The organism is Kitasatospora sp. NPDC101183, from assembly GCF_044767945.1.
Taxonomy (GTDB): Bacteria; Actinomycetota; Actinomycetes; order Streptomycetales; family Streptomycetaceae; genus Kitasatospora.
The window spans coordinates 56,012-99,358 of the sequence record NZ_JBIWOW010000031.1 but is presented as its reverse complement, the minus strand read 5'-3'; the positions used below and the strand labels follow the sequence as shown (position 1 = coordinate 99,358).

Annotated in this window: 41 protein-coding genes and 2 pseudogenes (1 of these 43 running past the window's edge); 6 read left to right on the top strand and 37 right to left on the bottom strand. The window is 72.5% G+C overall.

Annotated features, from left to right (window positions below; all coding sequences use genetic code 11):
• Positions 1-349: 349 nt before the first annotated feature.
• From ACIRRS_RS32850 to ACIRRS_RS32810, 9 genes are all read right to left on the bottom strand, one after another.
• On the bottom strand, positions 350-1,873 hold the full coding sequence (locus ACIRRS_RS32850) for a CoA-acylating methylmalonate-semialdehyde dehydrogenase (protein ID WP_402978684.1): 1,524 nt from the start codon (positions 1,871-1,873) through the stop codon (positions 350-352).
• A 203-nt stretch (positions 1,874-2,076) separates the two neighbouring features.
• On the bottom strand, positions 2,077-2,838 hold the full coding sequence (locus tag ACIRRS_RS32845) for a nucleotidyl transferase AbiEii/AbiGii toxin family protein (RefSeq protein ID WP_402978681.1): 762 nt from the start codon (positions 2,836-2,838) through the stop codon (positions 2,077-2,079).
• Between the two features lie 78 nt (positions 2,839-2,916).
• On the bottom strand, positions 2,917-3,372 hold the full coding sequence (locus tag ACIRRS_RS32840; RefSeq protein ID WP_402978678.1) for a hypothetical protein: 456 nt from the start codon (positions 3,370-3,372) through the stop codon (positions 2,917-2,919).
• Positions 3,373-3,486: 114 nt separating this feature from the next.
• On the bottom strand, positions 3,487-4,881 hold the full coding sequence (locus tag ACIRRS_RS32835) for an NAD(P)/FAD-dependent oxidoreductase (RefSeq protein ID WP_402978675.1): 1,395 nt from the start codon (positions 4,879-4,881) through the stop codon (positions 3,487-3,489).
• Positions 4,882-4,943: 62 nt separating this feature from the next.
• Positions 4,944-5,747: an ABC transporter permease gene (locus ACIRRS_RS32830; RefSeq protein ID WP_402978672.1), complete on the bottom strand. Its 804-nt coding sequence runs from the start codon at positions 5,745-5,747 to the stop codon at positions 4,944-4,946.
• Positions 5,747-6,673: an ABC transporter permease gene (locus ACIRRS_RS32825; protein ID WP_402978669.1), complete on the bottom strand. Its 927-nt coding sequence runs from the start codon at positions 6,671-6,673 to the stop codon at positions 5,747-5,749. Before ACIRRS_RS32825 ends, ACIRRS_RS32830 begins: the two co-directional genes overlap by 1 nt.
• Positions 6,670-7,800, bottom strand: coding sequence for an ABC transporter ATP-binding protein (locus ACIRRS_RS32820; RefSeq protein ID WP_402978666.1), 1,131 nt, complete (start codon positions 7,798-7,800; stop codon positions 6,670-6,672). Before ACIRRS_RS32820 ends, ACIRRS_RS32825 begins: the two co-directional genes overlap by 4 nt.
• Positions 7,801-7,849: 49 nt before the next feature.
• Entirely contained in the window at positions 7,850-9,100 is a 1,251-nt protein-coding gene (locus tag ACIRRS_RS32815; protein ID WP_402978663.1) for a spermidine/putrescine ABC transporter substrate-binding protein, read from the bottom strand.
• Positions 9,101-9,159: 59 nt separating this feature from the next.
• The gene (locus ACIRRS_RS32810) at positions 9,160-10,671 is read right to left on the bottom strand and encodes a gamma-aminobutyraldehyde dehydrogenase (protein WP_402978661.1); all 1,512 of its coding nucleotides are present in this window, start codon (positions 10,669-10,671) and stop codon (positions 9,160-9,162) included.
• 233 nt (positions 10,672-10,904) lie between these two features.
• Between ACIRRS_RS32810 and ACIRRS_RS32805 the strand changes: the two genes are divergently transcribed.
• Positions 10,905-12,563: a PucR family transcriptional regulator gene (locus ACIRRS_RS32805; protein ID WP_402978658.1), complete on the top strand. Its 1,659-nt coding sequence runs from the start codon at positions 10,905-10,907 to the stop codon at positions 12,561-12,563.
• 6 nt (positions 12,564-12,569) lie between these two features.
• On the opposite strand, the gene ACIRRS_RS32800 is transcribed toward ACIRRS_RS32805, so the two are convergent.
• The 3 genes from ACIRRS_RS32800 to ACIRRS_RS32790 all read right to left on the bottom strand — a co-directional run bounded on the left by ACIRRS_RS32800 (position 12,570) and on the right by ACIRRS_RS32790 (position 16,863).
• Positions 12,570-13,769: a spermidine/putrescine ABC transporter substrate-binding protein gene (locus tag ACIRRS_RS32800; RefSeq protein WP_402978655.1), complete on the bottom strand. Its 1,200-nt coding sequence runs from the start codon at positions 13,767-13,769 to the stop codon at positions 12,570-12,572.
• Positions 13,770-13,840: 71 nt separating this feature from the next.
• Positions 13,841-15,199: an aspartate aminotransferase family protein gene (locus tag ACIRRS_RS32795; RefSeq protein WP_402978653.1), complete on the bottom strand. Its 1,359-nt coding sequence runs from the start codon at positions 15,197-15,199 to the stop codon at positions 13,841-13,843.
• A 170-nt stretch (positions 15,200-15,369) separates the two neighbouring features.
• Entirely contained in the window at positions 15,370-16,863 is a 1,494-nt protein-coding gene (locus ACIRRS_RS32790) for a gamma-aminobutyraldehyde dehydrogenase (RefSeq protein WP_402978650.1), read from the bottom strand.
• Positions 16,864-17,113: 250 nt separating this feature from the next.
• Between ACIRRS_RS32790 and ACIRRS_RS32785 the strand changes: the two genes are divergently transcribed.
• The 4 genes from ACIRRS_RS32785 to ACIRRS_RS32770 all read left to right on the top strand — a co-directional run bounded on the left by ACIRRS_RS32785 (position 17,114) and on the right by ACIRRS_RS32770 (position 21,113).
• Positions 17,114-17,587 (top strand): Lrp/AsnC family transcriptional regulator, encoded by a 474-nt coding sequence (locus tag ACIRRS_RS32785; RefSeq protein ID WP_030243538.1) that lies wholly within the window; start codon positions 17,114-17,116, stop codon positions 17,585-17,587.
• A complete protein-coding gene (locus ACIRRS_RS32780; protein WP_402978647.1) occupies positions 17,584-18,978 on the top strand; it encodes an aspartate aminotransferase family protein in 1,395 nt (464 codons plus the stop codon). The genes ACIRRS_RS32785 and ACIRRS_RS32780 overlap by 4 nt, the downstream gene beginning before the upstream one ends.
• A 241-nt stretch (positions 18,979-19,219) precedes the next feature.
• Positions 19,220-19,951, top strand: a complete 732-nt coding sequence (locus tag ACIRRS_RS32775) for an ABC transporter ATP-binding protein (protein ID WP_402978645.1) — start codon at positions 19,220-19,222, stop codon at positions 19,949-19,951.
• A 10-nt stretch (positions 19,952-19,961) separates the two neighbouring features.
• Positions 19,962-21,113, top strand: coding sequence for a hypothetical protein (locus ACIRRS_RS32770; protein ID WP_402978642.1), 1,152 nt, complete (start codon positions 19,962-19,964; stop codon positions 21,111-21,113).
• Between the two features lie 5 nt (positions 21,114-21,118).
• Here the strand turns inward: ACIRRS_RS32770 and rlmN are convergent, their stop codons facing one another.
• From rlmN to ACIRRS_RS32735, 7 genes are all read right to left on the bottom strand, one after another.
• Complete coding sequence (gene rlmN, locus ACIRRS_RS32765; protein WP_031072023.1) at positions 21,119-22,219, bottom strand: 23S rRNA (adenine(2503)-C(2))-methyltransferase RlmN; 1,101 nt, start codon at positions 22,217-22,219, stop codon at positions 21,119-21,121.
• A gap of 75 nt (positions 22,220-22,294) precedes the next feature.
• Entirely contained in the window at positions 22,295-23,410 is a 1,116-nt protein-coding gene (locus tag ACIRRS_RS32760; RefSeq protein WP_402978640.1) for a phosphatidate cytidylyltransferase, read from the bottom strand.
• Positions 23,411-23,673: 263 nt separating this feature from the next.
• Positions 23,674-24,195: a ribosome recycling factor gene (frr, locus tag ACIRRS_RS32755; protein WP_402978702.1), complete on the bottom strand. Its 522-nt coding sequence runs from the start codon at positions 24,193-24,195 to the stop codon at positions 23,674-23,676.
• A 128-nt stretch (positions 24,196-24,323) separates the two neighbouring features.
• On the bottom strand, positions 24,324-25,088 hold the full coding sequence (pyrH, locus tag ACIRRS_RS32750) for a UMP kinase (protein ID WP_031072029.1): 765 nt from the start codon (positions 25,086-25,088) through the stop codon (positions 24,324-24,326).
• Between the two features lie 262 nt (positions 25,089-25,350).
• Positions 25,351-26,190 (bottom strand): translation elongation factor Ts, encoded by an 840-nt coding sequence (gene tsf / locus ACIRRS_RS32745; RefSeq protein WP_402978637.1) that lies wholly within the window; start codon positions 26,188-26,190, stop codon positions 25,351-25,353.
• 129 nt (positions 26,191-26,319) lie between these two features.
• Positions 26,320-27,228: a 30S ribosomal protein S2 gene (gene rpsB / locus ACIRRS_RS32740; protein ID WP_402978634.1), complete on the bottom strand. Its 909-nt coding sequence runs from the start codon at positions 27,226-27,228 to the stop codon at positions 26,320-26,322.
• Positions 27,229-27,767: 539 nt separating this feature from the next.
• On the bottom strand, positions 27,768-28,073 hold the full coding sequence (locus ACIRRS_RS32735) for a hypothetical protein (protein WP_402978631.1): 306 nt from the start codon (positions 28,071-28,073) through the stop codon (positions 27,768-27,770).
• Between ACIRRS_RS32735 and ACIRRS_RS32730 the strand changes: the two are divergent.
• Positions 27,973-28,197: pseudogene (locus ACIRRS_RS32730) on the top strand (peptidoglycan DD-metalloendopeptidase family protein); the annotation flags it as partial. The gene ACIRRS_RS32735 and the pseudogene ACIRRS_RS32730 sit on opposite strands and share 101 nt — an antisense overlap.
• 134 nt (positions 28,198-28,331) lie before the next feature.
• On the opposite strand, the gene ACIRRS_RS32725 reads toward ACIRRS_RS32730, so the two are convergent.
• The 18 genes and pseudogenes from ACIRRS_RS32725 to proS all read right to left on the bottom strand — a co-directional run.
• Positions 28,332-28,916, bottom strand: a complete 585-nt coding sequence (locus ACIRRS_RS32725; RefSeq protein ID WP_402978699.1) for a TetR/AcrR family transcriptional regulator — start codon at positions 28,914-28,916, stop codon at positions 28,332-28,334.
• 144 nt (positions 28,917-29,060) lie between these two features.
• Positions 29,061-29,873: pseudogene (gene whiG / locus ACIRRS_RS32720) on the bottom strand (RNA polymerase sigma factor WhiG); the annotation flags it as partial.
• A gap of 555 nt (positions 29,874-30,428) precedes the next feature.
• Positions 30,429-31,607, bottom strand: a complete 1,179-nt coding sequence (gene dprA, locus ACIRRS_RS32715) for a DNA-processing protein DprA (protein ID WP_402978628.1) — start codon at positions 31,605-31,607, stop codon at positions 30,429-30,431.
• Positions 31,604-33,295 (bottom strand): YifB family Mg chelatase-like AAA ATPase, encoded by a 1,692-nt coding sequence (locus ACIRRS_RS32710; RefSeq protein ID WP_402978625.1) that lies wholly within the window; start codon positions 33,293-33,295, stop codon positions 31,604-31,606. Before ACIRRS_RS32710 ends, dprA begins: the two co-directional genes overlap by 4 nt.
• Before the next feature lies 1 nt (position 33,296).
• The gene (locus ACIRRS_RS32705) at positions 33,297-33,722 is read right to left on the bottom strand and encodes a YraN family protein (RefSeq protein WP_402978696.1); all 426 of its coding nucleotides are present in this window, start codon (positions 33,720-33,722) and stop codon (positions 33,297-33,299) included.
• A 264-nt stretch (positions 33,723-33,986) separates the two neighbouring features.
• On the bottom strand, positions 33,987-34,313 hold the full coding sequence (locus ACIRRS_RS32700; protein WP_030056781.1) for a DUF2469 domain-containing protein: 327 nt from the start codon (positions 34,311-34,313) through the stop codon (positions 33,987-33,989).
• Between the two features lie 56 nt (positions 34,314-34,369).
• Positions 34,370-34,843: an NUDIX domain-containing protein gene (locus ACIRRS_RS32695; protein ID WP_402978622.1), complete on the bottom strand. Its 474-nt coding sequence runs from the start codon at positions 34,841-34,843 to the stop codon at positions 34,370-34,372.
• Between the two features lie 109 nt (positions 34,844-34,952).
• Positions 34,953-35,705, bottom strand: coding sequence for a signal peptidase I (gene lepB, locus ACIRRS_RS32690; protein ID WP_402978619.1), 753 nt, complete (start codon positions 35,703-35,705; stop codon positions 34,953-34,955).
• Between the two features lie 181 nt (positions 35,706-35,886).
• Entirely contained in the window at positions 35,887-36,909 is a 1,023-nt protein-coding gene (gene lepB / locus ACIRRS_RS32685; RefSeq protein ID WP_402978616.1) for a signal peptidase I, read from the bottom strand.
• Between the two features lie 238 nt (positions 36,910-37,147).
• Entirely contained in the window at positions 37,148-38,089 is a 942-nt protein-coding gene (gene lepB / locus ACIRRS_RS32680; protein ID WP_402978613.1) for a signal peptidase I, read from the bottom strand.
• On the bottom strand, positions 38,073-38,828 hold the full coding sequence (gene lepB, locus ACIRRS_RS32675; protein WP_402978611.1) for a signal peptidase I: 756 nt from the start codon (positions 38,826-38,828) through the stop codon (positions 38,073-38,075). The genes lepB (ACIRRS_RS32680) and lepB (ACIRRS_RS32675) overlap by 17 nt, the downstream gene beginning before the upstream one ends.
• Positions 38,829-39,013: 185 nt before the next feature.
• A complete protein-coding gene (gene rplS / locus ACIRRS_RS32670; protein WP_031072113.1) occupies positions 39,014-39,364 on the bottom strand; it encodes a 50S ribosomal protein L19 in 351 nt (116 codons plus the stop codon).
• Positions 39,365-39,518: 154 nt separating this feature from the next.
• Positions 39,519-40,337: a tRNA (guanosine(37)-N1)-methyltransferase TrmD gene (gene trmD, locus ACIRRS_RS32665; RefSeq protein ID WP_402978693.1), complete on the bottom strand. Its 819-nt coding sequence runs from the start codon at positions 40,335-40,337 to the stop codon at positions 39,519-39,521.
• 50 nt (positions 40,338-40,387) lie between these two features.
• Positions 40,388-40,945 carry a ribosome maturation factor RimM gene (gene rimM / locus ACIRRS_RS32660; protein WP_402978609.1) on the bottom strand — a complete coding sequence of 186 codons (558 nt, stop codon included), beginning with the start codon at positions 40,943-40,945 and terminating at the stop codon, positions 40,388-40,390.
• 144 nt (positions 40,946-41,089) lie between these two features.
• The gene (locus tag ACIRRS_RS32655) at positions 41,090-41,329 is read right to left on the bottom strand and encodes an RNA-binding protein (RefSeq protein ID WP_031072120.1); all 240 of its coding nucleotides are present in this window, start codon (positions 41,327-41,329) and stop codon (positions 41,090-41,092) included.
• 2 nt (positions 41,330-41,331) lie between these two features.
• Entirely contained in the window at positions 41,332-41,760 is a 429-nt protein-coding gene (gene rpsP / locus ACIRRS_RS32650; RefSeq protein ID WP_402978606.1) for a 30S ribosomal protein S16, read from the bottom strand.
• A gap of 384 nt (positions 41,761-42,144) precedes the next feature.
• Positions 42,145-42,723: a hypothetical protein gene (locus ACIRRS_RS32645; RefSeq protein ID WP_402978603.1), complete on the bottom strand. Its 579-nt coding sequence runs from the start codon at positions 42,721-42,723 to the stop codon at positions 42,145-42,147.
• A 398-nt stretch (positions 42,724-43,121) separates the two neighbouring features.
• Positions 43,122-43,347, bottom strand: the end of a protein-coding gene (gene proS, locus ACIRRS_RS32640; protein WP_402978600.1) for a proline--tRNA ligase. 1,187 nt of this gene lie beyond the right edge of the window; the window shows 226 of its 1,413 coding nt (coding positions 1,188-1,413); the start codon falls outside the window, past its right edge; its stop codon occupies positions 43,122-43,124.

Here is a 43,347-nt window from a genome sequence, read left to right as displayed (position 1 = left end):
GGGCTTCGTCATCCAACTCGCTGGTGTCTTCCGGGGCTTGACGCCCTGTCCGACGTTTCAAACTCTAACCGATCCCCGCTCCGAAAAGCGAATCCAGCCGCAATCCGATAAAACGAGCACACCGAATAAGCACCAAGCCGAGACGCGAAATAGCGAAACGACCGGCACGAACCGGAAGGGTGTTTCAAGGGATTGGCTGCCTCGGGACCGTCCGCGCAGAAGCGTGTCCGGTGCTCCCAGCCAGGCAGCTCGGAGAACTGTACGCGCATCTGCGGCCGAAGGCAAACGGCCTGCAAAAGCGGCAGGCCGGACCCCGGGGAGAGGGGTCCGGCCTGCCGGCGGGGCGGGCTCAGCTGTTGGTCGGGAAGCCGAGGTTGATGCCGCCGTGCGACGGGTCCAGCCAGCGCTGGGTCACGGCCTTGCCGCGGGTGAAGAACTGGACGCCGTCCTGGCCGTACGCGTGGGTGTCGCCGAACAGCGAGGCCTTCCAGCCGCCGAACGAGTAGTAGGCGACGGGCACCGGGATCGGGACGTTGATGCCGACCATGCCGACCTCGACCTCGAACTGGAAGCGCCGGGCCGCGCCGCCGTCGTTGGTGAAGAGCGCCGTGCCGTTGCCGTACGGGTTGGCGTTGATGAGCGCCACGCCCTCCTCGTAGGAGGCGACGCGCACGACGGAGAGGACCGGGCCGAAGATCTCGTCGTTGTAGACGGACATGCCGGGCTTCACGTGGTCGAAGAGCGTCGGGCCGAGCCAGAAGCCGTCCCCGGTCGGGGTGCCGTTGGCGTCCTCGGCGGTGACCGGGTGCTTGCGGCCGTCCACGGCCAGGTCGGCACCGTCCGCGACGCCCGACTCCACGTAGGAGGTGACCTTGTCGCGGTGCTGGCCGGTGACCAGCGGGCCCATCTCGGAGTCGCCGTTGCAGCCCGGGCCGACCTTGAGGGTGGCGATGCGCTGCTTGATCTTCTCCACGAGCTCGTCGCCGATCGGGTCGACGGCGACCAGGACGGAGACGGCCATGCAGCGCTCGCCGGCCGCGCCGAAGCCGGCGTTGACGGCGGCGTCGGCGGCGAGGTCGAGGTCGGCGTCGGGCAGGACCAGCATGTGGTTCTTGGCGCCGCCCAGGGCCTGCACGCGCTTGCCGTAGCGGGTGCCGGTCTCGTAGACGTAGCGGGCGATCGGCGTGGAGCCGACGAAGCTGACGGACTTGACGTCCGGGTGCTCCAGCAGGCGGTCGACGGCGACCTTGTCCCCGTGCACGACGTTGAAGACGCCGTCCGGCAGGCCCGCCTCCTTCCACAGCTCCGCGAGGAAGTTGGCGGCGGACGGGTCCTTCTCCGAGGGCTTCACCACGACGGTGTTGCCGGCCGCGATGGCGATCGGGAAGAACCACATCGGCACCATGGCCGGGAAGTTGAACGGCGAGATGATCGCGACCGGGCCGAGCGGCTGGCGGATCGAGTAGACGTCGACGCCGGTCGAGGCCTGCTCGGTGTAGCCGCCCTTGATCAGCTGCGGGATGCCGCAGGCGTACTCGACGACCTCCAGGCCGCGGGCGATCTCGCCGAGGGCGTCGGAGTGCACCTTGCCGTGCTCGGCAACGATGATCGACGCCAGCTCGTCGCGGCGGGCGTTCAGCAGCTCGCGGAAGGCGAAGAGCACCGTGGAGCGCTTGGCGATCGAGGCGGTGCGCCACTCGGCGAAGGCCGAGGCGGCGGCGGCCACGGCCTGGTCGACCTCCGCGATGTCGGCGAAGTCGACCTGGCCGGCGACCTGGCCGGTGGCCGGGTCGAAGACGTCGCCGCGACGGGGCGCGGCACCGGCGGTGGCGACGGGCTTGCCGCCGATCCAGTGAATGATGTGCTTGCTCAAGGTCCGTCTGCCTCCGAAGTCCCGGGCGGCGTCCTGCCGCCGGTACGGTCCGGCGCCGCCGGACCGGGGGGCCGGGCGACGGGTTACACGGGGCTACCGCGTTCGGCTTCCAGTCTGGTGGCCGCCCGGGCCGCCATCAACGAACAGGCTGACGGGGATCGCGGATTCAGCCTTACAGGTCGTCCGGTCCTGGCTCCCCTGTCTCAGGCCTCCTCCTCCAGGTACGGGTCGTGCAGCCCGTCCGCCGCCTCCCGCGTCTCCAGCAGGTCGAGCCGCAGGTCCTGCGCCCAGGCGAGCGCCCACCGCTTGAGCCCGTCCACCTCCCCGGCGGGCAGGCCCCGGGCACGGAACCGCCCGTCCGCCGCCTCGGCCAGCGTCTCCAGCCGGTCGGCGAGCGCGGCGGGCTGGAAGTCGGCGTCCAACTCCCCGGCCAGGGCGAGGAGTTCACCCTCGCGGTAGTTGGCGGTGAGGGCGTGCACGTCGATCAGGTCGCGCGGCACGCCCCGGTCGGCGAGCAGGGCGGTGGCGAGCGCCGCCGCGTCCTCCAGCGCGACGACGGGCAGCGCCACTGGGGGCTCCTCCGGCCCGGGGGAGCCGAGTTCCAGCCGGACGGGGCGGTGGCCGAGCGGCTCCTTGCGCAGCTCCACCCCGTGCGTACGCCCGCCGAGCGCGAGCCGGACGGTGAGCTGTTCCAGCCGTGGCGTGCCGGGCCGCTCGACGGCCTCGCCGCCCGCCGTCCGGTAGGCCTCGGCGAGCGCGGCGGCCACGGCGGGCAGGTCGGCGCTCCCGGTGGCCAGCGTGAGCCCGTCCTGCGGGCAGGCCGCGACGCCGTGGGCGCGCAGCGCGTGCCCACCGGCCAGCGCCAGCCCGTACCGCTCGCAGACGGGCGCGGCCAGGGCGGCGAGGCGCAGCTGGGCGGGGCCCGGGCGCAGGGAGGGGTCGACGGCGTGCGGCGCGGTGGTCACGCCTCCAGTCTGGCCCGGGGGCCGCGCGCCCGCCGCCGAGGAACGCCCCGGGCCGGGAGTCTCACCGGGCCGGGGGGCTCACCAGTCGCTGAGCCGTGCGGCCGCCTCGTGCAGGGCGAGCTCCAGCAGTACCGGGTCGTTGAGCCGCCCGGTCCCGTCGGGCGGCACGAGCCACCGCACCCCCCGGCTTCGGCGCCGGGGGTGCGGCACGAGGATCCAGGTGCCCTCCCCCGAGCCGCGTACTCCGGTGCCGATCCACCGGGAGGCGGTGCCGACCGGGACGAGGAAGCCGACCTGGGCGTCCGCGGTGTCGGAGTCCGCGAGGACGGGCCCGCACGGCCCGGTGCCCAGCACCTCCAGGGCGGGGCGCCCCAGCCGGCCCGGGACGGTGAGGACGTCCCAGCGCCGCCCGGCGGGCAGCAGCATCACCCCCAGCCCGGTGCGTTCCCAGTGGGCCCGGAACGCCTCCGGGTCGGGCATGACCCGGGCCAGCCACTGCAGTCCGCCGCTCTCGCTGCTTCCGGTGCTCTCCATGTCCCTGTCCCCGCTTCTCGCACGCGTGCGTTCCGTCCGGTGCGGCGGGTACTGCGAGACCCGCCGTCACCAGGGAGAGGCGAACGGCGGGTCTCTCTTACACGACTAGCGGGGTCAGCTGTCGAAGCCGAGCCCCAGCCGGTCGAGCGTGCGCAGCCAGAGGTTGCGGTGGCCGCCGTTGCGGTCGGCGCGCTCCAGCGAGCGGGTGGTGATCTCGATGCCCGCCCAGCGCACCGGTTCGGGCGGGAACGGCAGCGGCTTGGAGCGGACCATCTCCAGCGAGGTGCGCTCGGTGCGCTCCCCGGCGAGCAGGTCGAGCATCACCTCGGCGCCGAAGCGGGTCGCGCCGACGCCGAGCCCGGTGTAGCCGGCCGCGTAGGCGACCTTGCCCCGGTACGCGGTGTCGAAGAAGGCCGAGAACCGGCTGCAGGTGTCGATGGCCCCGCCCCAGGCGTGGGTGAAGCGCAGCCCTTCCAGCTGCGGGAAGCAGCGGAAGAAGTGGGTGGAGAGGGTGCGGAAGGTCTCCGGCCGCTGGTCGTACTCGTGCCGGACGTGGCCGCCGTAGTGGTAGACGGCGTCGTAGCCGCCCCACAGGATGCGGTTGTCGGCGGAGAGCCGGAAGTAGTGGAACTTGTTGGCGCTGTCGCCGAGCCCCTGCCGCCCGCTCCAGCCGATGGCGGCGAGCTGGTCCGCGCTGAGCGGCTCGGTCATCAGCGCGTAGTCGTACACCGGGACGACGTACGGACGCACGCGCTTGAGCAGGGACGGGAACACGTTGGTGCCGAGCGCGACGCGGCGGGCGAGGACCCGGCCGTACGTGGTGCGGGCGGCCATGCCGGCGCCGTGCTCGCGCAGGTCGGTGGCCCGGGTGTGCTCGTGGATGCGCACGCCCAGCCCGAGGCAGGCCTCCTTGAGGCCCCAGGCGAGCTTGGCGGGGTGGACCATCGCCACGCCCTCCTTGTCCCAGAGGCCGCCGAGGAAGGTCGGCGAGTCGACCTCGGCGCGCAGCTGGTCCGCGTCGAGGACGGTGAGGTCGAGGCCGTACCGCTGGACGGCCTCGGCGATCTCGTGGAGCTCCTCGAGCTGGTGGGGCTGGGTGGCGACGTCGATCTCGCCGGTGCGCTCCCACTCGGCGTCGATGCCGTAGCGCTTGATCGCGGCCTCGATGCCGTCGAGGTTGGCGGCGCCGAGGCGTTCGAGCTGGGCGAGTTCGGAGGGCCAGCGCTGGAGGCCGTTGCCGAAGCCGTGGGTGAGGCTGGCCGCGCAGAACCCGCCGTTGCGCCCGGACGCGGCCCAGCCGACCTCGTTGCCCTCGACCAGCACGACGTCCAGCGAGGGGTCGCGCTCCTTGGCGATGAGGGCGGTCCACAGGCCGGAGTAGCCGCCGCCGACGACCAGCAGGTCGCAGGTGGTGTCGCCGACCAGGGCGGGGAGCGCCTCGGGCCGGCCCGGGTCCTCCAGCCAGAAGGGGGTGGGCCTGGCGTCACTGAGCGCGCGGGCGGAGTCCATGCATTATCAGCTGCTTTCCACGGATAGGGGATGGTACGGGGCCACCGCTGACCGACCGTACGTCAGGCGGTGGCCTTGCGGCGGGTGCCGAGCCACTGGCCGACGACGGTCAGCGCGACGGCGGCGAGGAACATCGCGGTGCCGATGACGTTCACCTGCACCGGGATGCCGCGCTGCGAGGCGCCCCAGACGAACATCGGGAAGGTGACCGTGGTCGGGCCCGAGTTGAACTGGGTGATGATGAAGTCGTCGAAGGAGAGCGCGAAGCTGAGCAGCGCGCCCGCCGCGATGCCGGGGGCGGCCAGCGGGAGGGTGACCCGCAGGAAGGTCTGGACGGGGGTCGCGTAGAGGTCCTGGGCGGCCTGTTCGAGCCTCGGGTCCATGCTCATCACGCGCGCCTTGACGGCCGTCACCACGAAGCTGAGGCAGAACATGATGTGCGCGATGAGGATGGTGGTGAAGCCGAACGGGATGCGCATGTTGAGGAACAGCGTCCCGAGCGAGGCGGCCATGACCACCTCGGGCATGGCCATCGGCAGGAAGATCATCGCGCTGGTGGCCGAGCGCCCGCGGAAGCGGTAGCGGGCCAGCGCGAAGGCGACCATGGTGCCGAGCACGGTCGCGCCGATGGTGGCGAGCACGGCGACCTGGAGGCTGAGCGAGAGCGACTGGCACATGTCGGCCACGCCGCAGGGGTTGGTCCAGGCGTCGGTGGAGAACTCGTTCCACTCGTAGTTGAACTTGCCGGCGGGCTTGTTGAAGGAGAAGGCCAGCACGACGAGGTTGGGCAGCACGAGGTAGGCGAGGGCCAGCAGGCCCGCCAGCACCACCAGGTGGGCGCGTATCCAGGTGAGGATCCGGGACATCAGACGAGTTCCTCCGTCCCGGCCTTGCGCATGTAGACCGTCACCATGCCCAGGATCAGGGCCATCAGGATGAAGCTCAGCGCGGCGGCCGTGGGGTAGTCGAGCACGTTCAGGAACTGCTTCTGGATGCCGTTGCCGACCATCTGCTCGCTGGGCGAGCCGAGCAGCTGGGCGTTGATGTAGTCGCCGGAGGCCGGGATGAAGGTCAGCAGGGTGCCGGCGACGACGCCGGGCAGCGAGATCGGGAACGTGACCTTGCGGAAGGTGGTGAACGGCCGGGCGTACAGGTCCCCGGCGGCCTCGTGCAGCCGGGGGTCGATCCGCTCCAGCGAGGTGTACAGCGGGAGGATCATGAACGGCAGGAAGTTGTAGGTGAGGCCGCAGATCACGGCCAGCGGGGTGGCGAGCACCCGGTCGCCGGAGGTGAGGCCGACGGCGTTGGTGAGGTCCAGGACGTGCAGCGCGTTGAGGGCGCCGACCACCGGGCCGCCGTCGGACAGGATGGTCTTCCAGGCCAGCGTGCGGATCAGGAAGCTGGTGAAGAACGGCGCGATGACCAGGATCAGGATGACGTTGCGCCAGCGCTTGCTCGCCTTGAAGGCGATGGTGTACGCGAGCGGGTAGCCGATGGCCAGGCAGAGCACGGTGGCGACGGCCGCGTAGGAGAACGAGCGGACGAAGTGCCACTTGTACTCGACCAGGGCGTCCCAGTACGTCGAGAAGTGCCAGGTGACCTTGAAGCCCTCTTCGAGGGAGCCGGTCTGCAGCGAGGTCGAGGCCTGGTACAGCATCGGGACGGCGAAGAAGACGACCAGCCAGGCGATGCCGGGCAGCAGCAGCCAGTACGGGGTGAGCCTGCGGCGCTTCCTGCGCGCGGGCTCCAGCGGTATGACCTGGGGCGGGGCGGCCGGGGTGGTGGTGGTCACGCGGCCTCCTCCGCGGTGCCCGCGTCGATCGCCTGGGAGGCGTCGAGGGCGAAGGAGTGCGCCGGGTTCCAGTGCAGCGTGACGGGGGCGCCGGGGACGATCCGGGCGTCGCGCTCCATGTTCTGCTCGAAGACGGCGACCTCCTGGCCGCCGTCGGTGCGGACCACGTACTGGGTGGAGACGCCGATGAAGCTGGAGTCGACGACGGTGCCGCCGAGCCGGTTGCGGCCCTCGGCGACCTCCTCGGTGGCGTGGACGATGGTGATCTTCTCGGGCCGCACGCCCAGGTGGACGCGCTTGGCGTCGGTGGAGCAGCGGGCGCGGGGCACCGCGAGGCGGGCGCCGTCGACGCCGAGCAGCAGGTCCTCCCCCGCGCTGCCGGTGACCTCGGCGGGCAGCAGGTTGGACTGGCCTAGGAAGTTGGCGACGAAGGTGGTGCCGGGGTTCTCGTACAGGTCGGCGGGGGCTCCCAGTTGCTCGACCCGGCCGCCGTTCATCACCGCGATGGTGTCGGCCATGGTCATGGCCTCCTCCTGGTCGTGGGTGACGTGGACGAAGGTGATGCCGACCTCGGTCTGGATGCGCTTGAGCTCCAGCTGCATCTGGCGGCGCAGCTTGAGGTCGAGGGCGCCGAGCGGCTCGTCGAGGAGCAGCACCTGGGGGTGGTTGATCAGGGCGCGGGCGACGGCCACGCGCTGCTGCTGGCCTCCGGAGAGCTGGTGCGGCTTGCGGCGGGCGTACGGGCCCAGTTCGACGAGGTCGAGCATCTCCTCGACCTGCTTCTTGACGTCCTTCCTGCCGCGCCGGCGCAGGCCGAAGGCGACGTTCTCGAAGATGTCGAGGTGCGGGAAGAGCGCGTAGCTCTGGAAGACGGTGTTGACCGGGCGCTTGTACGGGGGCAGGGCGGTGACGTCCTGGCCGCCGATGAGGACGGTGCCGCTGGTGGGCTCCTCCAGGCCGGCGATCATGCGCAGGGTGGTGGTCTTGCCGCAGCCGGAGGCGCCGAGGAGGGCGAAGAAGGAGCCCTGGGGGACGGTGAGGTCGAGCGGGTGGACGGCGGTGAAGGCGCCGTAGGTCTTGCCGATGCCGGTGAGTCGGACGTCGCCGCCGGCCTGCTGGTCTGTCATGGGGGGTGTCTTCCTGGTGGTCTGGGCCGTGGGCCGCGGGAGTGGGGGCTCAGGCGCCGATGAGCTTGGAGAACTTCTGCTCGAAGTCGCTCTCCTCGCTCTCGTTGAGCGTGCGGAACACGTGTGCCTTGGCCGCCATCTCGGGGGTGGGTACGACCAGCGGGTTGGCCGCGCTGTCCGGGGCGAGGGTGGCGAGTTCGTCCTTCATCCCGGTGACGGCGGAGACGAAGCCGATGCCCGCGACCAGCTGCGCCGCGATCTTCGGCTGATAGTAGAAGTCGATCAGCTTCTCGGCGTTGGTCTTGTGCCGGGCCTTGGCCGGGACGAGCAGGTTGTCCGTCGAGGCGACGTAGCCCTTCTCGGGGACGGCGAACTCGATGTCCGGGTTGTCGGCGCGCAGTTGGATGAGGTCCCCGCCCCAGGCGACGCAGGCCGCGATGTCCCCGGAGGAGAGCTCCTGGCCGTAGTCGTTGCCGGTGAAGCGGCGGATCTGCTTGTTGTCCACGCCCTTCTGGAGCCTGGCGATCGCGGCCGCGTAGTCGTCGGCGGTGAACTTCGCCGGGTCCTTGCCCATGTCGAGCAGCACCATCCCGATGCTGTCGCGCATCTCGGACAGGAAGGTGACCCGGCCCTTGAGCTCGGGGTCGTCCAGCAGTTGGGAGACGCTGGTGACCTGCCGGCCCTTGGTCGCCTTCTTGTTGTAGGCGACGACGACCTGGATGCCGGCCCACGGGTAGGAGTAGAGCCGCCCCGGGTCCCAGTCGGGGGCGCGGAAGCGCGGCTCGACGTTGGTGATCGCGGTGGTGACGTTGGCCGGGTTGAGCTTCTGCGCCCAGCCGAGCCGGATCAGCCGGGCGGCCATCCAGTCGGTGAGGACCATCAGGTCGCGGCCGGTGTCCTGCCCGGCGGCGAGCTGCGGCTTGACCTTGCCGAAGAACTCGACGTTGTCGTTGACGTCCTCGGTGTACTTGACCTTGATGCCGGTGGCGGCGGTGAACTCGTCCAGCGTGCCGTGCTTCTGCTTGTCCTTCTCGTCGGTGTCCACGTACAGAGGCCAGTTGGAGAAGGCGACCTCCCTCTCGCTCTCCGAGAGGTCCTTGGCGGCGCCCGCCGTCGAGTCGCCGCTGACCCGGGGCGCGGCCGGGATGCCGCAGGCGGCCAGGGCGCCCGCCCCGGCGGTCAGCGCGGCGGCCCGCAGCAGGGTGCGCCGGCCGACCGCGGCCCGGCCGCTGGTCAGGCTGCGTTCCCAGGCCCTGCGGACCGGTTCCGGCAGACCGTCGGCGAGCTCGTTGAACACCATGGAACGGGCCTCCTGGGGATGAGAAGGGGTGCGTGGGGGGAGCACCCCGGTCTGAGGGGTTATCTGTCTCCGAAGACGGTGCGGTGCCAGTCCTTGCGGGCCACCGCCGTGGTGTCGAACATGACGTGCTTGACCTGGGTGTACTCGTCCAGCGAGTACTGGGACATGTCCTTGCCGTAGCCGGAGGCCTTGTAGCCGCCGTGCGGCATCTCGCTGATGATCGGGATGTGGTCGTTGACCCAGACGCACCCGGCGGCGATCTCCCGGGTCGCGCGCAGCGAGCGGTGCACGTTCGTCGTCCAGGCGGAGGCGGCCAGGCCGTACGGGGTGTCGTTGGCCAGGCGCAGGCCCTCGTCGTCCCCGTCGAAGGGCAGCACGACCAGGACCGGGCCGAAGACCTCGCCCTGCACGACCTCGCTGTCCTGCGCCGCGCCGGTGATCAGCGTGGGGGCGTAGTAGGCGCCGCGGGTGAGGTCGGTGCCGTCGTGGCCCTTCTCGGGGGCGAACCCGCCGGTGACGACGGTGGCGTACGAGCGGGCGCGCTCGACGAAGGCGGCGACGCGGTCCCGGTGGGTGTACGAGACCAGCGGGCCCAGGTCCGTGCGCGGGTCGAGCGGCGCGCCGAGGCGGATCGCCGCGTACAGCTCGGCGACCCCGGCCACGAAGGCGTCGTACAGCGGGCGTTGGACGTACGCGCGGGTGGCGGCGGTGCAGTCCTGGCCGCCGTTGATCAGCGAGGCGGCGACGGCGCCGTGCACCGCGGCGTCGAGGTCGGCGTCGTCGAAGACCACGAACGGGGCCTTGCCGCCGAGTTCGAGGTGGGTGCGCTTGACGGTGGCGGTGGCGAGTTCGGCGACGCGGCGGCCGACGGCGGTGGAGCCGGTGAAGGAGACCATCGCGACGTCGGGGTGGGAGACGAGCTGCTCGCCCGCGCTGCGCCCGGCGCCGGTGACGACGTTGACGACGCCGTCCGGGATGCCGGCCTCGGTGCAGGCCCGGGCGAACATCAGCGAGGTCAGCGGGGTGATCTCGGCGGGCTTGAGGACGATGGTGTTCCCGGCCGCGATCGCCGGGAGGATCTTCCAGGCCGCCATCTGCAGCGGGTAGTTCCACGGCGCGATCGAGCCGACCACGCCGATCGCCTCGCGCCGGACGTACGAGGTGTGGTCGCCGGAGTACTCCCCCGCGGCCTTGCCCTCCAGGTTGCGGGCGGCCCCGGCGAAGAAGGCGGCGTTGTCGACGGTGCCGGGCACGTCGAACTCGGTGGACAGCCTGATCGGCTTTCCGGTCTGGGCGGTCTCCACCCGGGCCAGGTCCTCGGCGGCGGCGGCCAGGCGGGCGGCGAGCCGGGTGAGGGCCTCCGAGCGGGCGCCGGGGGTGGCGCCGGACCAGCCGGGCAGGGCGGCCCTGGCGGCGGCGACGGCGGCCTCGACGTCCCCGGCACCGGCCAGGGTCACCTCCTCGACCACCGTGCCGTCCGCCGGGTTGACGATCCGGAAGGGCTCGCCGCTGCCTGGGGCCTGCCGGCCCGCGATGTACTGCGCGCCCGCGCCGAAGTCGGTCAGGTCCATCCGAATGCCTCCAAGTGCCGTGGTTCGACCGCTGCGGGATCACGCGTCCGCGGTGGGGGTCTGCGGTCCCGCTGACCTTGCCCGCTGCGGGGCGAGGGTGACAAGGGTCACTCCGACAGTCTCGGTGCGAAGGGCCTTACAGTGTGCAAGGCGCCTCGCAGGGCGACAGGTCGTCGCCGCAGTGGATGATTCACCTGACACCCTGCAATCCCCCACCCCGCAGGAGACCCGCGATGCTCCCCACCGTCGCCCGCGTTCTCGACCTGGACGTGATGCGGCGCGGCCTGCCCCAGGTCGTGGCCGGCGCCGCACACCTGGAACGGCCCGTCCGCTGGGTCCACGTCAGCGAACTGCCCGACGTCGCCGGGGTGCTCCAGGGCGGCGAGCTGGTGCTGACCACCGGCATCGCCCTGCCCGAGGACCGCGAGGGCCTGGCCCGGTACGTCCGCGACCTGGACGGGGTCGGGGTGGCCGGGCTGGTCGTCGAGTTCGGCCGGCGCTACTTCGACACGCTCCCGCGCGCCCTGGTGCACGCCGCCGAGCAGCGCGGCCTGCCGCTGATCGCGCTGCGCCGCGAGGTGCGCTTCGTCGCCGTCACCGAGGCCGTGCACGCCCTGGTGGTCAACGCCCAGCTGGAGCAGCTGCGCGTCTCCGAGTCCGTGCACCAGGTGTTCAACGAGCTGGTGGTGGAGGGCGCCGAGCCGCCCGAGGTGATCCGCCAGGTCGCCCGGATGGCGGGCGCGCCCGTCGTCCTGGAGAACCTCGCCCACCAGGTCCTCGCCCACGACACCGCCGGGCGCCCGGAGGCCGAGGTGCTGGAGGACTGGGAGCGCCGCTCGCGCGGGGTCCGCCCGCCCGGGCGCACCGGCCACGACCCGCGCAGCGGCTGGCTGGTGACGGCCGTCGGCGCGCGCGGCCAGGACTGGGGCCGGCTCGTCCTCGTCCAGGAGCCCGGGCCCGCGCTGCCGGAGGGCGAGAGCCACCCGCACACCATGCTGTTGGAGCGCGGCGCCTCCGCGCTGGCGCTCAGCCGGCTGGTGGTGCGCGACCGGGAGAGCCTGGAGCGGCAGACCCACCGCACCCTGCTCTCCGGCATCCTCACCCACGCGCTGACCGTCTCCGAGGTGTCGCTGCGCGCCCAGGCGCTCGGCGTCCCCCTGGAGGGCCGGCGCCTGGTCGGCGTGGTGCTGCGGTGCCGGCGCGGGCCGATCCCGGCCGCGCTGGAGGCGCAGGCCCGGCTGCGCGACTTCACCGAGCTGGCCGCCGGCGCCGTCCGCGCCTGCCGGCTGTCCGCGCTGGTCGGCGCGCTGGACGACGAGGGCGTCGGCCTGCTGATCGCGCTCGGCACCCAGCAGGACGAGAACACCGCCCTCGACTCCTTCTCCGCCACCCTGCGCCGGATGTCCGCCGAGACCGGGCAGTGCGGCACCGACCCCGCCGGGCCGGTGGTCGCCGTCGGCTCCTCGGTCGGCGCCGTCCGGGACGCCCGGCGCACCCTGCTGGAGGCGACCCAGGTCGCCGACGCGGCCCTGCACGACGCCCCGGGCGGGGCCAGGGCCGCCTCGTACTACCGGCTGCCGGACGTGCGGCTGCGCGGCCTGCTCCACCTGCTGCGCGACGACGCGCGCCTGCAGACGTACGTGGAGCGGGAGTTGGGCCCGCTGCTGGCGCACGACGCCGAGCACAACGGCCAGCTGGTGCAGATGCTGCGGATCTATCTGGAGCAGGGCCGCAACAAGTCGGCGGCGGCCGACGCGGCGCACCTGTCCCGGCCGTCCTTCTACGACCGGCTGCACAAGGTCGAGCGCATCCTCGGCGTCGACCTCGACCAGGTGGAGTCCTGCCTCTCCCTGCACGTGGCGCTGCTCGCCCTGGACGCCGTACGCCGCTAGCGGGCCCTACACCCCGGTGATGCGCCCCCAGACCTTGTGCAGCCCCGGCCGCTCGGCCGAGGTCACGTCGCGCATGGTGCGCAGCCGCGCCCGCATGTCCTCCGTCGGGAACACCAGCGGGTTCTCGGCGAGTTCGGCCTTGTCCTTGTCCCCGCTGTCGGCCAGCACCTTCTGCGCGGCCGGCACCGGGCAGATGTACTGGACGGCCGCGGCGAGTTCGGCCGCCACCTCGGGCTGGTAGTAGTAGTCGATCAGCTGCTCGGCGTTGCGCTTGTGGACGGCCCGGTTGGGGATCATCAGGCTCTCCGCCCACAGCTCGCCGCCCTCCTCGGGCACCACGAAGGCGATGTCCGGGTTGGAGGCGGTGAGTTGGACGGCGTCGCCGGAGTAGGCCTGGCAGGCGACGGCGGCGCCGGAGGCGAGGTCGCTGGTGTAGTCGTTGCCGGTGAAGCGGCGCACGTGCCCGCCGTCGACCATCTTCTGCACCAGGTCCATCGCCCGGTGCGCGTCGTCCGTGCCCCAGGCTGCGACGTCCGCGCCCTGGGAGAGCATCAGCAGCCCGAGCGCCTCGTCCAGCCCGGCGAACAGGGTGACCCTGCCCTTGAGGTCGGGGGCCCACAGGTCGGCGGTGGACTTCAGCTCCCGGCCGAGCGTCCTGCGGTTGTACGCGATGCCGGTGATCCCGGACTGCCAGGGCACGCTGCGCCGGCGGCCGGGGTCGAAGGCGGGGTTCGCCAGCTGCGGGTCCAACTGGGCGGTGACGTTGGGCAGGTTGGCCCGGTCCATCGCCTGCACCCAGCCGAGGGAGACGTACCGCCCGGCCATCCAGTCGCTGACCACCATGAGGTCCCGGCCGGGGTCGGAGCCCTGGGTGAGGACGGGGCTGATCTTGCCGAAGAACTCGTCGTTGTCGTTGATGTCCTCGGTGTAGGTGACGGCGATGCCGGTCTTCTCGCTGAACGCGTCCAGGGTCGGGCGCCGGCCCTGGTCGTCGGTGTCGATGTACTGCGTCCAGTTGGAGAAGGCGAGCCGCCGGTCGCCCTCCGAGCGGTCCGGCGCCGAGCGGCGGTCCTCGTCCACGTACGCGGACGGGATGCCGCAGCCGGTCAGCGTGCCGGCGCCGAGCAGCGCGGCCCCGCCGAGCAGCGAACGTCGGCGCAGGGCGCGGGAGTCGAGCGGGCGGGTCGGGGTGGAGCTGCTGCGCATGTGGGGGCCTCCGGAGCGTGGGACGGCCCCGGGCACGGTGAGCGCGCCCGGGGCCGTCCCGTATCTGTACGTCAGACGGTGTGCGCGTCGGCGAGCGCGAGCACCTCGTCGAGCACCGCGAGGCCGGCCTTGGCCTCCTCCTCGGTGACGGTGCACGGCGGGACGACGTGGAAGCGGTTCATGTTGACGAACGGCCAGAGCCCGCGCGCCTTGCAGGCCGCGGCCAGCTCGGCCATCGGCGCGTTGGCGGCGCCCGCCGCGTTGTAGGGGACGAGCGGCTCGCGGGTGGCGCGGTCCTTCACCAGGTCGAGCGCCCAGAACACGCCGAGGCCGCGCACCTCGCCGATCGAGGGGTGCCGCTCGGCCAGCTCGCGCAGGCCGGGGCCGAGGACGGTCTCGCCGATGGCCTTGGCGTTCTCGACGATGCCCTCCTCCGCCATGGCGTTGATGGTGGCCACGGCGGAGGCGCAGGCCAGCGGGTGGCCGGAGTAGGTGAGCCCGCCGGGGAAGGGCCGCTCGGCGAAGGTCGCGGCGATCTCGGCGCTGATGGCGACGCCGCCGAGCGGCACGTAGCCGGAGTTGACGCCCTTGGCGAAGGTCAGCAGGTCCGGGGTGACACCCCAGTGGTCGGCGGCGAACCACTCGCCGGTGCGCCCGAAGCCGGCCATCACCTCGTCGAGGATGAACACGATCCCGTACCGGTCGCAGATCTCGCGCACCCCGGCCAGGTAGCCCGGCGGCGGGATGAGGATGCCGGCGGTGCCGACCACCGTCTCCAGGATGACCGCGGCGACGGTGCCCGGGCCCTCGAAGGCGATGACCTGCTCCAGGTGCTCCAGCGCGCGCTCGCACTCCTGCACCTCGTCCTCGGCGTGGAAGTTGGAGCGGTAGGCGTACGGGCCCCAGAAGTGCACCACGCCGGAGACGCCGGTCTCGCTGGCCCAGCGGCGCGGGTCGCCGGTCAGGGCGATCGCGTTGGCGGTGGCGCCGTGGTACGAGCGGTAGGTGGAGAGCACCTTCTGCCGGCCGGTGTGCAGCCGGGCCAGGCGGATGGCGTTCTCGTTGGCCTCGGCGCCGCCGTTGGTGAAGAAGATCTTGTCCAGGTCGCCGGGGGTGCGCTCGGCGATCAGCCGGGCGGCCTCGCTGCGCGACTCGACGGCGAAGCCGGGGGCGAGGGTGCAGAGCTTCGCCGCCTGCTCCTGGATCGCGGCGACCACCTTGGGGTGCTGGTGGCCGATGTTGGTGTTGACGAGCTGGGAGGAGAAGTCGAGGTAGCGGTTGCCCTCGTAGTCCCAGAAGTACGAGCCCTCGGCGCCGGCCACCGCGAGGGGGTCGATCAGCGCCTGGGCGGACCACGAGTGGAAGACGTGTGCGCGGTCGGCGGCCTTGACGGCCTGACCGGCGGCCGGGTCGGCGGTGGGGATGCTCATGCGGCAAGGCTAGGGAGTCCGGACCGCGAAGGGCAGTTCCATCCTGTCAGCCGGTCGGGTCGGCCGCCGACAGCCTGGAAAGGAGCAGGGCCCGGGTCACGAGAACCCGGGCCCATCATCAGCTCGTACGACTAGATCGCGGTCATACAGCGCTCAACGGTCATGACCCACTAGATCGCGGTCATGACGTGCTTCACACGCGTGTAGTCCTCGAACCCGTACGAGGACAGGTCCTTGCCGTAGCCCGACTTCTTGAAGCCGCCGTGCGGCATCTCCGCGACCAGCGGGATGTGGGTGTTGATCCAGACGCAGCCGAAGTCCAGGCGGCGCGACATCCGCATGGCCCGGGCGTGGTCCTTGGTCCACACCGAGGAGGCCAGCGCGAACTCGACGCCGTTGGCGTACTCGACGGCCTGGTCCTCGTCGGTGAACTTCTGCACGGTGATGACCGGGCCGAAGACCTCGTTCTGGATGATCTCGTCGTCCTGCAGCAGGCCGGAGACGACGGTCGGGGCGTAGAAGTAGCCCTTGTCGCCGACCCGGTGGCCACCGGCCTCGACCTTGGCGTGGGCGGGCAGCCGCTCGATGAAGCCGGAGACCTGCTTCAGCTGGTTGGCGTTGTTCAGCGGGCCGTAGAGCACGTCCTCGTCGTCCACGCCGCCGGTCTTGGTCTCGGCCGCGGCCTTGGCCAGCGCCTCGACGAAGGCGTCGTGGATCGACTCGTGCACCAGCACGCGGGTGGCGGCCGTACAGTCCTGGCCGGCGTTGAAGTAGCCCGCCACCGAGATGCCCTCGACGGCCTCGGCGATGTCGGCGTCCTCGAAGACCACGACGGGGGCCTTGCCGCCCAGCTCCAGGTGGACGCGCTTGACGTCCTTGGAGGCGGACTCCGCGACCTGGATGCCGGCCCGGACGGAACCGGTGATGGAGGCCATCGCCGGGGTCCGGTGCTCGACCATCAGCTTGCCGGTCTCGCGGTCGCCGCAGATGACGTTGAAGACGCCGGCCGGCAGGTCCAGGTCCTTGAGGACGCCGCCGATGATCTCGGCCAGCAGCACGGTGGAGGCCGGGGTGGTGTCCGAGGGCTTCAGCACGACGGCGTTGCCGGCGGCGATGGCCGGGGCGAACTTCCAGACCGCCATCATCATCGGGTAGTTCCACGGCGCGACCTGGGCGCAGACGCCGACCGGCTCCCGGCGGATGATCGAGGTCATCCCGTCCATGTACTCGCCCGCGGCCTTGCCCTCCAGCAGGCGGGCGGCGCCGGCGAAGAAGCGGATCTGGTCCACCATCGGGCCGATCTCCTCGGAGAGGGTCAGCGCGCGCGGCTTGCCGGTGTTGCGCACCTCGGCGTCGACGATCTCGTCGGCCCGGGCCTCGACGGCGTCGGCGATCTTCAGCAGCAGCTTCTGCCGGGTGCTCGGGGTGGCGTCGCGCCAGATCGGGAAAGCCGCGGCGGCGGAGGCCATCGCGGCGTCCACGTCCGAGGCCCCGGACAGCGGCGACGTCGCGTACACCTCGCCGGTGGTCGGGTCCACGATGTCGAGGGTGCGGCCGTCCGCCGCGTCGACGAACTCACCGTTGATGTAGTTGCGCAGCGTGCGAAGGTCGCTCACGGGTCTCTCCTCGGTCTGGGCCTGCGGCGTTGCAGAATCCGGCGCCATGGTATGTCGGCGGATGCGGCGGACGAAGGGTGCCGAGTGGCCGTGCCCCGTCCGGCGCGGTCCACTGGTGGCGGAATGCGCGCCTCCCTGCGGGGGCGCGCGCGTACCGTGCCACCCTAACCGCTCGACTGCCGGGATCGACAGGCCGCATCCGCGCCGACGATGAAATCCGCAGGCGTTTTCCAAGATCGCGACGAAATCAGCAGTTTCCACGCTTGCGAACACAAGAACGATCAGGCACAGTGGCGGCGTGGCCAACCGCGACCGGAACGCGAGCGTTCCCCTCGACGCCGCCTCCAAGGCGATCATCGAGCAACTGCAGGAGGACGGGCGCCGCCCGTACGCCGCCATCGGCAAGGCCGTCGGCCTGTCCGAGGCGGCCGTGCGACAGCGCGTCCAGAAGCTGCTCGACCAGGGCGTGATGCAGATCGTCGCCGTCACGGACCCGCTCACCGTCGGCTTCACCCGCCAGGCGATGGTCGGCATCCGGGTCGAGGGCGACATCGAACCCGTCGCCGACGCGCTGGCCGCCCTCGACGAGGTCGACTACGTCGTCTGCACCGCAGGCTCGTTCGACCTCCTGGCCGAACTGGTCTGCGAGGACGACGAGCACCTGCTCGAACTGATCAACAAGCGCATCCGCGCCCTTCCCGGCGTGCGGAGCACCGAGAGCTTCGTTTACCTGAAGCTCCGGAAACAGACCTACACCTGGGGCACCCGATGACAGCCGACCCGGCGCAGAAGGACCTTTCCAAGACCGCCTACGACCACCTGTGGATGCACTTCACCCGCATGTCGTCGTACGAGAACTCCCCCGTTCCGACGATCGTCCGGGGCGAGGGCACCTACGTCTGGGACGACAAGGGCCGCAAGTACCTCGACGGCCTCGCCGGCCTGTTCGTCGTCCAGGCCGGTCACGGCCGCGAGGAGCTCGCCGAGGCCGCCGCCAAGCAGGCCAAGGAGCTCGCCTTCTTCCCGGTGTGGAGCTACGCCCACCCGAAGGCCGTCGAGCTGGCCGAGCGCCTGGCCAACTACGCCCCCGGCGACCTGAACAAGGTCTTCTTCTCCACCGGCGGCGGCGAGGCCGTCGAGACCGCCTGGAAGCTGGCCAAGCAGTACTTCAAGCTGACCGGCAAGCCGACCAAGTACAAGGTCATCTCGCGCGCCGTCGCCTACCACGGCACCCCCCAGGGCGCGCTGTCCATCACCGGCCTGCCGGGCCTGAAGGCCCCGTTCGAGCCGCTGGTGCCGGGCACCCACAAGGCGCCGAACACCAACATCTACCGCGCCCCGGCCTTCCTCGAGGGCCCGGACGGCACGGTCGACCCCGAGGCCTACGGCCGCTGGTGCGCCGACGAGATCGAGGTGGCCATCCTCAACGAGGGCGCCGAGACCGTCGCCGCCGTCTTCGTCGAGCCGGTCCAGAACGCCGGCGGCTGCTTCCCGCCGCCGCCCGGGTACTTCCAGCGCCTGCGCGAGATCTGCGACCGCCACGACGTGCTGCTGGTCTCGGACGAGGTCATCTGCGCCTTCGGCCGCCTGGGCACCATGTTCGGCGCCGACAAGTTCGGCTACCAGCCCGACATGATCACCTGCGCCAAGGGCATGACCTCGGGCTACTCCCCGATCGGCGCCACGATCATCTCGGACCGCCTGGCCGAGCCGTTCTACAAGGGTGACAACACCTTCCTGCACGGCTACACCTTCGGCGGCCACCCGGTCTCCTCCGCGGTGGCGCTGGCCAACCTCGACATCTTCGAGCGCGAGGGCCTCAACCAGCACGTCCTCGACAACGAGTCCGCGTTCCTCGGCACCCTGAACAAGCTGCGCGACCTGCCGATCGTCGGCGACGTCCGCGGAAACGGGTACTTCTACGGCATCGAGCTCGTCAAGGACAAGGTCACCAAGGAGTCGTTCAACGACGACGAGGTCGAGCGCGTGCTCTACGGCTTCCTGTCGAAGGCCCTCTTCGACAACGGCCTGTACTGCCGCGCCGACGACCGTGGCGACCCGGTCATCCAGCTGGCCCCGCCGCTGATCTCCGACCAGTCGACCTTCGACGAGATCGAGCAGATCCTGCGGACCAGCCTCACCGACGCGTGGGCGAAGATCTGACCCCCTGAGCCTTCTTCCCCACCCTCCGCCGAAGGGCGGCCCCGACTCCCTGGACCCCAGGAGCCGGGGCCGCCCTTCGGCGTTCACGCCGTGATCACGTCCACATCACGGTCGTACGACCAAACATGCCTGAATGCGGGTGATATGCCCGTGATGGACCAGTGCGCCGCAACCGCGACCGTCCCCGGTCGTTCTAATCTGACGACTGTCATATCCCTGCGGCCACCCAGGATGGAACCCCATGCCAGCGGCACCGCCTGACAACGACGTGCTGTGGGCCCGAGGGATCGTCAAGTCCCACGACGGCACCCCCGCCCTGCGCGGCATCTCGATCGGCGTCCGCGAGGGCGAGGTGCTCGCCGTCACCGGCCCGCGCGGCTCCGGCAAGAGCACCCTGCTCGGCTGCCTCTCCGCCCAACTCCCCGTCGACGAGGGCGAGGTGTGGTTCAACAGCTCCCCCGTCCACACCCTCGGACGGGCCGGCCGCGAACGGCTGCGCCGCGACCGCTTCGGCTTCGTCGGCTCCCAACCGCACCTGGTGCCCGAGCTGACCGCCCGCGAGAACGTCGCCCTCCCCCTCCTGCTCGCCGGCGCCGGCAACAAGGCCGCTTACACCGCCGCCTCCGAGTGGCTGGAGCGCCTCGACGTCGGCGAGGTCGCCCGGCAGCGCCCCGACCGGCTGCTCCAGAGCCAGCGCCAGCGCATCGCCGTCGCCCGCGCCCTCGCGCCGCTGCCGCCCGTCGTCTTCGCCGACGACCCCACCGCCCCGCTGCACCGCGAGGCCGCCGACCAGGTCCTGCGGATACTGACCAGCGCGGCCCGCTCGCACCAGCTCACCCTCGTCCTGGCCACCCACGACCCCGAGCTCGTCCGGTTCGCGGACCGCGCGGTCGCCCTCGTCGACGGACGGCTCACCGCCCCCGCCGCCCCCGTCCCGCGCGGCACCGCCGTCACGGCCGGCCCGAGCCGCTGAGAGAGTCGTCGTGTTCTACCTCCGCCTGGCCCGGGGCTACCGGGTGCCCGACCTCGGCCGCTGGCTGCTCACCGCCCTCGCCGCCGCCGTGGTCGCCGCCTTCCTGCTGCGCTCCCTCGGCCGGGCCCTGAGCGACCCGCTCGGCGGCACCGACGCGTTCGTCCGCCTGCTCTGGTGCCTGCCCCCGCTGGCCGCCGTCGCCTGGTTCGCCGCCGTCGCCGCCCGCTCGGTGCCCGCCCGCCGGCCCGAGCGCATCGCCGGCCTCACCGCCGCCGGGGCCGGCTCCCGCCGCATCCGGGCCCTGATCGCCGGAGAGGTCGCGCTCGCCTGCGTGCTCGGCAGCGTGCTGGCCCTGCTGCTCTTCCTCGTCCTGCGCAACGACATCGCCGGGCCCACGCTCGCCCCCGACCTCGGCATGGGCGTGCCGCTGCCGGCCGCCGCCCCGGTCACCCTGCTCGCGCTCGTGCCGCTCACCGCCGGGATCGCCGCCGCCTGCTCCGTGCCCTCCGCCGACGCCCTGCCCGGCGGCCGCACCCGCGCCCGTACGGGCTTCGGCCCCTGGCGCATCGCCCTGCCGACCGGGCTGGTGGTGATCGGCGCCGCGCTCGAACTCATCGCCCTGCGGCCCGGTGCCGCCGTCGACGGCCGCCCGATCCACCTGCCCGCCGGGCTCGGCTCCACCAGCACCGCCGCCCTCGGCGGCTGGGCCGCCGGCGCGCTCGGCCTCGCCCTGCTGACCGGCCCGCTGCTCGGCTGGGCCGGCCGCCTGCTCGCCGTCGGCCGGCCCACCCCGCTGCGGCTGCTCGCCGGGCGCGGGCTCACCGCCCAGGCCCGGCGGCTCGGCCCGCCGCTGGCCGTGCTCACCCTCGTCCTCGCGGTGGTCCTCACCACCGTCCGCTACTGGATCGGCACCCGCGACGGCGCCGACACCCTCCCCGCCGTCGAGGCCGGACTCGTCCTCGGCTGCACCCTGGCCGCCGTCGCCGCCCGCCTCGCCGAGGTCCGCACCGACCGCCGCGCCGTCACCGAGGCCCTGCTCCGCCTGGGCACCTCACCCCGGCTGCTGTTCGGCGCCGTCGCCCTGCGCACCCTGGCCGTCGGCACGACCCTGCTGCTCACCGGCGGGGCGACCGCCGCGCTGGCGGCCGCCGGGCTGCGGTAGGGGCTTCAGCCCGCCGCGGCGAGCTGGCCGCAGGCGCCGTCGATCTCCTGGCCGCGGGTGTCACGGACGGTCGTCGGCACGCCGTGCGACTGGAGCCGGCGGACGAACTCGCGCTCGTCCTCGGGCCGCGAGGCCGTCCACTTGGAGCCGGGCGTCGGGTTCAGCGGGATCAGGTTCACGTGCACCCGCTTGCCCCGGATCAGCCGGCCGAGCAGGTCGGCGCGCCAGGCCTGGTCGTTGATGTCCTTGATCAGCGCGTACTCGATGGAGATCCGGCGGCCGGACTTCTCCGCGTAGTTCCACGCCGCGTCCAGCACCTCGGCGACCTTCCACCGGGTGTTGACCGGCACCAGCTCGTCGCGCAGCTCGTCGTCCGGAGCGTGCAGCGACAGCGCCAGCCGGCAGCTGAGGCCCTCGTCGGCGAAGCGGTGCATCGCCGGGACGAGGCCGACGGTCGAGACGGTGATGCCGCGCTGGGAGAGGCCGAAGCCGTCCGGCGCCGGGTCGGTGAGCCGGCGGATCGAGGCCAGCACCCGGTTGTAGTTGGCCAGCGGCTCGCCCATGCCCATGAAGACCACGTTCGACAGCCGCGTCTCGCCCCCGGGGACCTCCCCGGTCTTCAGGGCGCGCATCCCGGCGGCGATCTGCTCGACGATCTCCGCGGTCGACAGGTTGCGGGTCAGCCCCGCCTGGCCGGTCGCGCAGAACGGGCAGTTCATGCCGCAGCCGGCCTGCGAGCTGATGCACATGGTGACCCGGTCCGGGTAGCGCATCAGCACCGACTCGACCAGCGTCCCGTCGAAGAGCCGCCACAGCGTCTTGCGGGTCGCGTCGTCGTCGCAGGAGACGTGCCGCACGACCTTCATCAGGTCGGGCAGCAGGGCCTCCGTCAGCTTCGCCCGGCTGGCCGCGGGGATGTCCGTCCAGCTCTCGGGGTCGTCCGACATCCGGCCGAAGTAGTGGTTCGAGAGCTGCTTGGCGCGGAAGCCCTGCTCGCCCAGCTCGGCGACGGCCTCCTTGCGCTCGGCGGGGCTCAGGTCGGCGAGGTGTCGCGGGGGCTTGGCGCCGCGCGGCGCGACAAAGGTGAGTTCTCCGGGCTTAGGCATGGTCGTTCAAGTGTCGCAGACGCACGGAGGCCCCGGACGCGCCAGGCGTCCGGGGCCCCTCGAACCGTGTGCGGGTCAGCTGCCGACGAAGGCCGCCAGCAGCAGCCAGACCACTGGGGCGGTCGGCAGGAGCGAGTCCAGCCGGTCCATGATGCCGCCGTGGCCGGGCAGCAGGGTGCCCATGTCCTTGATCCCGAGGTCGCGCTTGATCATCGACTCGCCCAGGTCGCCCAGGGTGGCGGTGACCGCCGCGCAGCCGCCCAGGATCAGGCCCTGCCACCAGCTGCCGTCGTCGATGATCAGCTGCATCAGCACGGCGCCCGCGAGCATCGACAGCGCGATGCCGCCGGCCAGGCCCTCCCGGGTCTTGCCGGGGCTGATCGTCGGGGCGAGCTTGGTCTTCCCGAACTTGTAGCCCACCGCGTAGGCGCCGGTGTCGCTGCAGATCGTGACGATCAGGAAGAGCACGATCCGCTGCGGGCCGTCGTCGGCCGCCAGCATCATCGCCACGAAGGTGGCCAGGAACGGCACGTAGAACGCGGTGAACACGCCCGCCGTTATGTCGCGCAGGTAGTTCTCCGGCGGCTCGGCCATCCGCCAGACCATCACCGCCAGCCCCGTCAGCGCGAGCGAGGCCGCGGCCCACTGGATGCCCGCCCAGTAGCCGGTGGCGACCATGGCGACGCCGCCGACGACCAGCGGGACGAGCGGCGCCTTGATCTGCTTGCGCTCGGACAGGCGGCTGGTCAGCTCCCAGACGCCGACCGCGACGGCGGCCATGACGACGAACAGGAACAGCGCCTTCACCACGAACAGCGAGGCGACGATGACCGCGCCGAGGCCGACCCCCACGCCTATGGCGGCCTGGAGGTTGCGGCCACCGCGTTGCTTGGGCGGCTGCGGCTGCGGGGCGGGCTGGGCGGCCACGGGTGTCTCCTGCCCTGGATGGGACGACGGCGGGTACGGGGGGAACCCGGCCGCCGGGTGGCTCGGCGGCGGCGCGGGGTGCACCGGAGCCCCCGGGAACGGCGGGGCGCCGGCTCCGGGGGTGACGTCGTCGGTTATCGCGCGCAGCACGACCGTCTCGCCGCCGCCCGGGGCGGCCGGGGGCTGCTCGTCCCGGAACAGCGGACCGCCGCCCAGCCGGCCGGCCTCCCGGGCCGGACCGGGGTCGGCCGGGACGGGAGGCATGACCTGAGTCTCCTCCGCGTCGCCGTTCCAGTACACCGGAGGCTGCTGCGGCTGATCCGGACGGGGGCCGCCCGGCGCTCCCGGCCCCTGGACGGCCCCGTGACCGGGGTGTCCCTGGAACGGCGGGGGCGCCGGATGATCGCCGTACCCCGGCGCCGGATGGGCTTGCGGCAGGGGTGCCTGCGGCTGCGGCGCCGGGCGGTACGGCTGGAACTGCTGGTCGGACGGGCCCCAGTAGCCAGGGGCGTCAGGGGCGTCGTTCATCAGACCTCGAGCAGCTCGGATTCCTTGTGCTTCAGCAGCTCGTCGACCTGGGCCACGTACTTGGCCGTGGTGTCGTCGAGCTCCTTCTCGGCGCGGCGGCCGTCGTCCTCGCCGACCTCGCCGTCCTTCACCAGCTTGTCGATGGCGTCCTTGGCCTTGCGGCGCACGGCGCGGATCGAGACCTTGGCGTCCTCGCCCTTGGTGCGCGCGATCTTGATGAACTCGCGGCGGCGCTCCTCGGTCAGCTCGGGCAGCACCACCCGGATGATAGAACCGTCGTTGGAGGGGTTGACGCCCAGGTCGGAGTCGCGGATCGCCTGCTCGATGGCCTTGAGCGCGGTCTTGTCGAACGGCGAGACGACGGCCATCCGGGGCTCCGGCACCGAGAACGAGGCCAGCTGGTTGATCGGGGTGATGGCGCCGTAGTACTCGGCGACGATCTTGGCGAACATCGCCGGGTGGGCGCGGCCGGTGCGGATCGCCGCGAGGTCGTCCTTGGCGACGCCGACGGCCTTCTCCATCTTCTCCTCGGCCTCGAGGAGGGTCTCTTCGATCGCTTCGCTCACTGTGGTCTCCCTGTCCGGTTCATCTGCTGTGGGTCCCGACCGGTCACGGCTCGGCGCCGCCGTCCGGTACGGCTGGTTGCTGCTCAGGCCCGGACGGAATCCTGGCTGATGAGTGTGCCGATCTTCTCACTCTTCACCGCGCGCGCGATATTGCCCTCCGCCAGCAGTTCGAAGACCAGCATCGGGAGGTTGTTGTCCTTGCACAGGGTGATCGCGGTGAGGTCGGCGACCTTGAGGTCCCGGGCGATGACCTCGGAGTAGTCCAGGGCGTCGAACTTGACCGCGTCCGGGTTGGTCCGGGGGTCGGAGTCGTAGACGCCGTCCACGCCGTTCTTGCCCATCAGCAGGACGTCGGCGTGGATCTCCAGGGCCCGCTGGACGGCCGTGGTGTCGGTCGAGAAGTACGGCATGCCCATTCCGGCGCCGAAGATCACCACGCGGCCCTTCTCCAGGTGCCGGACGGCCCGCAGCGGCAGGTACGGCTCGGCGACCTGGCCCATGGTGATCGCGGTCTGGACGCGGGTCTCGATGCCCTCCTTGACCAGGAAGTCCTGGAGCGCGAGGCAGTTCATGACCGTGCCCAGCATGCCCATGTAGTCGGAGCGGGCCCGGTCCATCCCGCGGACCTGGAGCTCGGCGCCCCGGAAGAAGTTGCCGCCGCCGATGACCACCGCGACCTCGGTGCCGGCGCGGACGACCGTGGCGATCTCCCGGGCGATCGCGTGCACGACGTCCGGGTCGACGCCGAGCCCGCCGCCACCGGCGAAGGCTTCACCGGACAGCTTCAGCAGCACCCGGCGGCGCGAACCGGCCTTGGGGTCCTGCGCGGTCTCCTGCGTCTCCTGCATGGATTTCTCCTTTATTGCACCTGCTGGCTCACAGACCGGGGCCGTGCGGGCTCCGGTCCGCGCGTACACGCGAGGAGGCCACTGCCGCGGGAACCTGTTCGGTGTCCTGCACGGCAATGGCCTCCTCGTCGTTCATGGTGCCGACGCGGGCCGCCCGGTGACGGTTGGCGCTGGGTGAGCCCGCTCGGCGTTCCTCCCGCCCTGGTCAGCGGGCGGGGGCGGTTCCCAGCCTAGAGGGGCCGGGGACCAGGGGGAACGTGGCTCAGGCGCCGACGCGGAAGCGGGCGAAGCGCTTGAGGGAGACGCCGGCCTCCTCGAGGACCTTGGCGACGGTCTTCTTGTTGTCCTTCGCGAAGGCCTGCTCCAGGACGGAGTTCTCCTTGACGAAGCCGGTGACGCGACCCTCGACGATCTTCGGCAGGGCGGCCTCGGGCTTGCCCTCCTCGCGGGCGGTGGCCTCGGCGACGCGACGCTCGTTCTCGAGCGCCTCGGCCGGGATCTCCTCGCGGGACAGGTACTTCGGCGCGAAGGCGGCGATGTGCTGCGCGACGTCCTTGGCGACCTCGGCGTTCTCCTTGTCCAGCTCGACCAGGACGCCGACGGCCGGCGGGAGGTCGGGGCTGGTCTTGTGCAGGTAGACCGCGACGAAGCCGTCACCGTCGAACTGGGCGAAGCGACGGAAGACGATCTTCTCGCCCAGGGTCGCGTTGGCCTCGTCCACGAACTGCTGGACGGTCTTGCCGGCCTCGATCTCGGAGGCGAGCGCGGCGTCCAGGTCGGCCGGGGCGACGGCGGCGACGTGGGTGGCGATCGCGTCGGCGACCTTGACGAAGTTGTCACCCTTGGCGACGAAGTCCGTCTCGCAGTTCAGCTCGACCAGAACGCCGGACTTCTTGTCCTCGGCGATCAGCGCGGCGACGGCGCCGTTGGAGGCGTCACGGCCCTCGCGCTTGGCGACGCCCTTCTGGCCCTTGATGCGCAGGAGCTCGACGGCCTTCTCGACGTTGCCCTCGGCCTCGTCCAGGGCCTTCTTGCAGTCCATCATGCCGGCGCCGGTGAGCTCACGGAGCTTCTTGACGTCCGCGGCGGTGAAGTTCGCCATGGTGTGAATCTCTTCTCGCGTCTCGCGTGTCTGCGTGGGGATGCGCCGGGACCGGTGGTTCGGTCCCGGCGCGGGAGAGAGGGGCACCTGCCGGTTTCGTACCGGCGAGTGCCCCTCACCCTTGGTACGTCAGGCCTGCTCGGCCGGCGCCTCGGTGGCGGCGGTCTCGACGACCTCGGTGACCTCGGCGACCTCAGCGACCTCGGCGGTCTCGACGACCTCAGCGGTCTCGGCCTCGGCGGCCGGGGCCTCCTCGGCCTTCTTCTCGCCCTCGATCAGGTCCTTCTCCCAGTCGGCCAGCGGCTGGTCGGCACCCGGCTCGGCCTTGGCGTCGCCCTTGGCGACACCGGCGCGGGACTTGAGGCCCTCGGCCACGGCGTCGGCGATCACGCGGGTCAGCAGCGTGACGGAGCGGATCGCGTCGTCGTTGCCCGGGATCTTGTAGTCGACCTCGTCGGGGTCACAGTTGGTGTCGAGGATGGCGACGACCGGGATGTTGAGCTTCCGGGCCTCGCCGACCGCGATGTGCTCCTTCTTGGTGTCCACGATCCACACGGCGCTGGGAACGCGCTGCATGTCGCGGATACCGCCGAGGGTCTTCTCCAGCTTGTCGTGCTCGCGCTGGAGGACCAGGAGCTCCTTCTTGGTGAGGCCGGAACCGGCCACGTCCGCGAAGTCCAGCTCGCCGAGCTCCTTGAGGCGCTGCAGACGCTTGTAGACGGTCGAGAAGTTGGTCAGCATGCCGCCGAGCCAGCGCTGGTTCACGTAGGGCATACCCACGCGGGTGGCCTGCTCGGCGATGGCCTCCTGGGCCTGCTTCTTCGTGCCGACGAAGAGGACGCTGCCGCCGTGGGCAACGGTCTCCTTGATGAACTCGAAGGCGCGGTCGATGTAGTTCAGCGACTGCAGGAGGTCGATGATGTAGATGCCGTTGCGCTCGGTGATGATGAAGCGCTTCATCTTCGGGTTCCAGCGGCGGGTCTGGTGACCGAAGTGGACGCCGCTCTCCAGCAGCTCCCGCATCGTGACGACGGCCATGTGCCGTGCTCCTCAGGTGTTACGGCCCGGGCCCCGGCGGTGCCTTTGAGGGCGATCGCCATGGCGCGGGTCAGTCTCGGTTGGTCCGTGGCAGTCAGGTGAAAGCCACGCCTGACGCCCCGATCGTGCCGAGCCGCTGCCACCCTCGCGGTCCGGGGACCGGTCGGGCTCGGCGGACCGAGGGCACTCGCACCGGGCGGGGGCTGCGGTCGAACCATGTCCGTCCACGACCGTCCACCGGTGGCGGGGCGTGCGAAGTCGACCCGGCGGACCGGGTCGCGTGTGAAGTGTACGGGAAGCGCCGAGGGGCGGGCGACTCCGAGAGTCGCGCGGGCCCGGAGCGGGTGGGGCCCACGGGGGCCGGGAGGCCTCGGCCGGGGGCGTGCGTCCGCGGGCGGTATGCCGCCGCGAGGGCCTTCGTATGCCGTTTCTACACCGAATGGCGGTACCCGTACACCCGTCCGGGGGACGGAGGACGGGCCGGTGGGCGGTTTGTCCACAGGAATCCGGAACCGGGTGGTGCGGAGGCGAGGGCGGCGTCAGCCTCTGGGCATGACTGCGCGCGGAGTGACGGTGCTGGTGCTGGTGCTGGCGGCGGTGCCGGCGTTCCTGGGGGCCGCCCCCGGGGCGGCGGGCGCCGCTCCCGTACGGGGCGCGCTGCGGGCCTGGCCGGTGGGCGGGGGCGGCGGGGTGCTGGGGCGGTTCGACCCGCCGGCGAAGCCGTGGGCGGCCGGGCACCGCGGGGTGGACCTCGCCGCCGGGGCCGGGGAGCCGGTGCGGGCGGCGGCGGCCGGGGTGGTCGCCTTCTCCGGGCCGGTCGCGGGGCGGCCCGTGGTGAGCGTCACGCACCCCGGCACCGGCTCTCCCCCGCTGCGGACCACCTACCTGCCCGTCCTGGGCGAACTGCCGGTCGGGGCACCGGTGGCCGCCGGGCAGGTGATCGGGCACCTGGCGCCTCAGGGGCGGCACTGCGGTGGGCGGGACTGCCTGCACTGGGGGTTGCTGCGCGGCGGGCGCTACCTCGATCCGCTGGCCCTGCTCGGGTCGGGCTCGGCGCGGCTGCTGCCGCTCGACGCCGGGGCCGTTCCCGGTGCGGACACGACTCAGGAACGGTCCAGGCCGCGCAGGGCCAGGGCGACGGCGGCGTCGGCGATCGCGTCCGGGTCCTCCACCGGGCAACCGGCGCGCACTCCGCCGGCCGACTGCTCGCTCTGGCGGACGGCCGCCTCGACGATCCCCTGGAGCAGCGCGGCGGCGAGCCGGGGCCGGGTGTGGCCCAGGTCCTCCAGCGCCCGGACGACGAGCCCGACCAGCGTCCCGTGGGCCGCGCGGATGCGCTCGCGCGCCGCCTCGTCGAGCTCCAGGGCCGAGATCGCCACGACCGCCCGGTGCCGGGGGTCGCCGGCCAGCGCCAGCTGGCCCCGGACGTACGCCTCGATCCGGCCGGCCGCGGTGTCGCAGCTCTGCATCCCGGCCTCGATCTCGGCCGCCCAGAGCGGGAGGTCCACCTCGCACAGCGCCTCGACCACGGCGGCGCGGGAGCGGAAGTACTCGTAGACCGAGGAGCGGGCCAGGCCGGTGCGCGCCGCGAGCGCGGGGAAGGTCAGGGCCTCCATGCCGCCCTCGGTGAGCAGGGTGCGGGCAGCGTCGAGGAGGGCTGCCCGCTGCAGTTGGCGATGCTCGGCCACCGAGGCCGCTCGGATCTTCGGCACAGAGACACTGTACGGAGCCCTACCTCCGGCCGGTACGGCGCCGCGCGTCCTCACGGCGCCACGGGGCCGGCCCCGGCGGGGAGGCGCCCGCCGGGGCCGGCCGGACCACCGGGCCCCGGACTACCGGACCTCGGAGAGCTTGGCGCGCAGCTGGAGGACGGACTTGGTGTGGATCTGACTCACCCGGCTCTCCGTCACGCCCAGCACCTGGCCGATCTCGGCGAGGGTGAGGCCCTCGTAGTAGTAGAGCGTCACCACGGTCTTCTCCCGCTCGGGGAGGGTGTTGACGGCCTGGGCGAGCAGCCGGCGCAGCTCGCGGTCCTCGGCGACCTCGACGGGGTTGTCGGCGCCGTGGTCCTCCAGGGTGTCCATCAGGCTGAGCCGGTCGCCACCCTCCCCCACCGGGTGCAGCAGCTCGTCGAGGGCGACGACGTTGGCGAGGGAGAGCTGGCTGAAGATGGCGTGCAGGTCCTCGACGGCGATACCCATCTCGGCGGCGACCTCGGCCTCGTGCGGCGTCCGGCGCAGCCGGGCCTCCAGCGTCGCGTACGTCCGCTCGACGGCCTTGGCCTTCTGCCGCACCGAGCGCGGGATCCAGTCCAGGGCGCGCAGCTCGTCGATGATGGCGCCGCGGATGCGGCTGATGGCGTAGGTCTCGAACTTGATGGCGCGGCCGATGTCGAACTTCTCGATCGCGTCGATCAGGCCGAAGACGCCGGAGGAGACGAAGTCGGCCTGTTCGACGTTGGCGGGCAGGCCGACCCCGACCCGGCCGGCCACGTATTTGACGAGTGGTGAGTAGTGCAGGATCAGCTGCTCGCGCAGCCTGGCGTCGCCGCTCTCCTTGTAGGAGCGCCAGAGCTCCTCGAGCGCGGTGCGGCCCTGGGCGGCGGGCTCGTCGGGCGCCGTCTCGCGCTCGCCGGTCCGCTGGGGGCCCGGGGCGGGGCGCTCACGCCGGGGTGCGTCGGCCGGCGGGGGCGCGGGCGGCGCGTCGGGCGCCGACGGGGAGGTCGCGTCGGGCGCCGGTGCGCCGCCGGGTGCGGGGGGCGCGTCGGCGTCGGCCGCGCCGGCGGGCGCGTCCGCGGGCCGGCCCGGGCGGGTCGCCGGTCGGCCGCCCTGGCGCGACAGGCCCCCCATCGCCCCCGTCTGCTTGGACGGGAGCTCGGTCACGGTCCGCCGCTCGGTCCTCGGCCCGCCCGAGGACCGGGCTCCACCGGTCACTCTGTGTCCGGGAATGTGTGTGGGCATGCGTGGGTCTGCGCCGTTCTGCCGAGTCATGTGCTGATAGGGAAGGCATGTGGAGCGTAGCGTGACCGACTCACTGCAAAGCGCTACCGCCACTCGGTCGTCCCCCGATCCGGTGGCGTTCGCCGAGGCGTTCACCCCGGCGGTCACCGACCGGAACCGTGCACACGAACGGTCGAACCGGGGCAGCGGCCCGGCCGGTCACCCAGCTCGCGCCGCCCGCCCCCGCGCCGCCTTCCCCGATCACCTCCTCCGCACCGCGCGCCAGTGCGCGCCGTGCCGTTCGACGTAGCCGAGCGAGCCCAACTCGTAGAGTTTCTGGAGCACTTCGTCCGGCGGCAGCCCGGACTGTCGGGCCAGCCGTTCGATCGGCGCGCCCTCGGCCGTCGCCGGTACGGCCTCCAGCACCCGGGCGACCGCCGGCTCCAGCAGGTCCCGGGGCAGCACCGGGCCGGCGCGCTGGGGCGCGAGGTCCTCGCCGATCGACCCGATCAGCTCGGTGACCTCGTCGGCGTCGGTGACCAGGGTGGCCGCGCCGCTGCGGATCAGGGCGTGGACCCCGGCGGACAGCTCCGAGGTGACGGGGCCGGCGACGCCCATGGTGTGCCGGTTGAGGTCCCGCGCCCGTCTGGCGGTGCTCAGCGCGCCGCTGCGCACCGCCGCCTCGACGACCACGGTGCCCCGGGTGAGCGCCGCGATGACCCGGTTGCGCAGGACGAAGCGGAAGCGGTTGGGGTGCTCCCCGGGCGGGAGTTCGCTGACCAGCAGGCCCTGGACGCCGATCCGCCGGATCAGCGCGGCGTTGCCCTTCGGGTAGGCCACGTCCACCCCGCAGGCCAGCACCGCGATGGTCATCCCGCCGACGGCGAGCGCTCCCCGGTGGGCGGCCGCGTCGATGCCGTAGGCCGCTCCGGAGACCACCACCCAGCCGCGCTCGGCCAGTTGGGCCGCGAACTCCCCGGCGACATGGGCGCCGTAGGCCGTGCAGGCCCGGGAGCCGACCACCGAGACCGAGCGGAGGGCGAGCAGCCGCAGCGATCCGGTGCCCGTCGCCCAGAGCCCGACCGGGCGTCCGTCGCCCAGGTCGTCCAGCTGGCTGGGCCATTCAGTGTCCCCCGGAATGATGAAGCGTCCACCGGCGTCCTGTACCCGTTTCAGGTCGTCCGCAGGGTCGAGGCCGGGCAGCCTCGCCTGGTACCCGGCGAGCCGGGTGGCGTCCAGCCCGGGATGGTCGGGCACGGTGCCGTCCCGGATCGCGCGGACGAGTGCGGCGGCGGGGAGCCGGCCGAGCCAGCGGCCGACCATCGCGTCCCCGGGTTCGCTGACCCGGTTGAGCACGGCCCGGGCGAGCCGCTCCTCCTCGGGGTCGGCCACCGCCGCTGCCCTGTCGGGCGGTTGGGGGTCGCACGTCAGCCGGTTCACGCGGCGGCTCCTTCCTGGCCCTCGCCGCCCGGAGGCGCCGGTGGCCTCTCCTGCGGGCCGGCCCGGCCGCCGAGCCGGCCGAAGACCCGTTCGGTGAGCGGGAGCCCCTGTTCGACCCCGGTGCGCAGGACCAGCGCCGTCCGCACGTCCCGCTGGTCGGGCCGGTCCCGCCCGGCGAGGTCGGCGACCGTCCAGGCGACCCGGAGCACCCGGTCCAGCCCCCGGGCGGTGAGCAGCCCGCGCTCCAGCTGCCGGGCCACGTCGTTGAGGGCTCCGGCCCCCAACTGCCAGCGGGTGCGCAGCTCGTGGCCCGGCACCTCGGCGTTGGTCCGCCAGGGCGTCCCGGAGAGCCGCTCGGCCGCCCGCTCCCGGGCGGCCAGCACCCGGGCGGCGACCGTCACGGTGGTCTCCGCCGTCACGTCCCGTTCCATGAGCTCGACCCTGGTGACGGGGGCGACCTGGACCTGGAGGTCGACCCGGTCCAGCAGCGGCCCGGAGAGCCGCCCCTGGTACCGGCTGACCATCGTCGGGGTGCACTCGCACCCCTCGCCCCGCCGCGAGTGCCGCCCGCACGGGCAGGGGTTGGCGGCCATGCAGAGCAGGAACCGGGCGGGCAGGCGCAGCGACCCGGCGGAGCGGGCGATCACCACCTCGCCCGACTCCAGCGGCTGGCGCAGCGCGTCGAGCACCCGGACGGGGAACTCCGGTGCCTCGTCCAGGAAGAGGACGCCCCGGTGGGCCAGCGAGACCGCGCCCGGTCTCGGCAGGCCGCTGCCGCCGCCGACGATCGCGGGCATCGTCGTGGAGTGGTGCGGGGCGCAGTAGGGCGCGGTGTCGATCAGCGGGCGCCCGACCGGGAGCAGGCCGGCCACCGAGTGGACGGCGCTGACCTCCAGGGCCTCCTTCTGGGTCAGCGGCGGGAGCAGCCCGGGCAGCCGCTCCGCCAGCATCGTCTTGCCCGCGCCGGGAGGGCCCTTGAGGTAGAGGTGGTGGCCGCCTGCCGCGGCGATCTCCAGGGCGCGGCGGGCCTCGTACTGGCCCGCCACGTCGGACATGTCGAGGCGGGCGCGGTCCTCCGGCAGGCCGCGCACGCTCGCGCTGGGCAGCATCAGCCCGGCCATCAGGGGGTCGGGCCGGCCGCCGTGGAGCGGGTCGGGCGGTTCCTCCGGGACGGGCGTGCCGCTGAGCACGGCCACCAGTTCGCGCAGGGTGCGGACGCCGGTGACGGTCACCCCGGGGACGAGGGAGGCCTCGGGCGCCGTCTGCTCGGCGACCACGACCCGCTCGTACCCGGCGTCGGCGGCGGCCAGCACCGAGGGCAGCACCCCGCGGACGGGCCGCACCCGGCCGTCCAGCCCCAGCTCGCCGATGAGCAGCAGGTCGGCGATCGAGGAGGGGTCGAGCCGCTCGGCGGCGGCGAGCACGGCGCAGGCCACCGCGAGGTCGAAGCCGCTGCCGCTCTTGGGCACCGAGGCGGGGCTGAGGCCGACCGTCAGCTTGCGCTGCGGCCAGGCCTCACCGCTGTTGCAGACCGCCGCCCGGACCCTGTCGCGGGCCTCGGTGAGCGCCTTGTCGGGCAGGCCGACCAGGGTGAACGCGGCCACCCCGGGCTCCAGATCGGCCTGGACCTCGACGATCACGCCGTCGACCCCGACGAGGGCGACGGAACACGTGCGGGCGAAGGCCATCTCAGACCACCCCCCGCAGGTGGTCGACCAGGGCGGCACCCCGCGCCCTGTTGACGACCGCCACGAGGTCGATCCGCACGCCCCCGGGCGGGGCGGGCGGCCATTGCGGGTCGGCCGGCCCGGGGTCGTACCCGGGCCCGGCGAGCCTGGCGAAGTGCCCGGGCCAGCGTTCGGCGAGCCAGCGCTCGGCCAGGCGGCGCAGCCGGGTGGCCTTGGCCCGGTCGATGGCCTCGCCGGGCTGTTGGAAGCCCCGCTCGGAGCGGGTCTTCACCTCGCAGACCGCGACGGTGTCGCCGTCGAGGGCGACGATGTCCAGCTCGCCCTCGGCGCAGCGCCAGTTGCGGTCCAGGATGCGCAGCCCGTCCTCGGTGAGGCGCCGGGCGGCGACCCGTTCGCCGTAGCGGCCGAGCGCGAGGGTGTTGGGCACGGCCCGCACGGGCTGCGCGGTCTCTGCTGCCCCTACGGTCTGTGCGGTCCCTACGGTCTGTGCGGTCTTCTCGATGGTGTTCTGCACGGTGACCACCTCCGCCGAGGAGGCTGCACCGTCATGTCCGTCGGCGCCCGGAATTTCCGTTTCCCTGTGGATAACTCGGGCGCGTTCATCACACCGTTCACCCTCAGGGGTGGCAGACCCCTCGAAGGCCGAATTCCGCTGGACAACGGGGGCGGAGGTGGTTCAACGTCGGCGGCGTCAGTTCCCGAAGCCGGACTCGTCCGAAGGCAGCTCCAGGTCGCTCTTCGCGAGTTCCTCGATGTTCACGTCCTTGAAGGTCAGCACCCGGACCTTGCGGACGAACCGGGCCGGCCGGTACATGTCCCAGACCCACGCATCCGCCATCGACACCTCGAAGAACACCTCGCCCTGGACCGAGTGCACCTGCAGCTCGTAGTCGTTGGTGAGGTAGAACCGTCGCTCGGTCTCGATCACGTACTTGAACAGGCCGACGACGTCCCGGTACTCCCGGTAGAGCTTGAGCTCCATCTCGGTCTCGTACTTCTCGAGATCTTCGGCACTCATCCAGGCGTCCCCTCAACTCGTCAACGTCCACCCATTGTGGACCAACGCACCCACGCTCAGAGCCGTACCGGATCCACCGGCGGGCCCTCGGCCAGCAGCCGGGCCAGGAAGTCCGCCAGGCCGGCCGGGTAGACCGTCTCGGCGGTCGCCCCGAGCTCCTCGACCGTCCACCAGCGCGCTTCGAGCAGATCGGCGTGCTCGTCCTCGCCCATGCCGGAGTGGTCCAGTTCCGTCCGCTCCGTCCGGGCCAGGTGGAACCACTGCTCCTGTTCGTAGCGCCGCCCCCGATAGGAGAACGACACCGTGCCGTACGCCACCAAGGGCCCCAAGGCCACTCCCCGCAAGCCCGTCTCCTCGGCGAGCTCCCGCTCCGCGGCCTCCCGCAAGCCCTCGCCGGGCTCCAAGCCGCCGCCGGGCGTGAACCACCACGTCTCGTCGGGCTCCGCCGGGTCCGTCCCCAGGAAGAGGAGGATGCGGTCCTGTCCGTCGAGCAGCAGGATGCGCGCGGCCTTGCGCCGTCGTGCCGTCATGGCGTCCCTGCACGCTCCTTCCGTCCGCGTGGGTGGCGCTCACGATCCTGCCACCCGGTGGGTGCCCGCGGGGCGATGTTCGGGACAGCGGGCCTCGGGGCGGGGCCGGTCAGGAGCGCCGCAGCCGTCGGGCCAGGCCCGCCAGCCCGCCCGCCGCGCAGGTCAGGACGATCAGCGCCGCGCCGCCGACGGTCGCGTACGCGGCGGGCTCCAGCGGTCCGGGCGCGGCGGCGTCCGGGCCGGCGAGGCCGTCGAAGGCGGCGGTGCGGGGCAGCAGCGCCGTGCGGCCGAACGGCATCACCGTGGCCTCGACCCTGGCCTCCACCCCGTCGGCCGGGACGGTCCCGCCGTCCACGTCCATGTGGGTGCGGGAGTCGAGCGAGCCCTGCCGGTTGTCGCCGAGCAGGAACAGCCGCCCCTGCGGCACGGTGACGCTGAAGGAGTCGCCCTTGGGCGCCTGCGCGGCCAGGTAGGGCTCGTCCACGGGCTTGCCGTTGACGGTCAGCCGGTTGTCCTCGCGGCTCACGGCCACGGTGTCGCCGCCGACGGCGACGACGCGCTTGACCATGAGCCGGCCGCCGCTCCACGCCTGGTCCCGGAAGACCACCACGTCGCCCCGGCCGACGGAGCCGCCGCCGACCTTCCGGCCGAGCACGGTGTCCCCGATCTGCAGCGTCGGGTGCATCGAGGCGGTCGGGATGTCGTACGGCCGGTAGTCCACCGCGATCAGGGCGAAGCCGCCGATCATCCCCACCAGCCCGAGCGCGATCGCCACGCCCTGCAGCACCGCCCACGCCCGGTGCGACGGGCGGGCGGGCGCCTCCGGGAGGTCGTCGGCCGTCTGCTCCACGACACTGCTCATCAAAACCGCCCGCCTCTGGCCGATCGGAGAACCGGCCGCAGGACCGGCCGGGGAACGCCGCTGGTGCGCCGGGGGCGCGGCCGGGAAAGCCGACGGGCCGTGGCACGTCCGAGCAGATTACTCGTCGGTACCACGGCCCGCGCAAGAGCCGGGGAGGCCCCTTTCGACCAGGGGCCCGAGCTCAGGACTCCTTGCGGCGCTCCGTCCGGGCCCGGGCCCGACGCACCAGCGGGAGCAGCGCGATCGCGCCCACCGTGCCGAGCGCGGGGGGCGCCGCCGGGACGGTCGCCGCCGCCAGGCCCTTCTGGTCGAAGGTGTCCGGCACCGAGAGGGTGGACCAGTGGGAGACGGGCCAGGCCACCACGAAGGCACGCCCGATCACGTTGTCCACGGGAACGGACCCGCCGCCGGGCTGGTCCTGGTGGTAGCGGGAGTCGAGCGAGTTGGAGCGGTGGTCGCCCATCACCCAGATGCGGCCCTTCTCCACCTTCACCGGGCCGAACGGCATCGTCCCGCAGGCGGGGTTGCCCTGGAAGACGTACGGCTCGTTGAGCGCCACGCCGTTGACCTTCAGCGGCCCGCCGCCGTCGCACTCCACGGTGTCGCCGCCGACGGCGACGACGCGCTTGATGAGGTCCTTCTCGTTCGCGGAGGGCATCAGGCCGACGAAGCTCAGCACGTCCTGGACGCCCCGGACGAAGGAGTTGGAGCTCTGCTGGGTCGGCTCGTCGCCCAGCCAGCCGCCCGGGTCGTGGAACACCACGACCTCGCCGCGCTCGGGTTCCGCACCGAACCAGGGGGTGAGCTTGTCCACCAGGACGCGGTCCCCGACCTGGAGCGTGTTCTGCATCGACTCCGACGGAATGGAGAACGCCTGGACGAAGAAGGTCTTGATCACCAGCGCGAGGACCAGCGCGATGCCGACCAGGATCGGCAGTTCCTTCCAGAAGGAGCGCTGCTTGCGCGGCTTGGCCGCCTCCTCGGCGTCCGCGTCGGGGCCGCCCTCCGGCTCGGCCGCCGGCTCGGGGTGCTCCCGGGAGCCCTCGGCGCCGTCGGCGTGCTCGCCCTGCCCGTCGGCGGTCTGGGCCGCCTGCTCCTCGGCCGCCGCCGAGGGCGCGGCGGACTCGGCGGACCGGGCCACCCGGCCGCCGGAACCCTCCGGCTCGCCGGCGCCAGAGCGGGCGCCGATCACCACATCCCCCACAACCTCTCCTCCCAGCTGTGCGGACGCCCGCGCGCCCGCGCTCACAGTGCCGCACAGCGGGCACCACGCTCACCACGACCATGAACGCCTCAGGGCTGCCCACGGAGGGCTCCCCCGACACCAGCACGGCCGCGGCGCGCGACCGGTCCTCCGGCCGCGCCTGCACTTCTCTATCACTCCGAGGCAACCGACTCGCGGTCCCACGCGCGCCCTCCGGCCGGTCGGACCCCGGCCCGGCTCACTCCGGAGGCCTGCTCCGCCGCCGAACGACGAACGGAAGGATGCCCAACACCCCCATAACGAGCGGAGGTTCCACGGGAAGCGGCCCAACCGCCATCGATTCCGGCCCAGTTCCGCGGGCCCGCGAATTCGACGCGAGAGAGGAGAGTGAACCGGGCTCATCGAGTTGATGCACGCGCCCCAGCGGCCAGGTGATCGCGAACGCGCGACCGACCACGCCGCTCAGCGGGATCGTCCCCTGGCCCGGATTCCCCATGTGGAAACGGGAGTCGGCGGAGACGTCCCGGTGGTCCCCCATGACCCAGAGCCGCCCCTGCGGCACCTTCACCTTGAACGACTGCCGCGACGGCGGGTTCCCGGCGGCGAGGTACGTCTCCTGCACCGGCGTGCCGTTGACGCTCAGCCGCCCGTGCTCGTCGCAGCACTCCACGGTGTCCCCGCCGACGCCGATCACACGCTTGATCAGGTCCTGCTCGCCGGCCGAGGGCATCAGCCCGACGTACGCGAGCGCCTCCTTGGCCCCCGCCATCAGCGCGCCGTCGTGGGAGGGCGTGCGGTCCTGCTCCAGCCAGCCGCCCGGATCCTTGAACACCACCACGTCGCCGCGCTCGGGCTCGGCGCCGAACCAGGGGGTGAACTTGTCCACCAGCACCCGGTCCCCGACCCGGATGGTCTGCTCCATCGAGCCCGAGGGGATCACGAACACCTGGACCATGAAGGTCTTCATCACCAGCGCCACCACCAGGGCGACCAGGATGATCAGCGGGAACTCCCGCACCAGCGACCGTCTGCGGCGCCGCTCGGCCCTGCGGGCGCTGCGCCGGCGCTCGGCCCTGCCGCGCGAGGGCGCGGCCGGGTCCTCGGAGGCCTCGGAGGCCTCGGCCTCCCGTTCCTCCCCCGGCGCCCCGACGGCTCCCCGCGCCCTACCTCTGCTCCCCATGACCACCCGCCCCCGCGATCGCGGCGAAGGACGCGGGGCGGTCCAGGCCCGTCCAGCGGGAGAACGGGTAGACGACCCAGTCCGCCCGGCCGATCACCTTGTCCTCGGGCACGAACCCGCCGCCGGGCTGGCCGAGGTGGTCGCGCGAGTCGCGGGAGGCGCTGCGGTGGTCGCCCATCACCCACAGCTCGCCTCGCGGCACCAGCACGTCGAAGGCCACCGCGGAGGGGGCGTCGCCGGGGGCCAGGTACGAGGACTCGTCCAGCGGGACGCCGTTGACGGTGATCGGCAGCCCCGGGCCCTTGCACGTCACCCGGTCCCCGCCGACGCCGATCACGCGCTTGACGTAGACGGTGTTCCCGGCCGGGACGATCCCCAGGCCCCGGCCCAGCGAACGGAGTTCGTCCATGAGGCCGGGCGGTTCCTCGGGCTCCCGGATGAAGGAGCCGGTGCCGTCGAAGACGACGACGTCGCCCCGCTCGGGGTGGTCGCCGAAGGCGTAGGCGAGCTGGTTGGCGACGATCCGGTCGCCGGGGCGCAGGGTGTCCTCCATCGAACCGGAGGGCACCGAGTACGGGCGCGCGACGAAGGCGTTGACCAGCAGCAGGACGAGCAGGCAGATCCCGGCCAGCATCAGCAGGTCCCAGGAGCGCGACCGCCCGGACGCCTCCTCGGCGTCCTCGGGCTCCTCCGGTTGCTCCGGTTGCTCCCCGGAAGACTCGGAAGACTCGGGAGGCACCCCGGGCGCGTCCGCGGCCGGAGCGGAAACGACCGCGGACCGCGGCAGCGACTCCGCACCGGTGGGTGCTGGAGTGCCGTCGCGGTCCGCGGGTGGCTCGTGCGTGCTCATCGGGGGCTGAGCCTACCGTGCGGTGGCCCCGCCCCCCGATGGCTCCCGTCCCCGGACGAACCGGGGAAGCGGGATCACGCGTCGCGCTTCTCCTTGATCTTCGCGGCCTTGCCGCGCAGGTCACGGAGGTAGTACAGCTTGGCGCGGCGAACGGCACCGCGGGTCACGACCTCGATCTTCTCGACGACCGGGGTGTGCACCGGGAAGGTGCGCTCCACGCCGACGTTGAAGCTGACCTTGCGGACGGTGAAGGTCTCACCGATGCCGGCGCCGTGGCGGCGGATGACGACGCCCTGGAAGACCTGGACACGGGAGCGGTTGCCCTCGATGACCCGGACGTGAACCTTCAGGGTGTCACCGGCGCGGAAGGCCGGGATGTCGGTGCGCAGCGAGGCCGCGTCGACAGCAGCGAGCTTGTTGCTCATGGTGCTCTCCATCGCAGGCGCCACGGGCCGCCCACGGAAGTTCGTCGCAATGGGGTCTGCTGCGGGCCGCATCGGCTGGCGGCGATCCCCCCGTGGCGGGGGCGCCGGTCCACGTGCCCCCTACGGGAGGGGGCCAGCGACAGACAACAGCGGCCTATTCTTCCACACCACCGGCCGCGGACCGAAATCGGCCCAGGCCCTCGTCCCAGACCAGCCCGAGCACGCTCAGCGCCTCGCGCTCCTTCTTGTCGAAGGCGCCGAGGCTCCAGCGCCCGACCAGGTCGGGCCGGTTGGCCAGGGTCCGGGCGAAGGCCTGCTCGCGCCGCCAGCGGGCGATCTTCCCGTGGTTGCCGCTGAGCAGCACCTCCGGCACCGCGCGACCGCGCCACTCGGCGGGCTTGGTGTAGACGGGGCCCTCCAGCAGGTCGGCCATGGCGCCGGGCGCGAAGGAGTCGTCGCGGTGGGACTCGGCGTTGCCGAGCACGCCGGGCAGCAGCCGGGCGATCGCCTCGACCATCACCAGCACGGCGACCTCGCCGCCGGCCAGCACGTAGTCGCCGATCGAGGCCTCGACCACCGGCATCCGGGTGGCCGCCTCCTCGATGACCCGCCGGTCGATGCCCTCGTACCGGGCCGGGGTGAACGCCAGCCAGGGCCGCCCGGCGAGCTCCTGGGCCAGCTCCTGGGTGAACGGCCGCCCGCTCGGGGTGGGCACGACCAGGGTCGGCACCTCGCCCTCGGGCCCGCCGGCCAGCACCGCGTCCAGCGCCTCGCCCCAGGGCTCGGGCTTCATGACCATGCCGGGGCCGCCGCCGTACGGGCTGTCGTCGACGGTGCGGTGCACGTCGTGCGTCCACTCCCGCAGGTCGTGGACGTGCACGTCGAGCTGGCCGCGGGCGCGGGCCTTGCCGACCAGCGAGACGTCCAGCGGCTCCAGGTACTCGGGGAAGATCGTGACGACGTCGATCCGCATGCCGCTCTGGACAGCGGCCCGCGGCGGCCCGTCCGGGGTCTCCTCGACGGTCACTCGGACTCCTCCGAGGCCTCGCGGGAGCCGGCGACCTCCGCCGTCTCCGGGTCGATCAGCCCGGCCGGCGGGGTGATGACGGCGCGCTGGTTCTCCAGGTCGACGGTCGGCACGATCTGGCTGACGAAGGGCACCAGCACCTCCGTCCCGTCCGCCTTCTTCACGGTGAGCAGGTCCTGGTAGGGCAGGTGCACGACCTCGGTCAGCTCGCCGACGAGGGTGCCGTCCTGCAGCACCACGTCCAAGCCGATGAGCTGGTGGTCGTAGTACTCCTCCGGGTCCTCGGGGCTCTCCTCCGGGTCGACCTCGGAGATCAGCACGGTGCCCCGCAGCGCCTCCGCCGCGTTGCGGTCCTTGACGCCGGCGAAGCGCAGCAGCAGCCGCCCGCTGTGCACCCGGCCGGACTCGACGGTCAGCGGCCCGACCGAGGCCGGGTCGGTCAGCACGACGGCACCGGGGCCGAGCCGGAGCTCCGGCTCGTCGGTGCGGACCTCGACGCTGACGTCCCCCCTGATGCCGTGGGCACGGCCGATCTTGCCGACGACGAGCTGCACGGTGATCGTTCTCCTGGAGTTCCTGGGGTGCTGTGACAGACGGCGCGCGCGGGCACCCGACGCGCCGGAATGCGAAAAAGGCCGGCCGGGACGACATGCGTCCCGGCCGGCCTCAAGACCCTGACGGCCGCACGAGCGGCGGAGTCAGCGAATGTTGTCCGCGTCGACGAGGTCGACCCGGACGTTGCGACCGCCCAGGGCGCCGACCACGGTGCGCAGAGCGCGCGCCGTGCGGCCGCCCCGGCCGATCACCTTGCCGAGGTCATCGGGGTGCACACGCACCTCGATGGTGTTGCCCCGACGCAGGTTGCGCGAACGCACCTGTACCTCGTCGGGGTGCTCGACGATGCCCTTCACCAAGTGGTCGAGGGCGTCCTCGATCACGCTCAGGCCTCGACGGCGGCGTCGGCCTCGGCCTCGGCCTTGTCCGACTTCTTGGCCTTCGGGGTGATGGCGACACCGGTGGTGGCGTCCTCGAAGCCGGCGACGGCCTTCGCGAACAGGTGCGAGAAGTCCTCGACCTTGGGCTCGGCGACGAGCAGCGGAGCCGGAGCCGGCAGGCCCTTGAACTTCTGCCAGTCGCCGGTCAGCTTGAGGATGGCGAGCACGGGCTCGGTCGGCTGGGCGCCGACGGACAGCCAGTACTGGGCGCGGTCGGTGTCGACCTCGATCTTCGAGGGGTTGTAGGTCGGCTGGTAGATGCCGATCTCCTCGATCGCGCGACCGTCACGCTTGGTGCGCGAGTCGGCGACGACGATGCGGTAGTGCGGGGAGCGAATCTTGCCGAGACGCTTCAGCTTGATCTTGACTGCCACGGGAGTGGATTCTCCTGGTGTTGACGTGGGTGAGCAGCCTCGCCGTCCGCGTGGGGTTGCGGGGCGGGCCGTTCAAGGGACACGCCAGCCGTAGGAGAGAGGGGTCCTGCTCGGCTGCCGAGTACTCAGCTGTCCATTGTGCCACAGCGCCGGGGACCCTCTTCACCCGGTTGTCGGGGGCCTGCTCAGGCTCGACCGGGAGCCCCCGCTCCCGGTCCGCCCGCAGACTCTCCGTCGCCGTGCCCGGTGCCGGTCCACGACCGGCCGGACGCCGTACTCCGGCTTTCCTTCACTTCACACGCCGTGCGCTCCACGTGCCGCACGGTTCGGGGCACCGCCCGGTCCTGGCTGCCCGCACAGCCGTCGACCGGTTCTGCCCCTGGATCACGCGATCTTGAACGGTTGCTGGCACGCGCCGCAGACGATGGACGCCTGGGCGAGCACCGACGGCACGACGCGCACGTTGCGCCCGCAGCCGCAGACCGCCTTGACCCGGACGCCGCCCCCGGAGGAGCCGTGCCGGGCGGCCGGTCCGCGGAAGGCCCGCGTCCCGCCCTCGCCGGCCACCGCTTCCTGGTGCGCCCCGAGGGCGCGGTCCAGCCGCTCGATGGTTCCGGCGTAGCGCTCCTGGGTCTCCTTGAGCATGGTCACCTGGGAGAAGCCGCTGCTGGCGTGCGGTTCGACCGGGTGCGCCAGGCCCAGCTCGGAGGCGAGCATGAGGAAGCGCCGGTTGTGGTAGCGGCCTGCCCGCGAGGTGTCCCGGATGTCCCGGGCCGCGGCCAGACCGTGGGCGGCCTCGTGGAGCAGGCGCTCGAAACCGAGCCGCGTCCCACAGGCCGAGGAGGATTCGCCGATCAGGGCCTCGGGCGAGGCCAGGTCGGGGAGGTCCTGATGGAAGGCCTGGATGTCGCTCCAGGCGGCGGCCAGTTCGGCCGCGAGAACGAGGGGCTGTGTCGTGCTCACGCTAGACCAACGACGGAGTGCGAGCCGATGTTCCGCATGTTCCCGTTCTCGGGGAATTCCCAGGGAACTCCCAGGAATGCAAGGCCGCGCGCGAATTGCGCGTTCCGGATCTGACGCAAGACCAACCCCCTGCCGGTTTCGGCCCGCGCGAGTTGCCGGGCCTGGTGAATTCCGTCCGGGAACGGGCTGTCGCCCCCAGGACGTACGGCCCGCGGCCCCTGCCGAAGTTGACAGGGCCACGGGCCGTACACCGTACCGCTATTCCGTTAATGCCGGGAGTTGACCGGCCAGTAGGGATGTCGGCCGACAAGGCGGTCGGGAAGAGTTACCGGATTCTTACCCGACCGCATTACGGGCGAATGTCGCCGTAATCGGTCGCCCGACGCGGCACAGCGACATCAGTACGCGCGCGCGACGATCGCGATGTTGCCTTCCTGGTCGTCCGTGGCCGGCACCGAGCCGTCCGCGGCGACGATGCAGCGCACCGTGACGCCCTGCTCGGACAGCTTGGCCTCGCCCTCCGCGCCGAGGTCGGCCCAGGAGATCCGGCCCCAGCCGGTGGCGGCGGCCTCCACGGCCTCGTCGAGGGTCTTGACGTCGACCGTACGGGCCTCGCGGCGCTCG

What these genes read in the sequence shown, in the direction of transcription:
- ACIRRS_RS32840 (WP_402978678.1), bottom strand. Translation starts at nt 3,372, where the DNA reads ATGGAGAGCACCGGAAGCAGCGAGAGCGGCGGACTGCAGTGGCTGGCC.
- ACIRRS_RS32835 (WP_402978675.1), bottom strand. Translation starts at nt 4,881, where the DNA reads ATGGACTCCGCCCGCGCGCTCAGTGACGCCAGGCCCACCCCCTTCTGG.
- ACIRRS_RS32830 (WP_402978672.1), bottom strand. Translation starts at nt 5,747, where the DNA reads ATGTCCCGGATCCTCACCTGGATACGCGCCCACCTGGTGGTGCTGGCG.
- ACIRRS_RS32820 (WP_402978666.1), bottom strand. Translation starts at nt 7,800, where the DNA reads ATGACAGACCAGCAGGCCGGCGGCGACGTCCGACTCACCGGCATCGGC.
- ACIRRS_RS32815 (WP_402978663.1), bottom strand. Translation starts at nt 9,100, where the DNA reads ATGGTGTTCAACGAGCTCGCCGACGGTCTGCCGGAACCGGTCCGCAGG.
- ACIRRS_RS32810 (WP_402978661.1), bottom strand. Translation starts at nt 10,671, where the DNA reads ATGGACCTGACCGACTTCGGCGCGGGCGCGCAGTACATCGCGGGCCGG.
- ACIRRS_RS32805 (WP_402978658.1), top strand. Translation starts at nt 10,905, where the DNA reads ATGCTCCCCACCGTCGCCCGCGTTCTCGACCTGGACGTGATGCGGCGC.
- ACIRRS_RS32800 (WP_402978655.1), bottom strand. Translation starts at nt 13,769, where the DNA reads ATGCGCAGCAGCTCCACCCCGACCCGCCCGCTCGACTCCCGCGCCCTG.
- ACIRRS_RS32795 (WP_402978653.1), bottom strand. Translation starts at nt 15,199, where the DNA reads ATGAGCATCCCCACCGCCGACCCGGCCGCCGGTCAGGCCGTCAAGGCC.
- ACIRRS_RS32790 (WP_402978650.1), bottom strand. Translation starts at nt 16,863, where the DNA reads ATGGCGCCGGATTCTGCAACGCCGCAGGCCCAGACCGAGGAGAGACCC.
- ACIRRS_RS32780 (WP_402978647.1), top strand. Translation starts at nt 17,584, where the DNA reads ATGACAGCCGACCCGGCGCAGAAGGACCTTTCCAAGACCGCCTACGAC.
- ACIRRS_RS32775 (WP_402978645.1), top strand. Translation starts at nt 19,220, where the DNA reads ATGCCAGCGGCACCGCCTGACAACGACGTGCTGTGGGCCCGAGGGATC.
- rlmN (WP_031072023.1), bottom strand. Translation starts at nt 22,219, where the DNA reads ATGCCTAAGCCCGGAGAACTCACCTTTGTCGCGCCGCGCGGCGCCAAG.
- ACIRRS_RS32760 (WP_402978640.1), bottom strand. Translation starts at nt 23,410, where the DNA reads ATGCCTCCCGTCCCGGCCGACCCCGGTCCGGCCCGGGAGGCCGGCCGG.
- frr (WP_402978702.1), bottom strand. Translation starts at nt 24,195, where the DNA reads ATGGAGAAGGCCGTCGGCGTCGCCAAGGACGACCTCGCGGCGATCCGC.
- pyrH (WP_031072029.1), bottom strand. Translation starts at nt 25,088, where the DNA reads ATGCAGGAGACGCAGGAGACCGCGCAGGACCCCAAGGCCGGTTCGCGC.
- tsf (WP_402978637.1), bottom strand. Translation starts at nt 26,190, where the DNA reads ATGGCGAACTTCACCGCCGCGGACGTCAAGAAGCTCCGTGAGCTCACC.
- rpsB (WP_402978634.1), bottom strand. Translation starts at nt 27,228, where the DNA reads ATGGCCGTCGTCACGATGCGGGAGCTGCTGGAGAGCGGCGTCCACTTC.
- ACIRRS_RS32710 (WP_402978625.1), bottom strand. Translation starts at nt 33,295, where the DNA reads ATGGCCTTCGCCCGCACGTGTTCCGTCGCCCTCGTCGGGGTCGACGGC.
- ACIRRS_RS32700 (WP_030056781.1), bottom strand. Translation starts at nt 34,313, where the DNA reads ATGAGTGCCGAAGATCTCGAGAAGTACGAGACCGAGATGGAGCTCAAG.
- ACIRRS_RS32695 (WP_402978622.1), bottom strand. Translation starts at nt 34,843, where the DNA reads ATGACGGCACGACGGCGCAAGGCCGCGCGCATCCTGCTGCTCGACGGA.
- lepB (WP_402978619.1), bottom strand. Translation starts at nt 35,705, where the DNA reads ATGAGCAGTGTCGTGGAGCAGACGGCCGACGACCTCCCGGAGGCGCCC.
- lepB (WP_402978613.1), bottom strand. Translation starts at nt 38,089, where the DNA reads ATGGGGAGCAGAGGTAGGGCGCGGGGAGCCGTCGGGGCGCCGGGGGAG.
- rplS (WP_031072113.1), bottom strand. Translation starts at nt 39,364, where the DNA reads ATGAGCAACAAGCTCGCTGCTGTCGACGCGGCCTCGCTGCGCACCGAC.
- trmD (WP_402978693.1), bottom strand. Translation starts at nt 40,337, where the DNA reads ATGCGGATCGACGTCGTCACGATCTTCCCCGAGTACCTGGAGCCGCTG.